The sequence below is a fragment of the Spirosoma profusum genome, assembly GCF_014699005.1.
GTDB lineage: Bacteria > Bacteroidota > Bacteroidia > Cytophagales > Spirosomataceae > Spirosoma > Spirosoma profusum.
On sequence record NZ_JACWZY010000025.1, the window covers coordinates 1 to 57,671 of the forward strand.

Sequence of the window (57,671 nt, forward strand, 5' to 3'; positions counted from 1 at the left end):
GCTCACTTCAAGATTGTTCTGGATGACAAACCCCGGAACGTAGCTAGTCTACGCGGTTATTCCTATGACACAGACGGGTACTTTGCCCAGAAAGTGATGGTGTTCGAACTCTATGACGAACCGCAGCAAAAGCCTGTACGTCACTTCGATTCTAGCCGCTTTGATGATATGGACGATTCAGGTCTCCTGTCCCGGATCGCCCGAATGGTGCAGGAGGCAGGTGAAGGTAATCGACACGCTACGCTGTTAAAAGCAGCCCGCTTAGCGGGTGGCTACGTAGCGGCTAACCGACTGGATGAGTCAACCGTCGTGTGTGCTCTGGAAACCCTTGCTGGTGAATGGCCCATGTTTTCCAAGTCTCAAAAGACAATAAAAGATGGTATACGCTATGGTACAACAGCACCGATCTATCCACAGGAGCGAACAACACCACTAAAAATAAAATCAAAAACGCTTAACCCACTTACCTACAAAACCTACAAAAGTAGCGTTGAACCCGTTGAGCGTATAGACACTACCGTTAGTTTAGTCGTAACAGTAGCCAATATGGAGGAGTTGCTGGCTGCTCAGGCCGGAACTACGATCCGACTGGATCCTGAACGCCTGAAAAGGCTGTCCATCTTACCACACTATACAGAAGACTACCCGGCTGATTGGGATCTCCCAAATCCACCGGACGCTATACCCTCCATCCGCCAGCACTTCACCGTAGAAAGCTATTTAGCCTGTTAGCGCAACCCCGAATTTCTCACTAAAACAAGAATCAATCATGAGACGCATTTACATTGACCTCAACTACGAGCACTTCGTAGACTACTATCAGGGTCGCGAGATTAAAATCAAGCAGGATCGAAAAACCGGAGAAATCCTGTTCGATGCCGAAAGCGTAGCGCCCATTCTGGGCTTTGCCTCAGCGGAGGAAATGTTCAGCAATGATGCCGTATTAGACCTGCTTAACGAGCAGATCACTAATGGGAAAGCCAAACCGATTCGTCGTATCTAATCTCACTTACAGCACCACGCAAAGCAGTAATGCCCAGCACGCTAGTGAGAAGCTAATAACCGCCAGAGTGATGCTGGCACTAATAAGATGTTGCTCGTTCGCCATACTCATCTAAAAGCAAACCCCGTGCCAGTATTCTCTGGCTCAAACAACCAACTAACCCATGCAAACCAATAGCAATAACCCAACCCAAACAATAACCGGCTATCTGGTCACTAACGCCCAACAGCCCCAGACGGCGGCTTTCTTCACCGACCCTAAACTCCTGCAAGCCCGACGAATGGCGCTGGACTACGTCGAACAACGCACAGCCGCCGATTCGCTTTCTGACATAGCCCTAGCCTATGAAATTCAACTGGTAGAAGCTAACCCACAAACACCTTTGACTCACTATCAACCCATAGCCCTGATTCACCAGCAGGAACTGGCCGCCCAGAAAGCTACGCCCAGTCCGGAGCGCCAAACCCGCTGCCAGCACGGTATGGAAGAGCTCCACCAGGAGTATCTGTATTACCTGGCTAACCAGCAGTCCATGGGCCTGGGCTTTTTTCGGCTGGCCTGTTACGATCCGGGTGAAGATGTTGCCAGTCTGCAACTCTCTATTCTGGCCGACGCTATGGCTTACAGCTGCATCCTGGATAGTGGTTTGAACCTATCGTCATTTACGCCCGATTTACCCGAGCGTAACACCATCACCACGTTCTACCCCGCGTACTTAACCTCCAACACCCAATAACATGGCTGCTCCCAAAGACAACGAGTTCTGGAAACTGCGCGCCAAACACGGCCGCGATAAACTATTTGAAACGCCCGCCCTGCTGGAAGAAGCCGCCTACGAATACTTCTCCTGGTGTCAGGATACGCCCTTGTATAGAACCGACTTCCGGGGTAAAGATGCCGATGAGGTACACATCCCACTACCCCGTCCCTTTACCCTGACAGGGCTGTGTCTGTACTGCGATGCCAGCGAACAGTTCTGGCGCACATTTAAGGCTTCTGGGCCTTCTGAAGATTTTTTAGCGGTCATTTCGCGCATTGAGCAGATCATCTACACCCAGAAGTTCGAAGGGGCGGTGGTGGGTCTCTTCAACGCCAACATCATTAGCCGGGATCTGGGACTGGTGGATAAAAAAGAAGTAGCGGCAGAATTGAAACTGGAGCCCATCACCGGCATGCGCATTCTGTCGAGCATCAACGCTGATCCAACCAAGTAAGAATGGAATTAACCTTTGATATCTACGGCAATCTCAAGCAACTGGAAGTGTGTCACCACTGGCAGGACAGCTCTGTGACTGATATTGTCTATGGCGGCTCCAAAGGATCAGGAAAGTCGTATCTGGGTTGCTCCCTAATCTTTGGCGATGCCTTTACGTATCCGGGTACGCATTACTTCATTGCCCGCGATTCCCTTACCAACCTGCGTAAGTTCACCATTCCATCCATTCACGAAGTATTCAATCACTGGCAAATTGGACCTGCTTATTACAACTACAACGGACAGGACAATTACTACCAGCTTTACAACAAAAGTCGGGTATATCTACTGGATGCCAAACCGCTGCCCTCTGACCCACTATACGCCCGTTTCGGTTCCATGCAAATGACACGCGGCTGGATTGAAGAAGCTGGAGAGTTCGTGGAAGCCGCCAAAAACAACCTCGCTGCCAGCATCGAGCGCTGGAAGAACGACACCTACAATCTTGCCCCGAAGCTCCTGCAAACCTGCAATCCGGCCAAGAACTACCTCTACAAACAATACTACCGGAAGCATAAAGAGAACAACCTGGAGGACTGGAAACGTTTTGTGCAAGCCTTACCACAGGATAATAAGAAGCTGCCACCGGGTTATCTGGAGAACTTACATAGAACTCTTTCCCCCAATGAGAAGCAACGTTTGTTGTACGGCAATTGGGAGTATGACGACGACCCGGCTGCGCTGATTGACTACGAGAAGATTCTGGATATCTGGAACAACCAGCACGTACCAAGAGGCAGCAAACGCTGGATCACCTTCGACGTAGCTAGGTATGGGCGCGACAGCACCAAGATTTGTGTCTGGGATGGGTGGCGGGTGATTGGCTACCAGACTCACCGGGGCTTATCCGTGCCCCAGGTAGCCGCTAAAGTACGGGAGGCCATGAACCGCTTTCAGATTCCGGCTTCTCAGGTGGTGGGCGATGATGACGGCGTAGGGGGTGGTGTAACGGATCTACTGGGCTGTAAAGGCTTTATCAACAACAGCCGCCCGCTGGAAGAACTGAATCCCGGCATTGGCTGGCAGCAGCCTAACTACTTTAACCTGAAATCCCAGTGTTATTTCCGGTTTGCGGACCGCGTAAACAAAGCCGGTCTGTACATAGAGCCTGGCGTCATGAGTGCCCCCGAGCAGGAGGAAACCATTGAAGAACTCGAACAGGTCAAACAGAAGGATATGGACACCGACAAACGGAAGTCCGTGGTACCCAAAGAAGAGGTGAAGGAAATCATTGGCCGCTCGCCTGACAACTCCGATGTGCTGATGATGCGGGAATATTTCGAACTGGCTTACCGGGAGCCCATGCGACGCACCAATCGAAAGTAGAGACCTGCAAATACCTGATTCATTTTCTGTAATAGTGTCAATAAATCAAACGTTCACTTGCGAATATATCAATTAATTTATCAAATAATTAGTAAATTTAAAACAGACGATTTCGGCATGAAAAAGAAAAACAAAGCGAGAAAACGGATTTCCAGGGCAGCACCCACCCGTCCTGCGCAGGCGGTTAGCGATCAATATCTGGACCGGGGGCAGGACTTACTGGCGCAGTTTCAGCATCTACCACCTGATTCCTCGCCTGAAGTACTGGCCCAGCGAAAGCAGCAGCTCGACGCGGCTCTTACTACCCTGTTGCAAGGTATTGCCCTGGGTGATATGGAACAGGCACAGGCAGATCACCAGCGGGGGAAGTTGTCCGATCAGCAAAAGCAGCGCCGTATCGATACGGCGCTGGATGAGTTTAACCAGGCCGTAATACCAACGCCACCTGAACCCGAGGAGTCCCGATCTTTTATCTGGGGAGCAAACGGCGAATTCATCTATCTCGGTTAATCTAACCCACTTACACCCATGGCAAAACAACGGATCGAATACCAGGACATGATTGACCTCGACGGCTATAGAAAGGCCGTTGGGGAATCAAGACAAGATTTTAAAGCCTTTTACGACGAGGTCATGAAGTTGCTGGCCGCTATGCAACAGCAATCAGCAGCGCTGAAAGGTGAACTCGCAACGCTTTTCAGTAAAAATCAGGGCAATAACTCCAATCAGCAGATGCAGGACTATGCGCAGCGGGTTACTTATCTGAGGGCGCAACTCAACGAGGCCAAGGCAGCCGAAGAGAGTCTGATGAAAACCCAACAATTGCACGGGCAGGTTACCGAGAGTTTGATTCAGCGACAGGAGCGGTTACTCAAGGAGTATGTTAGCCTGGAAGGCAATACGGCTAAGGTTATACAGACTAAGAAGCGTCTTGCCCGTGAAATGGTGGACGTGCAGAATCAACTTGACCGCGTTGCCAAATCTACCAAAGCAACTGTCAATGCCACCAAAGAAGCAGAAGGGCAATACAACCGGCTACAGAAAGAATTGTCGGAAGCTCGTCGGGAGTTAAAGGCGCTCGATAACGCTTTTGACAGCACTACGGGGCGCCTTAACAAAAACAATGCGGCTGCTGTATTGCTGGCCAACAAAATCAATACTGCCGACACCTCACTCAAGAAGATGAGTGCCACGATGGGTCAGCACCAGATGAAAGTCGGGCAGTACGAAAATGCACTGAGTGGACTGGCTAATGGTGGAGTGATGGGGTTGATTGGTAGTCTGGGATTACTTGGCATTGCTTTTACAAAGGCCATTGAACTTGCCGGTCAGGCGCTCGGCAAAATGAGCGAGTTCGAGCAATTGCGGGGCGGATTAAAAGCCGTTACCGATGGGTCGCGTGAACTTGGACAGGTGCAGCAGTTTCTGGAAGCCACCGCCGATAAACTAGGCGTAAGCTTTGTGGCACTGGCTACCGCTTACCGGGGTGTTAAAGTGGGGACGGAAGGCACAAAACTGGAAGGAAAAGAAGCCGAACGCATCTTCAAAGCCTTTGTTACCCGACTCGCTGAACTGAAAGTGCCTGCCGAAAAAGCAGAAAAAGCTCTCCTGGCATTGGAGCAAATGATTTCCAAAGGTAATGTCAGTGCTGAAGAATTGCGCCAACAGTTAGGTGACGCCATGCCGGGAGCGTTCAAATTGTTTGCTGATGCCGCTGGGGTAAGCACAATGGAGCTAAACGACATGCTCAAAAACGGCGAAGTGCTGGCCGTTGATATACTCCCTAAAGTAGCCGACCAACTGGAGAAAACGTTTTCCGGTCAGGCCACCGCCAATGTGGAGAGCCTGGCAGGCGCAACCGCCCGACTTGATAATCAGACGGGCCTATTGCTGGATACTTTCAACCAGCAGGCGGGTATTACCGGCTTTTTTGCTAAGATTAAAAACGGGATCGCTGACACACTGGCGGCTATGCGACTGGCCGTAAAAGATGGCGACTGGCTTACATTCTTTAATTCATTTGGTCGCCTGTTTAACCCTGGAGCGATTTTTACAGGGGTTGGTAGTTCGGATGCTTTAAGCCAGGAACAGCAACTACAGGCGTTTAGGGAGATGTCAGCCGGTATGCGTAAGGCAAAGCTGGATATACTCAAAGAGCAGGCGGAAAGTGCCAAAAACGAAGCTGATTTTCTGGCACAGACACCGGCTCAGAAAAAGGCAGCAATGGAGCGCTATAAAGCCAATTTGGAAGAATACAATAAGCTCTACCGGGAAAATATCAAACTACAGGCAAAAGACCGGGCCGATGCTATTGCCCAGGAGCAACGCGAAAACAAGGATGCTCACGATAAAAAATTAGCCGACCTAAAAACCCGCGCTGAAGAGCTGTCACTGGCCGAACGCAATGCGCTGATTGCCCGCTACCAGCAACAGATTAAACTGGATCAGGAACTGGTAAAAAAACGGCCCGATTTAGTCAACTCCCTGAATGCAGACATTGCCGCCAATAAAGAATATATAAAAGTACTGGAAGGCGTCAATAAGGCAAAGGCCAAATCCGATGCCGCTGACGCGAAACGTGATGAAAAAGACCGGGAACGCGATGCTGAGCGTAAAAAGCGGGAAGCTGAGCAAAAAGTACGACAGGATATTGCGGACAATAAAACCAACACCTCCGTTCAGGCGTCGGGTCTGGAAGCCTCGTTTGCATCGGGTGCCATGAGTGAAGCCGATTACATCAACCAACGGCTAGCCATCTTGCAGGATGGCGTACTTCGGGAACAGGCGATACTACGAGCGGCAGGTAAGGAGAATACCGCTGAATATGCCCAGACGCAACAGGAGTTGAACGATATTGCCGCCGACTACATCAAAAAACGGAATAAACTACAGGAGGAAGCATTTAAAAAGGCTGTAACAGGCGTTTCAAAGGCAATTGCCTCAACCAAAGGGAGTATTGAAGGGGAGTTATCTACGCGATTAGCTGACCTGCAAAAAGCCTATAATAATGAAGAAGCAGAAATTGCAGGACAGGTGTCTAAGCGTCAGATTTCAGAGGGCGAAGGAGAGCAACGCCTTTTTGACTTGAAAATCCAACTTCTTCAAGACATTGAAGCGGCCACTCTCAAATCAAACGAATCGATTCAGCAAATGTCCGAATCTCGTCTGAGAAAGGTGGAGGATTCATTGCGGGAATCGGGGGCTACTGAGGTACAGATTGCAGAAGCACTTGAAAAGGAGAGAGAGAATATTGAGAAGGAGCGATTAGATGGATTGCAGGAAATAGCTGATTTAGAGGTTAAAATTAATGATACTAAAAACGAGAAAAAGAAAAGTGGCGACAAACGAACAGCCGAAGAACGTTTAAAAATAGAAAACGCGGCACTTGAATTAATGAGAGCCTCCATTGCTGGTTTTTTTGACATACAAGCTCAGTTCAGAGACCAGGACTTGCAGCGACTGGAAAAAGATAAGGAACACGAGCTTTCTATGTCAGACCAATCGGAGTCATCTAAGGCGGCTATTGAAGAAAAGTACGATAGAAAAGCCCGTGAATTGAAACGTAAACAAGCCGCCGATGACAAGGCTGCTGCTTTGTTTCAGATTGCGATTGATACAACTGTAGCAGTTACGAAAGCGTTACCGAATATACCTTTGGCAATACTTATCGGGGCGCTGGGCGCGTTGAACGCGGGACTGGTGATCGCCCGCCCACTACCTGAATTTTTCAAAGGTACCTCTGATGCGCCCGAAGGCCCGGCGTGGGTGGGTGAACGTGGATACGAGCTAATTGAATCAAAAAAAGGAGGCAAACCAAGTTATCGATTGGCGGCTGAGAAACAGGTAGCCTACCTGAATGCTCACGACCGGGTTTATAATCATGCCGAAACCAAACGGATCCTACAGGTCAATCAGGATATTGCCCAGGACGTAAGAAGCGCACCGGGGGGGAGTTTGTACACTCCTCCGGTTATTCATGCTGGACTCACTGAAAGTGCCATGCGTCAGATTATGAAAGAAGCGTTTGAAGCACAGCTGTTATACCAGACAATTTTGGATGAGGATAAATTAAGGCACTTCATCCAGAAGGCAAATACTAGGACTGAGTACATGAATAGCTACTTCTCCCTGCCGAAGCCGAAACGGTAAGCGTAGCTTTTCAATAGAGTGGTTAAGGGTAGCAAAGGGTCTCGGTTTAACCGAGGCCCTTTCTTGTTGGTGCCTTCTCAATATGGCAGATCACAAATGAACAGCTACCGAACAGGCAATGATCAATTATACCAACAATTGAATACATAGGCTATTTGATGTTAGTATTTCTTAGGTAAGACCATACCGCTAAATAAAGCCAATTGGAGATGGGTTGATTCCAACTAACTTTGATAAACAGACACTTAACTCTTGATCGTATGAAATCACTTTGTCTTATACTCCTGTTTGGTCGGTTGTGCCTTCCTTTGCTAGCGCAGACCAACTATTTGGCCCGGACTGCCAACTCTGCTACACCTGGTATGCAAAATACCATGATTGGACATGGTGCGGGTATCACCAGCACTAGTGCAGCTAGCCGGAATACATTTGTGGGTTACTATGCGGGGCATGATAATACCTATGGTGAGGAAAATACTTTTATGGGCACAAACGCCGGAGAATCGAACACCAGTGGATCGCAGAATACGATTATTGGCTTTAACGCGGGCAAAACCAACACGTCTGGAATTTATAACACATTTATGGGGAGTCACGCAGGAACCAATAACACCACGGGTGGAGCTAATACCTTTATTGGCCTTAATGCAGGATACTCTAACACCAACGGAGGAAGTAATACCTTTATTGGCATCTACGCAGGAACTTCGAACACGACAGGAGATGGCAATACTTTTATTGGCCGGAGTTCAGGTGCGCAAAGTGGAACGTCTAATTTTAATACCGGACTGGGTTATTATACCGGTTATTTTCTGGAAACAGGAGAAAATAATGTGATGCTTGGCGCTAAAGCAGGCTATAGCACCAATACAGGGAGTAACAACGCATTCTTGGGCTTTGAAGCTGGCTACAAAAACACAACTGCCAGCAACAACGTGTTCATTGGTTACCAGACGGGTTACAGTAACACGACCGGCATCGCCAATCTGTACATGGGCCAACTCGCGGGTTATAGCAGCAACGGCTCCTACAACCTCTTCATCGGCAACTCCTCAGGCCAACAAACGACCTCGGGTGGGGGCAACACCTTCATTGGCAATGGCTCGGGCTATAGCAACACCACCGGCCAGAACAATACCTATATCGGCAATGGGGCTGGCTTCACCGGCAATGCCGCTGGTCAGAGCAACACCTTCATTGGCCAGAATGCAGGAGTGTCATCGGGAGCCGTCGTCAATAACTCGACCGCCATCGGGGTAGGTGCCCAGGTGTCGGCGAACTATGCGATTGTGTTGGGGGCTCCCAATCCTGCCTGGAAAGTGGGCATCGGCAACACCGCTCCCAACAATAAGCTTGAAATTACGCACGGCACGGCTGGTCAGTCGGGTCTGCGGTTTACTAACCTGAAGAGCACGGACGCGGCTTCGTTGACTAACCAAACAAAAGTTCTGTCTGTCAATAGTAGTGGGGATGTCATTCTGGTCAGTACCAATGGCTCGACTCGGGAGGGCGTGAGCGAGTCGCTGTGGCAGCGCAAAGGCTCGTTTCTGCAAAGTACCCAGAATGATGCCATTATCATTGGCGAGGGCGTGAGCAAGACCCCATCGGATTACAACCTGTTTGTCAGCAAGGGTATATTGACCGAGAAAGTGAAAGTGGCTGTGAAGAACACGAGCGATTGGAGTGACTATGTGTTCAAGTCAGGCTATTCGCTTAAGCCCCTTGCTGAGGTTGAGCAATACATTCGGAAGCACGAGCATTTGCCAGGTGTTCCCTCGGCAGAGGACGTAGTTGAAAAGGGCGTTGACGTAGCCAAGATGGATGCCAAGTTGTTGGAGAAGATTGAAGAACTGACCCTGTACAGCATAGAACAGCAGAAGGAGAATCAGGCGCTGAAAGATAGAGTTGTGGAGTTGGAAAAAGGTAATCAGGTCAATCAACTACAACAAAAAGAGATTGACGAGCTCAAAGCGCTGGTCAAACAGGTGCTGGAGAAGAAGTAAATCGACTGATTCAACCCTCTGTGGTGAGCCCTGACCTTAAGCAGTCAGGGCTTTTTTATGCTTGCCAACAAACCCTCCATTAAAGTATTACTTCAAGCCTGTTTTTCTCAATTACGCATGAAAACTCCACAAAATGGTTCAAATGCGCTAGAAATGGGTCAATCGTGTTAGTCTTTGGTGGGGTCAGGATCAGAATTTTGGAGGCCAATACCCTTCGATCTAGTGACGGGCAAAACCGGCTCAACCTAAGAAAATAAGCCCGTTCAGGCGAAAATGGAACACGCATTATAGTAGATGGAACATATGTGCTAGTTATTAAAACAATTAGCCCAGACCTTTGCGGGGTTAAAGATTGTCAACAGCTGGTTAGTTAGAAGAGACAGCACGTTTCGCTTAATGAATGATTCACCGCTTACTCTAAACTTCGTATGAAAAGACTTTTTACCCGCAGTTCCTGTTTACGGCATCCCGCTTCCCGCATGGCGGGGCTCCTGCTAAGCGGTCTGTTGCTGACTTTAGGTACAGGCCTCACCAACCGCCTTCATGCTCAACCATCCGCTGGTGAATCCAGTGTTGTAGCCAACCCGGCAAGACAGCAGGTTAATTTATTCGTCACTGTCACTGTCACTGTAAGGGATGATCAGGGAGCCCCCCTTGTGAATGTACCAGTTACAGTCACAGCCAACCCCAGGGGAGGAACAAAGTCAGGCAATACAAGCACTGGTGGTATAGTCGTTTTCTCGTTCACGTCTGATCAAGCGACCACAGTAACCTATACCGCCGTTGCACAAGGTGTGACTATTGACCAGACCGCCAGGGTCGTGTTTACACCGCGAGTATTCACACCCACCACGTTTACCGTAACAGGTGGGGGCAGCTATTGCAGCGGAGCTGCCGGGGTTAATGTGGGGCTGTCAGGGTCTGAGGATTTCGTTACTTATCAACTCTATCGTGATAATGTACAGTTACCGGAATATACTATACCTGGAACAGGAACCCCCATTAGTTTTGGCAACCAGACCATACCGGGCACCTACACCGTGCGAGCCCCTGGCTCTTCTGGAACAGTGACGATGAGTGGTTCAGCCGTCGTTAGTGTCATTCCCTCACCCACGGTGAGCATTACGGCCAATCCCTCGCTCACCATTACTCAAGGCCAGACTACTCAGCTGACCGCTTCGGGAGCCAACTCCTACAGTTGGTCGAGTGGGCAAAGTACGGCTAGTATATCAGTCAGTGTAGCGGGCCCCTATACAGTAACGGCCACTGCAGGAAGCTGTTCCTCGGTGAGTAGCGTGGTCGTTAACGTAACCCCGTTGCCCTGCGGCTCAGTGGTGTACGTCACTCCCAGCGGGGCGGGTCTACAGAACGGCAGTAGCTGGAGCAATGCGCTCTCGGGCACGGCCCTGCAAGAGGCCATCAACACGGCAGCGGGTTGCGGGGCTCAGGTCTGGGTGGCGGCTGGTACGTATAAGCCCACCACGGGCAACGATCGGAGCATCAGCTTTGCTATGCGCAACGGGGTGACCATTTTTGGAGGATTCCCGACCACTGGCGAGCCGGGACTGGCCCAGCGCAATCCAGCCAGCTTCTCTACCATCCTGAGCGGGGACATCGGTACCCTAGGCGACAATACAGATAACTCCTTCCACGTCATTAACAGCACGGGCTTAACTAATACAGCCATGCTGGATGGGTTTATCATCAGTGGAGGCAACGCCAATGGTAGCTCCCCCAATAATCAGGGCGGGGGGATATATAACTCTAGCGGTAGTCCCAGCCTGACTAACTGTAACTTCCAGGGCAATACCGCCTTTCAAGGCGGGGGGATGAAAAACTCAAACAGCAGTCCCAGCCTGACTAACTGTAGCTTCATAGGCAATACGGCTTCTCAAGGTGGGGGGATGGAAAACCAGAGTAACAGCAGTCCCAGTTTAGCTAACTGTAGCTTCATAGGTAATACGGCTTCTAACACTGGCGGGGGGATGTTTAACGTTGGCGGCAGTCCCAGTCTAATCAACTGTAGTTTTAGTGGCAATACCGCTTCTACTGGTAGGGGGTTGGGTAACAACGGCAGCCATGTCAGCCTGACCAACTGCGTGCTCTTCGGCAACGGGGGGCAGAATACGATTGCTAACGGTAATAACAGCGTAGTGGTGGCTACCTACTCGCTCTTCGAGCCGAGCGAGACCACCTACACGGGTGAAAACAACCTCACGACTACTATCAGTCCCTTTGCAGATGCAGGCAGCGTAGCGCTCAACGCCTGCTCGCCGGCTATCAACGCCGGTAACCCCGCCAGTGTCACTGTGGCCAGCCCTCCCTACTCAGCCACCGCTCTGCCCCCCACCGATCTGGTAGGCAACCCCCGCATCGTTGGTAGCCGGGTCGATATGGGTGCCGTTGAGTTCCAAGATACACCTAATACGCCCCTGCTCATCACCCAGCAGCCGCCCAGTGGCTCGGCGGTGTGCGCGGGGAGCAGCGTGATTGCCCCGGTAAGCGTAAGTGGTACGGTCCCCTACACCTATCAGTGGTACAAAGATAGTTTCAGCAGTCCGGTGGCTTCCCAGACCACGGCCGCCTTTAGCCTGAGCAGTGTCACCACCGCCCAGACAGGCAGCTACTCGGTGGTGATCACCAATGCCTGCAACTCCGTGACCTCAACGGCCTTTAGTCTGACAGTGACTCCCCTTAGCCCTGACTATCAGGCCCTGGTTGATCTCTACAACAGCACCAACGGGGCGGGCTGGATAAACAAAACGGGCTGGCTTACCGGCTGCTCGCCCTGCAACTGGTACGGGGTCACCTGCACTAGCGGCCGGGTAACCGGATTGAATCTGCAGAACAATAACCTGGTTGGCACCATCCCTGCCAGCCTGAGTACCCTGACGGGTCTGGTTAACTTGCAAGTCGGCAATAACAATGGGCTGACCGGCGGCATTCCCTCCGGCATTGGCAGCCTGACGACCCTGCAAGAGCTCAATCTGAGCCAAACCTCGCTGGGGGGCAGCATCCCCGCCAGTCTAGGCCAGCTGAGCCAGCTCCAGTATCTGTATCTCAATCAGAGTGGACTCACCGGACCCCTACCGGCTAGTTTGTCGAACCTGACCAGTGTGCAATCTCTTATTTTAGCTAACAACCAGTTAAGCGGCTGCTTTCCCAGCAGTTATACCGCCTTGTGTGGGAAAAGTGTAGTTTTATCGGGTAACCCTGGTTTGCCCGGCGAGGGTAACTTTGCGGCTTTCTGCGCCAGCGGGGCAGGCAGTGACGCCTTTCAGGCCCTGGCCACGGCCAGTCCCAATCCGGCCTGTGTGGGGAGCCTGGTCAGCCTGAGCGTGACGGCAGGGACATCCTATCAGTGGAGTGGTCCAGCGAGCTTCACGGCCACCACCCAAACGCCCACCATCCCATCTGCTTCAACTGCCAGCAGCGGGATCTACTCGGTGACGGTGGGTAACGGTAGCCCCACCTGCAGAGCTACCACCAGCGTCAGCCTGACGGTCAACGCCCCACCCAGCGCCACCATTGCTTACCCCGGATCGATTTTCCTCACCAGCAGTGCACCGGTAAATGTCACCCGAACGGGAACGGCGGGTGGTACGTATTCGGCTACCCCTTCGGGGCTGAGCATTAATGCCAGCACCGGCCAGATTACCCCCGCCAGTAGTGCGCCAGCCAACTACACGGTGACCTACACCGTGCCAGCTAGTGGTGGGTGTGCCCCGTTTAGCGCCAGCACGACCCTGACCATTCAGCCGCCGACACCTACCATCTCCCTGACCCCTTCCCCCAACCCGGTCTGTGCCGGCAATTCCTTTACCCTTACGCCTTCATTCACCAACATTCCGCCAGGTGAGTATTCCTTTCAGCTCTCCTTCTCCGATTATAGTATTATAGAAACTATTGTCATTGGTCCCAATTCGACGTCGACCTACAGCCGGACCCTAGTGGCTAGTCTTGATGGGCCCCAGTCTGTGACGGCCTCTATTACTTTATACGGGGAAGTGTTTTCAGCCGTCGCGAGCCTGACAGTCAATGTCTCCCCCACCCCGACGCTGGTCAGCAGTGGTACCATTACCTGCGCCAACCCCAGCGTTACCCTAACAGCCGGTGGGGGTTCATCTTATGTCTTTAGTGGGCCTGGGGTTGTTAGCCAGAATCCTACTTCGGGTAGCGCCTTGGTTAATTCCGGTGGCCTCTACTCAGTTACGGTTACTAGTGCTAGTGGTTGCAGTAGCGTCACAACCCTGACGGTGGATCAGAATACCACGCCTGCCTCGGTGAGTATTGCTCCTGCTTCGGCCACCCTCACCTGTAGTAATCCAGTGGTGAGTCTGTCAGCGGTAGGAACTGGCACGTATCGCTGGAATACCGGAGAAACAACCCCCACCATTAGCGTCTCCACCGCTGCTACGTATTCCCTAACGGTAACGGCAGCAAACGGCTGTTCCGCTTCGGCATCCACCCCAATTTCTCTTGATAACACTTCGCCACAGGTTAGTATCGCTCCCGCCAGCGCTACCTTAACGTGTAATGCCCCTACCATGAGTTTGTCTGCGGTGGGCAGTGGGAGCTACCGCTGGAGTACGGGGGCCACTACGCAGACCATTTCGGTGAGTGTAGCAGGGGCTTACTCCGTTACCTTGACGGGCGCTAATGGCTGTTCCAGTACGGCCAGTGCCGGGGTGATCTACCAGAACTGTGCCCCGACTGTAGTGAATGCAATTCCTCCTCAATCAGCTACCGTGGGTCAAGCGTTTAGTTACACGATACCAGCTAACACCTTCACCGATGCCGAGCCGCCTAATAGTCTTACCTTGGCCGTGAGTGGCTTGCCTGCTGGTCTAAGTTTTGTGGCTCCTAACACCATCACCGGTACGCCTTCCACCACCGTGGGCTCGCCCTTCTCTGTCACGGTGACGGCTACTGATCCGGGCGGACTCACGGCTACCACAAGCTTTTTACTGAATGTGCAGCCTCGCGGTTTTGCCATCACCGGAGTAACGATGCTCGACTGTAATCACATCAGCTACTACGAACGGCGCATCAACTTCACCGTCAGCTTCGAGGGCACGAATGGTCAGCCCATCAGCCTATCAGTAGTCAATGAAACCAGGACAATCACTATTGATGAGCCGTATCAATTGAACCTGTTCACTGACAACCCGGTGATCGTTTTCAAGGCTCGTCAGCAGGGTACACCGGGGGAGGCTAGCTTTGCCTACAACTGGCTGGCGTATTGTGCCAATGGCAACCCCCGGGTGGAGAATGCAATTCCTCCTCAATCAGCTACCGTGGGTCAAGCGTTTAGTTACACGATACCAGCTAACACCTTCACCGATGCCGAGACGCCTACTAGTCTGACGTTATCGGTAGTCGGATTACCCGCTGGTCTAAGTTTTGTGGCTCCTAACACGATTACGGGCATCGCTTCGGCTTCAGCCAGTGCGTTCTACAGTGTGACGGTAGTGGCTACTGATCCGGCGGGGGGGGCAGTATCGACGACTCTGCCCTTTAGTGTGGTGAATCCAGGCGGCTGCGGGAGTATGTTCACCCTGAAAGCAGGCGACTGGAATGACCCCGCCGTTTGGTCGTGTGGGCGTATCCCGGTGCTAACTGATGCCGTTACGCTCAATCATGCCGTGAGCTTGCCTGCCACTTATCAGGCACAGGCGTTGCGGGTGATCTACAGTGCAGCAGGACGGTTGATCTTTGGCTCGACTAGTCGGTTAAGGCTGGGGGGAAATTAGCGCCTGAAATGAGAGAGTAGTAGCTGTAAAAGCATTCTACAGCTACTACTTCAACTAACCCTAAGAAGCCCTAAAGTCATCTCTTCCCCCTGCTCCTGACGGGATCATGAAACCAACACCCTACTTAAAACCCCACCAACCCCATAGTCAGCCCCAGGTGAGCTGGACACTGGCCGATGGCAACTATACCCATATGTATTTTCACAACGGGGGCTACTACCTGTCGGCCATCACCCTGGGTACCATCTGCCAGCGGTTTCCCTATCTGATTCGACTGAGTAAACACATGGCGGTTGCTCCTAGTCTGATTGTAAGCTGGCATCGAAACCAGGCCCGACAACTGGTGGTAGTGTTGGCCGTGGAGGGCAGTCAGCAGGAAGTAGTTATTCCTCGTCGGCGCGTCCGGGAGATAAAGCAGCTCTTACGCCAGCGACAAGTGCAAAGGGGTGACTAGTTAGTGGAGTGACAAGGCATTTGATGAAGGGTATCGCCTAAAAGGATTATAGGAGGTGGAGCGCTATATCCAGGTTCATAAGCATTTGCCCGGCATACTCTCGGCGTCCGAAGTGGTGAAGCAGGGCGTTGACGTAGCCAAGGTGGACGCTAAACTGCTGGAGAAAATTGAGGAGTTGACGTTGTATAGTATCCAGCAGCAGAAAGAGAATCAGGACTTGAAAGAGCGAGTGGTGGAATTAGATAAACAGCAGGCTAAATTCTCCCAACTGGAAGAAATGTTAAAACGGTTCATGGAGAAGAAGTAAGAAACCCGGTCTTTATGACACGAAAGCCTGCTCGTACCGAGTGGGCTTTTTGTTTTGTGCATCAACCCACTGTCACGGCGAAAGGCAGCTAAAAAAACTGCGTTTTGGTGGCTTATTCTCTCAAAATGCGACATGAGTTACCACATTGGAGACATTTGAGTTCACTTCACAAGCGCCTTTCTCTCCATTTTTGCTCAGGGCTTTCCACTTCTGCCACCCGCCCTACTACGCTCTGTAATTCGCTTCAATTAATTTATTTCAAACCGTTAATCCGCATGAAAAAGCTTCACGTTATTACAATTTATTTACTACTGATAGGCGGCTCTGGTATGGCTCAAATGCGTATCAGTGACAAGCCCGCCAGCTCCACACTAGCCAGCACTACCTTGAACGCCAATTCGCTGTTGGAGTTGGAAAGTAGCACTCGCGCCCTTTTATTGCCTCGGCTCACTCAGACTCAGATTGACGCCATGCAGGGCGTACCCGCTGGGATGCTGGTTTATAATAGTACTACGAACCTACTCAACATCCGCTCTAATACTGGTTGGGTTACCCTGGCGCAGGCAGCCAACGCGGCTTCGGCTACCAACCCTTGGTCATCTTCAGGCACGGTAGCTTATACAAACCAGACGGTTGGTATTGGCATCAATAATCCTTTTTCGCGACTCGCCAATACCTCGGCCAATACCCTCGATTCGCAAGGCTTCGGCGCTAATCCTGAATCGCTTTCCTGGAGAGCTACTCAACCAGGCTACGCAGGCGTGTTTCAAAACAGTGGAACACTAACGAATAATAATGGATTACTGGTGAAAGTTACCGCATCTAATTCCACGGCATTAGAGGTTGGTCAAGGTACGCAGGGAGCCAATGCCACCCCTTTACTCGTGGTTAAATCTAATGGCCGGGTTGGCATTGGCACCAATAATCCTTTTTCGCAACTAGCCAACAATTCGGGCAATACAACAGGTACGGATGGGAATGGGGGAAATTCAGGTTCGTTTTCCTGGTCGGTAACTCAGCCAGGTTATGCTGGCCAGATTTATAATGGGGGTACAAGCGCAAGTAGTAATGGTTTGGTTGTCAAAGTCAATTCAAATAGTGCCACGGCTTTTGATGTAGCGCAGGGGGCGCAAAACGGAGCTGCAACTCCACTTTTGACGGTTAAGTCATCAGGTAGAGTTGGCATTGGTACCTCAACCCCCCAATCCCCGCTGGATGTGATTGGGACAATATCGGCTAGTACCCTGAATGTAAATGGGACAATATCAACTGGTACTCTGGATGTAAATGGAGTAATCTCAGCTGGTACATTGGGTGTAAATGGGGCAATATCGGCTAGTACATTAGGTGTAAATGGAGCAATCTCAACTGGTACATTGAGTGCGAGTGGGGCAATATCAGCTAGTAGCCTAGATGTAAATGGGATAATATCGGCTAGTACCCTGAATGTAAATGGGACAATATCGGCTGGTGCCTTTAATATGGGAATCCAATATATATATGAGGATTACACACAACAGGCTGGATACATTTTTAAATACGTAAAAACCTGTCCATCTGGCACAAAAGTAATAGGGGGTGGTGGTGGACATAGAGATTTAAATACAGCCGCTGATGATATAGTTGTTAACTATACGGGGCCAGACCCGGTAAATGCCAACGCTTGGGCTGTGATTGTTAAAAATATAGGGACTAGCGATCGGGGCGTACGAGCGTATGTAATCTGCGCCAAAGTACAGTAACCTTGTAGCTATCTGTTCATGACCAAGCCCTGTTTTTCAGTGGGGCTACACTAGCTCAAGAAATAGATTTAGAGTTGTATTTCGAAGTTAATGACCAATACCCTACATAAGTGGGGAATAAACGCCCCTTTTTTCTACAGACAGGAGGCCCAACCAGGTAACGACTCATAAATTAAGGCCCTGTATTTCTGTTAGTTACCTTAGTTTGGTCTTATTTGGCACAATTTCGGTAAGTGGATAAGTAACGCTATGAACTTGCTAGCTGCCAGAAGAAAGGCAGCATATATATACTCAACGCTAAGAAAAATGAAAGAAAGAAGCCTGATTTTGGTCGGGCTTCTTTTTGTTTTATGGGAATTGCAGGGTGTGCATCTTCCTGATAAATCCCTCTATTGCTGCTTCCGTACCTCCTTTAGTTTTTTATCAATTTTTGACGAAAGATAGACGCTACCCAGTATTCCCAAGCCAATCGTTGTCGACTCATCGCCTGACACAAAATTGGTAGTTGAAAATAAAAGGTAGTTCGTGCGGGTAATACTGCCCTCGATGAGCCTATCAACCATGTATCCTCCCATTAGCGCACCTAAACTAAGTCCTAACTTTTCCGCCACGCCGTTATCCCTCTTATTTTCTTCAAGTACGGTTTGCTGAATAATTTGGCTCATTTTAGCCTTGACAGCCGCTTTATGTTCTTTAGGGTTGGTCAGGATTAGTGCCAATACAGCAAAAAGGGAAATGATCAGGTAGAGAAGGTTACGGTTCATGGCATGAATAGGGATTACAATCAACTATAAGGTATACTGGTAACGAGTAGAATTGATGCGGATACACACAAGATTGCCGCTCTATAACAATCTAACTACTATTTTACCATAAATAATGGTATTTAAATATCTTTACATCTGTGTCAGACGAACTTAAAAACGCAGGTCAGATGATAAGAGAAGCCCGATTAAAGGCTGGCTTAACCCAAAAGGAATTGGGCGAAAAGCTAGGTATTTCTGAGTCAGCCGTCAATAAACTTGAAAACGCAAATCACGCCCCAACCCTTACAACCCTTAAGCGAGTTGCAGAAGCGACAGGGTTAAAATTGAAAATTGGGTATGAGTAAAAAAAATTGGACCACTACTTGAAAAGTTTCTCAAGTTTTCCTAATGTTGTATCTGTAATGCAAGGGAAAATCCCTTGTTAAAACATGAGAAACCCCAACGCCTAAGAGCCTGGAAAGCTGAGCATTGGGGTCGTGTAAACACTTAACTTCTTACATCAAATGTCAACGGGACAAAAGTACTCGGGGAAAGGGGATTCTACAACCCTTTTTCAGCCATCGGCGCAAATTACCCTACAAACCTCTTCTCTGGCGGATGAACGGCCAGAGCCTGTTATTAATCCGCAAATCTTCGAAGCACAAACCCAGTTGCTTCAATTGACCGATCGCTTTGCTGCCATTGGTGATGAGCCAGTCCAGCATATTGACACGCTGCTTACTCATTGGCTTAGTACACCTGCCGACGCGCTTTCTGTTTCAGTGGATGTTAGTCAGCTTCACCGCATTCACCTGCTGATTGATTTCCTTACTCAGTTAGACCATTCCCCTGCTCTTTCAAAAGCTTAGCTCTATTTCAATAATCCCTTTTACAAATGACTGCTATTCCCCAGTATAACAGCATGGCTGCATTGGGCCCTATGGCTCGTTTTTCAGCCCTTCACCCCATGACTCGGAAAAAGCGCTTACCGATATCGGTTCGATTCGCTCTACGTTCCCCTAAAAAGGGAACAACCTATTCAAATCCTCATCCGCTTCAGGTGTGGATTGCAGTCGACGGGAAGCGAATGCATTTTGGCGCATTCTGGATGGGGCAAAAATTGATGGTAGATCCTGCCGACTGGCGGGTAGTAAAACAGGTTTCAGGCCGTAGAGGAGACTCAGTCAATAACCAGATCGTACAGATGAAAGCCTACATCGAAAGCATTCATCAAAAACAGCTTGATTCAGGCGCTACGCCAACACTAAAATCCGTGTGCTTTGAGTGTCTATCTGGTTATTCGCCCGAGTGGAGTATTATTCATGGTTGGGTGTATCCTGACGACAAACAGAAGCGTAATAAGGCCAATCAATATGCAAACCGCATTTCGGCCGAAAGTCCAATAGATGAAGCTTATCAGGCCTATATCGCTCATCTCCGGAGCTTAGACAATACCGATCGGGCGCTCTCCAGAATTACCCTTGGCCGCTGGCAGCGCGGGTTAGTGTTGCTGCATGATTATGAATCTAAAACAGGGCAAAAACTGCCTACTGCTGGAGGACTCACAATTGGATGGGCAAAGCGGTATCACAGTTGGTTGCAGACCCAGAATGGCGGTCGGCATTTTCCGCAACCCGTCAGCGCTGGCCAGGCCAGTCGATTTGTACTTAAAGTAGCCAGTGTTCTAGACTGGATGATGGAAGAGGGTTGGCTCGAGCGAAATCCAATTCGCAGTCTGCGTTGGCCCAAACACGAAGACAAAGAAGTCCTGTTTCTAGAACCTGAGCATATAGCTCATTTACTAACACTGGATTGGAAAGGCACTAAAGGGATCGCTCTGTGGTGGTTCCTATTGATGTGCTGCACAGGTTTGGACTACCCAGATGCCGTGGCGTATGCACGAGACAGGAACACATATGAGGTTCAGGGTAGAGCTGGCTGGAAGATCGTCGGTAGGCGCAAAAAGCCCCCTCATGTTGAATATCACTTACCAAGACTTGATGAAGTAGAGCAACTGTTTGCTCTGTACCCCCAGGGTCCTGCTGACATTTCGGGAGGGGTCGTTAATCGCTATACGGATCAAATTGAAGCGGAGTTAGGCATCTCCTGGCGGATTACTAAGAAAACGGCCCGCAAGACGTTCGGGAGCTTAATGTTAGCGGCAGGACACCGGATTGCTGATGTAAGCCTGATGATGGGACATTCCTCCATTACGACCACAGAGCGCCATTATGTGAAGGTAAGAGGAACATCGATTGACCGTAGTATGGAACGGGTGAAAGTGAATATAAACCAATTATCTGGACATTTTGAGGCTATGGAGGGCCAAGGTCATGTTTAAAAGTATAGTCAATAAATTAACCTTCTGCTTTCGTATCCGCTCCAAACAGACCAGCGGGGAAGTGATGCTTTACTGCCGCCTTGGTCTCAATGGCGAACGAACGACGGAATATCGTACCGGTATCTGCGTAACCCTTGATGTGTGGAAGCGAAAGCAGGAACTATTGCAGGAAGCTTGCTCTGAAGCACTAAAACTACACCTGCAACTCGATCAGTTTCGTAGCCAGCATGAACAGATTCTACAATCACAAAAAATAATTGCCCCCTTACCTCGGGCAAATACCGTCCGCCAAGCCTGGTCAAGACAGCACTTGCCCAATCTAAGAGCGTCTGATGGCTTGAATGTACCCAATCCTCATCTTAGCCTGCGCGTGGTCTATCAGGACTACATCACTCACCTTGATACACGGCCTAAAGAAGAGCGAAAAGCCGACAAGACCCGCGCTAGTTATCGGATGGCGGGTCAGCATCTGAATACGTTCTTGAACAAAAAGCGTCAACCCGGTTTTTTGGCCGAGCAGATAACGCCGGGCTTTGGTATGCAGTTCTATGACTACCTGCGAGAGAAAAGTATCAACGCCGATACAGCAAACCGCTACCTGACCTTTGTAAAAGCTGCGCTGCATCACGCTTTGCTGTACGACCGGATTCAGGTAAATGGGCTATTTCAATTCAAGCCACCTAGGGGTAACCCAGCAAAACGTATTGTTTTTCTGAGCGAAACGGCGCTGGCTGAACTCAAGGTATTACCCCTAATCGGCATTCGGGATATAGTTCGTAAATGGGCCTTATTTATGTGTTACACTGGACTGGATTACAACGACGCCCTTAAAGTAGTCACTCATGAATCGGTTTTCCGTGTGAATACACCTTATGGGGATAAATGGGTGTACCAGCGCCTGAAACTACGTCACGCACCGGCTTGGGGGGAATGCCATATCCCGATATTACCACAAGCTCAGGAGTTATTCAGGGAACTAGCGAAAGGCAAGCGCCCCCGGCTGAAGGTAATCAATACCCATTTGAAGGAGATCGCACAAAAGCTACAGTTACCGTTTGAGTTCTGTAGTAAGGTGTGCCGTAAGACAGCAGGTGTTGTGTTTCTAAAGGAAGGATATTCCATGCCCAGCATTCAGAAGATATTAGGCCATCAATCACTGAGCATGACTGAACGTCATTACCTGACGATCCAATCGTTTGTTGTCGACAGTGATATGGCCAAAATCCGCCAATCTCCCGCGAATGGCAATAATGCTTTTACTCACATTTATAAAGCCTCTTAAGCTCATGAAACCAGTATCCGGAAACCCCAACGATTGCCACGATATAGATACGCTCAGAGAGTGGGTCACTGACTTGCAGGAAGTAGTCAGTATTCACCGAGAACTAGTTACCTGTAGCCGCCACCAGGTTGAGGTTGGTCATAAGCTCACTGAGCTGGCGGAACAAAAGACAGCGGCCTTGGAAGAGAAGATTGAGTTAATGCAAAAGCGTTTAAACCAGTACGAGATTGCCTTTTCAGCCAAGCATTACAATCATGTTAGGCGACTGAATTGATACCGTTAGCAACCTAGCCAATAGCCAGCGCTTATTAACTGAGCGCTGGCTATTTTTGTAAATGTACGCTTGATATAAAATTATAATGCCACCGAAAACGGTATTTACTGAGTGGCAAAGTGCTGGCTCCTGATTGATCGCCGAATAGAGGGAGGTAGACCTTTACCCTTCTTATAAGCGTCAACCAGAACCGCTTCTCGATGCCGGTTGAAGCGAATCCGCCGAATCACTCCCAAGGTAAGGATGGGCAGGCCAGGCAAACTAAACTTGAGACTAATTGAAGCAGATCCCTCCTCAAGGGGCATACCACTGGTCGCCTTTTTCGCCGAGTTTACCAAGGCATAACTACCCAGGCCGATTAAGCCCAAGCCCACCCCGACGCCAACTCCTGTCCAAATGGCTGTCTTGGCACTGCGACGTTTTCGAAGAAAAAGCTGGTGGATGGCTATCAGGCTATCAGAAGCCGGGCGAACCTGAAGCCGAATCGAGTCGGTGGGCGGTGAGGTTTGTGCATAGGTCGATGCGGGTATATTCGGACTGGTTAAAATGAGTAGTAGGAAGAACAGCCATAGGGGAGCTTTCATTTCGTGTATCGAATTAATGGTGGGTTTAGCAGCATCGAAAGGTAAACGAAAAAGCCAAGATGTGAGCGGCCAATTAGTTACCGGTCAATAAAGGTCACCATAGGAGCTGGTTTGCTAAAGCAGCCGAGCATTACAATCATGTGCGCCGGTTGAATTGAGGGTATAGAACGCAACCCATAGACGAAACGCTGGCTCTACTGGGCTGGCGTTTTTGTTGTCAATGGCTTCACGTACCGCTTACTCATTCACTTCCGATGAATATGAGGCAGTTATGTACATTTGTTAAAATGTACCCGACTCTTCTTATCAATCCTTTACGCTATGAAATCAATTCTTCTTCTGCTACTGGTAGTCGCCCTCGCTATACCTGCCTGGGCTCAGCAAACGCAAAGCATCTACTACACGGCCTCCACCAGTGCCGATGGTAAATCCAACATCACCCTGGGTGCCTACGCGGGTACGGTCGGAGGGGTCCGTACTGTAACGCTGGGGGCCTTTGCCGGGCAGAGTAACACGGGCACTGAGAATGTATTTGTGGGCTATGCAGCAGGTCTGCTAACCACCATTGGGAGTTATAATGCCTTTATTGGCAGTTATGCGGGTTATAAGAATTCACAGGGAGTGCATAATTCCTTTCTGGGCTATAACGCCGGATACAGTAATACCATGGGAAGGTATAATTCGTTTGTGGGGTCCTATGCGGGATACAGTAATACCACCGGCAGTTTTAATGCCTTTATAGGCTCTAGTGCGGGCAACTACAATACCACCGGGGACCAAAATTCCTTTCTGGGCTATTACGCGGGCACTTACAATTCGAGTGGTGATGATAACGCCTTTGTTGGCTATGCTGCGGGCTTCTCCAATAACACTGGCTTTTCGAACAGCTTTGTAGGAAGTTCAGCGGGCTACTCCAACACGACAGGGGCTTATAACAGCTTTCTGGGCTATCAGGCAGGCTACAACGGCACCGGTAGCACTGATAATAGCTTCGTGGGGGCTTATGCGGGCTTTTACACAACTGGAGACAGCAACAGCTTCTTAGGCTATTCGGCGGGCTATACCAATTCTACGGGAGTCAATAACAGTTTTGTGGGCCGTTCAGCGGGTTACAGCAATGGCATGGGTAGTAATAACGTGTTCATTGGCTACCGGTCGGGTTACAACAACACCAGCGGAGCTAACAATATTATACTTGGTCCCTCTTCCGGCACGGTCATCACGACAGGCAGCAATAATATCATGCTGGGTTCAAACACGCAACCCACCAGCAATAACCTGAATAATTCCGTAGCGATTGGCACGAATGCTACTGTAGCTTTAAGTAATGCCATCGTCTTAGGCGATCCCACCAACACCAGCATCGCTGTCGGCATTGGTACCAATGCTCCTCAATTCCCGTTGGATGTGCGGGGCACCATCAACCTACGAAACAATGGCCGCATCAAGTTTGCCCACCTCTCCAACTCAATACACCAGGGAGCAACCGATCAGTTCCTTACGGTTAACGAGCAAGGCGAAACCGTACTAGCCCGCTATCAGCTTCGTATCAATAGCCCCAGCGAGTGGAGTGACAAAGTTTTTGCCCCCACGTACCAACTCCGTTCACTACCTGCCGTTGCCAACTACGTAGCCCAGCACGGCCATTTACCCGGTGTTCCCTCGGCAGAACAGGTAACTAAAGAGGGGATCGATCTGGTCAGGATGAATGCGACGCTGTTAGAGAAGGTAGAGGAATTGACCTTGTACAGTATTCAGTTAGAGAAAGGTGATCAGCAGAAACAGCAGCAGTTGCAAGTACAGCAACTGAAGCTTCAGACGCTGGAACAAAAGCAGGCTGAGCTAGAACGGCTGCTTAATCAACTCTTGAAACAGAAGTAAGCTCGAGTGGTGAAAGTGATGAAAGTGGCGGTGAGAAAAAGTATTTATTTTCTTCTCGTACTTGATTGACCTTTTGTAGGTTTTGTAGGGTAGTCGACTGCTCGTTTTCAGAAATATGTGTAGCATTAAAGTGCCCGCCAGGTGAGGTCGGGTTACATGTTTGACTCTCGCTTGGGAATATATGGGGGATTAGGGAGGCCGCGTTTTGGTATCTCCTTTGGGGCGATGAGCCATCCCACTGCTAACTCGAAAAGAAATGCTAGTATTTCCATACAGTTACTTTAGGTTTCGTTACAAAGTATAGCAATTTACTCAACTAGTCAAACATATTAGTAAATGCCTGGCTCACTGAACAACTCGTATACTTTTGCAGCACCCACCTTTTGCAGATAAACCTAGCCACTTTTCGTTAGTGTAAGGTGCTGTCAAACTGAGTAAATAAGTTGTGCTCATATCTACCTACTATGTGAACCAAGACTGGAATCAACCACCTGCCTAATTTACAGAATGAACTACCTCGATTTTATACCAAATGCTCAATTACGGCCCTATATCGAGCGATATGCGGTTGTAGAGGCATCAGTACCAATCGGCGAACAAATTCTTTTTTTTGTGCCTCCATCCAGCACTGGCCAACTGGCCATTAATTGTGGACTGGCCAACCATAAACCCAACCCCGTCAGCGGGCGATTAGATCAGCATTTTGTTACCTGCCTAATCGGCCCATTCACCCGCCGACATCAGTACATTATACACGGTCATGTGCACACAGTGGTCGCTTATTTTACCCCAACTGGAATGCACACCCTTTTGGGGGTTGACCTAACTTCGCTGGCTGACCAAACCATTGACTTTCAGACTATACTCCCTGCCGATGCTCATACGTTGGCCGGTTCAGTACGATCAGCTGAAGGTGACAAGGCAAAAGTTAACCAACTTGAGCTGTATCTGATGAGTAAACTTATAGGAGTTAAACCACTCAAAAGAGGTCTTGATACAGCAGTATTACTATTACAGACCAAGCCCGACACGGTTTCTATTAGCGAGGTGGCAGCGGCAACTGGCTTGCCCCAACGTACGCTCGAACGCCGATTTAGGGAAGCAACCGGCTTACGTATGAAACAATTCAGCCGTATTAACCGCTTTCTGGTCATTCGTAGCGCCATAGTCAGTGGGCAGATTCGAAGTTGGGAAGACCTTCTTAATCAGGGCGGTTACTACGATCAATCGCATTACATCAAGGAGTTCAAACAATTTACAGGCCAACCCCCTTCTGCCTACTTCGCTCATAATATCGGCTTCGACAATTTTTTGCTCAAAAGCCCATAAGTCTATTCCTAATTTGAGCGATCGGCCGGTAAATGGCGATTTTTTCCTATATCGACGGGTAGGATCAAGTTACTTTTGTGCCTATAGTGGCCTTGTCAACAGCGTTTAAGATCAGGCAACAGCAGTATCCTCAGCTCCTTACCATGAAAGCACATCTCTACTGTTTGATCCTGCTTTGTTTGTTTACTAAAGCAACCCGGGCACAGATCGGTTTTGGAGGCACACCGCATCCTTCGGCAGCCATCGATGTACCCTCCACCACCAAAGCCGCTTATCTGCCCCGCATGAGCAGTGCCCAGCGCATAGCGATTGTTAACCCCCAGGTAGGTGCCATCGTCTTCGACTTAGACAAGACTACCCTTTATCTCTACGACGGCCAGAACTGGTTGCCCATGGCCACCACCTCTGCTAATGCACTCGCCCCCGTGTCGCGAACTGCTAGCGACGGAATGTCGGGGGATGGCATGGGCGTATTAGGCGATAGCTTTGGTCAAAGCGTATCTATATGGGGTGACTATGCCCTTATAGGAGCGCCCCAGGATGTTGTCAATGGCCAGTTAAGTCAAGGTTCAGCCTATGTATTTGTGCGAATCGGCAGAGCCTGGACTCAACAGGCCAAGCTTCTCGCCAGTGATGGTTCGGGTGGAAATGCCTTCGGTTCCAGTGTTTCTCTATCAGGTGATTACGCCTTTATAGGTACTGGCGTTAACTCCGCTTATGTCTTTTTTCGAAACGGAACCGCCTGGAATCAACAGCAAAAGCTAACCAGCAGCGCCAATAGCGGTTTCGGCCAATCGGTAAGTATTTCAGGCGATTATGCGCTGGTAGGAGCCTTTTATGAAACTGTGGGGGAAAATAGTCATCAGGGGTCAGCGTATATATTTATGCGCTCTGGGACGACCTGGACTCAACAGGCTAAACTTGTATCGAACGATGGGTATATTGACGATGCCTTTGGGAGTAGGGTAGCCCTGTCGGGTGATTACGCCCTGATTGGTGCGCCTCAGAACGATGCGAACAGTGCTACTAATACCAACCAGGGGGCAGCTTATGTGTTTTCCCGCAATGTGTTTGTGGGTTCAGGCAACACTTGGAGTCAGCAGGCTAAGTTAACCGCTTCTGAAGGGTCCCCCAACGATCAGTTCGGCTGGGGTGTTGCTTTATCAGGCTCATACGCGGTTGTTGGCTCTGTGTTCAATGACCTGGGAGCCAACACCGACCAGGGGGCTGCCTATGTATTCTCCCGTTCCGGCACTAGTTGGACTCAACTGGTTAAATTAACCGCTTTCGATGGGTCAACCGATGATCACTTTGGGGGGAGTGTCAGTATAGGGGGCGATTATATCATTGTAGGGGCGACGGGGGCCGATGGCGACGGGTATATCAATCAGGGAGCCTGCTACGTGTATCAACGAAGTGGCATAAATTGGGTTCAGGTGCGTAGGGTTGATGACAATTCCCCACCCAATACCAGAAATGGTAGTTCGGTCGGTATGTCCAATGGCACGTTTGTTATTGGAGGGCCAGGTTTTCAGCTGGGTAAGGGTAAAGTTAGCTTCGGCGTAGTCGAGTAAGTGGTTCTTAGTTTGTCCAACACCTATTTCTCCTCAATTGAATTATTGGCCCTACCTATCGCAGGAAGTGATCCTCCCCTCGATACACATCCTGGCTACTGGTGTACACATCAAACAGAATCGTGGTGGTACAAATCGGGTATTTTTACGGGTATTTTAGGACGGTTTTGTGCCTTCCATTGTTATGTAAAACGACCTGCGTTTTCTGATGTGGCTGATTGACTTTCAGGAGGGTGATACGGTTATGGCTTATCCGAGTCACTTGAACTAGATATAAAGAGCCCCTATCAAATCGGTAGGGGCTAAGTCTTATTTCTTTTCCAGTAGCTGTTTGACGAGTTGCTCTAGTTGGTCGATACGTTTTTGCTGTTGCTGAAGTTTGTCTTCCTGCTGCTCAGCTCTCTTGTCCTGTTGGATACTGTAAAGCGTCAGTTCTTCAATCTTCTCCAGCAACTTAGCGTCCATCTTAGCCGGATCGATTCCTTCTTTGACTACCTCCTCTGCGGAGGGTACATTAGGTAAATGTCCGTGTTGATTAATATGCGTTTCAACCTCAGCCAATGGCTTAAGCGCATAGCTTTTATCAAACACCTTGTCACTCCACTGGTTTACGTTGTCGATACTGATCCGGTACCGAGCCAGCTCTGTTTCTCCCTGTTCATTCACCGTCAGAAATTTGTCAGTTGTACCGTTACGTATCGGATTGCCCAGATGAGCGAATTTGATTTTGCCATTTTCACGGAGGTTGATTGTTCCCCGTACATCGAGGGGGAATTGGGGGGAGTCGGTACCGATACCGACCGCAATGCTGGTATTATCGGGATTCCCTAATATGATAGCGTTACTTAAGGCGACTCTGGCATTGGAACCAATAGCTACAGCGTTTTGAAGGTTACTGGATGCAGGCTGAGCATTAGTTCCCAGCATGATATTGTTACTACCAGTGGTAATTAATGCCCCCGATGAGGAGCCAATCAGCACATTGTTATTGCCTTGAGTATTGGAAACCCCCGCCTGAAAACCCAGAAATACATTGTTGGTACCAGTGGTATTGTCATAGCCCGCCTTTACACCTACATAGGAATTCTGCTCACCAGTTGAATTGGTGTAGCCTGCCTGATAGCCCACAAACGAATTGTAGCTACCCGTTTTGTTATAAAAGCCTGAATAAGACCCTATAAACGAATTCTGATCCCCAGTAGAATTAGCACTACCCGCACTAGCGCCTACGAATGAATTATATCTACCTGTAGTGTTGGAAACACCTGAACCAGAACCTACAAATGAATTCTGGTCACCTGTCGTGTTATAATACCCAGCATAAGCGCCTATAAACGCATTATGCCTTCCCTCGGAGTTATTTGTGCCCGCCTGATAACCTAAAAATGAATTATTGACACCCGTGGTGTTACGATAGCCAGCACCTGAGCCTACAAATGAATTATTCTCACCAGTAGTGTTGAAGGCACCTGCCCCTGATCCTACAAATGAATTACTCGTACCTGTCGTGTTATCACGCCCTGCATTTATGCCCGCAAATACATTATAACTGCCGGTTGTGTTTGAATAGCCTGCCCTTGAACCAAAAAACGAATTATTTATACCCGTTGTGTTAGCTTGTCCGGACTGATAGCCTACAAACGCATTATCAGTGCCAGTTGTGTTACCTAAACCTGCATTGACACCAATAAAGGAATTATTAGAACCTGTCGTGTTACCTAGACCCGCGTTAACTCCGACAAACGAATTATATGACCCTATGGTGTTGTTTAGACCCGCGTTAACTCCGACAAACGAATTTGAATTGCCCTTGGTATTGTTTTGGCCTACCTGATAGCCTACAAACGTATTCTGAATACCAGTTGTATTGTTTTGGCCAACATCGCCCCCCAGAAACGAATTAAATGAGCCCGACATTGTTGCATTACCTGCATTGGGCCCCACAATCACATTATTAACCCCTGGGGTCGTGGAGTTTGGTGTTGTCACTATGTAGTTATTTTGCCCAAGACAAAAAACCGGCACTAAAAACAGAAGCGTAAACAGGTGTTTCATGAAGTAATTGATTAGGATAAGTGTCAAAAATATAAAATAAGGTGAATTGGTAAGATGATTTTGAGGTGACAGGCTATAAAAAAATCTCAACCTAGCTTAAGCCCACCTGTGTAGGATGTGTAGGAAATGTAGGCTCTAAAACATCTTTTTATTTTTTTGCCTACTAATTCAGGGGCTGAAATACAGCGCTTAAGCTTCAATGCGGAGTTAAACGAGTTACATTTGATCGCGCTTAATTCGAGCCCTGGCGGCTCTGCAAAAGCCAGAGATTCGCCTTTTTTGTAAATTTTATCCACAGACCATTCTAGACGCAGAGCAGTCAAACTAAAAAGGGGTGTATAGGGGGCCTTTTCTGGTAGGTGCTACAGAAATGGTAAGAAGAGCCTTTTAAGCGCTTGCGGAGTGGTATTAGTGGTATTGGAACAGTCTTTTAAGTTAAGCACAAGCGGAGTCATATTAGTACATTAGTAATATCCATAATCAGCGGAGAAATGCCTTACTGAATTGTCGTCTGATCTACTCTAGCCTCCACTGCCTGCTGTACACTTTGGGATAGAGTAGACAGCAGGTCATACCCTGTCTGCTTTTCGATCTCATCTACACTTACCCGGTAATTCCCCCATGCCTGCATTCCGGCCGCATTGGTATTCGGGAGCAGGATCGCAATAACTCGCGTCTGAGCGTTTATCCGGTTCACATCATCCAAACCAACAGGCAGCACTACAATCACTTTCCACAGCGAAGCAGGAACGCTTAGTTTGCCACTGGCTAACGTGCTTGCCTTCCCGTTGTCTCCCTCGCCACCTTTGCCTGCTGTTCCGGCAATGATGTAGAGTTCATTTCCCTTAACAACCAGGCCCCGGCAGTAGTCCTCCAGACGTAGCCAGCTCTGACGGTTTAACTGAGGAGCCTGGGGTACAATATTGGTCAGGATAAACGTAGTTCGGTTTTCCTCCGCTGTGCTATCGCGATCATCTGAAGGGCAAAGGTGATTTCTGTCAAAGCCGGTATTGGTATAGTCAGCATGTTTAACCTGATACCAAGAAGCGGGTAATGACTGATCAGGAATGAAGTTGCCACTGTAGCGGGTAGCCGACCCTTTCCAGGCAGTAGACAGATGCCAGCTACACCAGTTAGCGATGCCGGTGGAAGTGTTATAGGAGAGTGAATAGGTGGGGCGGGTGATCAGGTAAGTATGGAGACTACTCTCACTAGTTTTTGCTCCATCAGGTATGCCCAAGGCTACATTGGAGTCACGGGTGGGTGTGGTATTAGTCGGGGCGTCAACTGAGGGCTGCTTGCACTGACTTAGCGCTATAACGAACCCTAGCATTAGGCCAAGTCTAGCAAGTAGTTTCGAAAGTGATTGAAATTCGGGCACTTGTAGAAAGTAATGAGATGTGTAAACCAGCGCGTAAACCAACAAAAAAAGCACCTACATTTTTACATGTAAGTGCTTAATTATGAGGGTGGGCCAGGCAGGGCTCGAACCTGCGACTTACTGATTATGAGTCAGGCACTCTAACCGACTGAGTTACAAGCCCATTGCTGATTGATTGCTCAGATTTAGCGGGACAAAATTACGAAATTTTTGGCAGTACAAACAGCATTTGCCTGATTTTCGAACAATACGTCTGCAATCCTGCGTTCGGCTCTGGTATCTTTGTAAGGATGACAGCATCAAACAAGAAGAAAATTCTGAACGACCCGGTATACGGGTTCATTACTATTCCGACCGAGCTCCTCTTTGATTTGGTCGAGCATCCATACTTTCAACGACTTCGACGTATCAAGCAACTAGGTTTGTCGGAATATGTATATCCTGGCGCGTTGCACACTCGTTTTCACCACGCGCTTGGCGCTATGCACCTGATGGGGCAGGCCATGAGTACGCTGCAAAGCAAAGGCCATATTATCACCTCCGACGAGTGCGAAGCAGCTCAGATTGCCATTCTGCTGCACGATATTGGACATGGGCCATTTTCGCACGTACTGGAATGCTGCTTGCTGGACAATGTGCTGCATGAACAGATTTCGCTCATGCTTATGCACGACCTCAACCGGCAGTTTAGTGGAGCGTTGTCGCTGGCAATCAGCATGTTTGACGGAACGTATCACCGACCATTTTTTCATCAACTCGTTTCGAGTCAGTTGGATATGGACCGAATGGATTATCTCAACCGCGACGGCTATTATACGGGGGTGGCCGAAGGGGCAATCGGGGCCGAACGTATCATCAAAATGCTTGATCTGGTTGATGACCAACTTGTTGTCGAAGCCAAGGGAATTCTGAGTGTTGAGAATTTTTTGAATGCCCGGCGACTGATGTACTGGCAGGTTTACCTGCATAAAACGTCAATCTGCTGCGAGTCGATGTTGATTCAGATACTACGTCGGGCGCGGTTTCTGATTCGTCAATCCGAGCCAGTCCAGGCCGGGTCAGTTCAGACAGAGTCGGTTTATGCACCTAATACGTTCCGGCTTTTTCTGCTCGAAAGCGTTTCGCTCGAGCAGTTTCAGACGAATCGAACGTATCTGGATGCGTTTACCAAACTCGATGATTTCGATGTCTGGTCGTGTATCAAGCAGTGGGCGCTGCACCCCGATCTGATTCTATCGACGCTGTGTCAGATGCTGCTCGATCGGAAATTATTTAAAATCATGCTCTCGACAGAGCCATTTGCCGACGAGTTGCTAAAGGAGTTGGAAGAACAACTACGTAGTAATGGGCTGAACGATGAAATGCTGTCTTATTTTCTGATTGAAGGGCAGGCCACCAATGCTGCCTATCTGCCATCGGGGGATCGGATTGCTATTAAACTCAAAAGTGGCAAGGTTATCGACGTAGCAGATGCGTCGGATCTGTCGAACATTCACGTACTGACCAACATCGTTCGTCGCTACTACGTTTGTTGGGCAAAAGACCTGACGCTGGGCAGCAACGTAGCGTAGTTACCTACTTTTTCTTCAACGAATTCAGGGGGATAGTATACGAAAAGTGCAATTTGTTAGTTACCTTAGCGGCCTGATCGCTCATGGAAAGTGAGCGTTTTGCGACGGTCGTCATACGTATATGAAGTTTACAGTCAAGCAGATTGCAACACTGCTGGGGGGCGAAGTAGCCGGAAATGATACACTGGCAATCACCGGATTAGCCAAGATTGAAGAAGGCCGCCCTGGGGATATTTCGTTTCTATCAAATTTAAAGTATGAACCCCATCTGTATACGACGCAGGCATCGGCGGTGATTGTCGACCGTTCGTTTGAGCCTAAAAAGCCTGTTGATTCTGCGTTGATTTTTGTCGATAATTCCTATTCGGCCTTCACCCGACTTCTGGAAGAATACCATAAACAATTGCTTTTTGCCCGCGTGGGCGTTGAGCAGCCGTCGTATCTGGGCGAGGGTACCGAAATTGGCGAACAGAACTACCGGGGCGCGTTTTCGTACATTGGTCGTAACTGCCGGATTGGGCATAACGTCAAGATTTATCCACATTCCTATGTGGGTAACAATGTGCAAATCGGGGATAACACGATCATTCACCCCGGCGTGCGTATCCTTGATAACTCCATCATCGGGAAAAACTGTGTTATTCACCCAAACGCCGTGATTGGCAGTGAAGGATTTGGCTTTGCACCACAGTCCGATGGTACGTATAAAACCATACCGCAATTGGGTAATGTGATTCTGGAAGATTTTGTGAACGTCGGATCAAATACGACCATCGACTGCGCCACAATGGGATCGACCATTATTCGGCAAGGGGTGAAACTGGATAACCTGATCCAGGTCGGGCATAACGTAGAAATCGGTAAAAATACGGTTGTGGCCGCACAGACGGGAATTTCGGGCTCAACCAAAATTGGCGAGAACTGTGTTATTGCGGGGCAGGTCGGTTTTGCAGGCCATTTAACGATTGCCAATGGTACTAAAGTAGGAGCTCAATCGGGCGTCGGCAAAAGCGTTGACAAAGAGGGTACATCGATTAATAGTTCGCCTGCTTTTGGTTTGAAAGAAAGTATGCGTTCGCTGGCTGTTTTCCGACGTTTACCGACTCTGGAGCAGCGCCTTACCGATTTAGAAAAGAAAAATGAAAAATAGTTATCAGTTTGCTATCTATCACCTATCGTAAACTGACAACTGATAAAGAATGAATACCAAACAACAGACAATTCAGAAAGCCGTTTCGGTATCGGGAGTAGGATTACACACGGGCGTTCAGGCAACAATGACTTTTTTGCCTGCCCCTACCAATCATGGCTATAAATTTCAGCGTGTCGACTTACCAGGCCAACCCATCGTTGATGCTGACGTTGATAACGTAGTGGATCTTTCGCGGGGAACCACTATCGAGCAAAGCGGAGCACGGATCCACACGGTTGAACACACGTTGGCTGCCCTCGTGGGTTTACAACTCGACAATATACTCATTCAGTTAGACGGCCCGGAACCGCCCATTATGGATGGCTCGTCGATTCAGTTTATCGATGCGCTACGGGATGCCGGTATCGAAGAACAGAACGCCACCCGAAACTACTTCGAAGTTAACGAATACGTTCATTATCGGAATGCCGAAAAAGACATTGAAATGGCAGCTTTGCCATTAAATGATTACCGGCTTACGGTGATGGTCGATTATAACTCACGGGTTATCAGCAGTCAACACGCATCGCTGAACGACATCACCCAGTTTCCTGACCAGATTGCCAGCAGCCGGACATTCGTTTTTCTGCACGACCTCGAAACGCTTTACAAACAAAACCTGATTAAAGGGGGCGATCTGACAAACGCCATTGTGATTGTGGACCGCGACGTACAGGATGGTGAACTTGACTATCTGGCCGATTTACTCAAAAAGCCAAAGGTTAGTGTTAACAAGCAGGATGGTATCCTGAACAATATTAAGCTGCACCATCCCAACGAAATGGCGCGCCATAAACTGCTCGACGTAGTGGGTGATCTGGCGCTGATTGGCCGGCCTATCAAAGCGCAGATTCTGGCCGCCCGCCCGGGTCATGCTGCCAACGTAGCGTTTGCCAAAAAAATCAAGAAGCTCATTCAGAAAAATGCGGCTAATCAGGTGCCTCAGTACGACCCAACTCAGCCACCCGTACTGGATATCAATGGGATTTCGCAAATGCTGCCCCACCGCTATCCGTTCCAGATGATTGACAAAATCATTGCTTTGGACGAAAACAGCGTAGTAGGCATCAAAAATGTAACCATGAATGAGCCATTTTTCCCAGGGCACTTTCCGGGAAATCCTGTCATGCCGGGTGTGATGCAGCTCGAAGCGATGGCCCAAACGGGCGGTATTCTGGTCCTGAGCACCGTATCGGACCCCGAAAATTACTGGCCTTACCTGATTGGTATCGAAAACTGTCGGTTCCGGCGCAACGTTTTACCCGGCGACATGGTAATATTTCGGTGTGAGTTCACCTCACCCATGAAACGGGGTATTGTAAAAATGCAGGGTCGCGGGTACGTGGCCAACCAACTGGTTTGTGAAGCCGATATGATTGCCAGTCTGGTTAAAAAGAAGTGATGAGTGATGAGTGATGACCGATAAGTGATAAGCGATGAGTGTAGCAATTAATCAAGCAATACTCATCACGTACCACTTATCGGTCATCACTCATCACTCATCATTCATCACTTAAAAACATGATTCAACCATTAGCTTATATACATCCTGAAGCGAAGATTGCTCAAAATGTGGTTATTGAGCCGTTTGCCATTATCCACAAAGATGTTGAGGTCGCCGAAGGAACATGGATTGGTTCACATGCGGTCATTAATGAAGGAGCCCGCATCGGCCGAAACTGCAAGATTTATCCCGGAGCCGTTATTTCATCGACTCCGCAGGATTTGAAGTTCAACAACGAATACACCCGAACGTTTATCGGCGATAACACGACGATACGTGAATATGCCACCATCAGCCGGGGAACCGAAGAACACTGGAAAACCGAAATTGGCAGCAATTGCCTGATCATGGCCTACGCACACGTAGCACACGACTGTCGGATTGGTAACCATTGCATTATCACCAACAACGTACAGATGGCCGGCCACGTACACATGGGCGACTGGGCCATCATTGGCGGTTCGAGTTCAGTGCTTCAGTTTACTCGTATCGGCGCTCATGCCATGATTTCAGGCGGTTCGCTGGTACGTAAGGACGTACCGCCTTATACCAAAGCCGCCCGTGAGCCACTCTCTTACACAGGTATCAATTCAATCGGTTTACGTCGGCGGGGATTCGAAAACGACAAAATAAACCAGATTCAGGATGTTTACCGCTACATCTACATGCGGGGGCTGAATAATGCTGATGCGCTCACGCAGATTGAACTGGAGTTGCCACCCTCCAACGAGCGCGACGACATTGTAAACTTCATCCGCAGCTCGGAGCGGGGTATCATGCGCGGGCCTTCATCGAATGGAGAGAAAGAATAATTGAATGAGTAATGGATAATGAACAATGAATAATGGGTTCACCGCCAACATTATCCATTATGGAAATCGTTGCCAGTCAGCTAGGGAAGAAATACCGCAAAGAGTGGATTTTTCGGCGTGTCGATTTAACGCTTACCGCCGGAACAAGTTACACCTTCGTTGGGCCGAACGGAAGCGGTAAATCAACGCTGCTGCAACTTCTTGCCGGAAGCTTACCTGTTACGGAAGGCAAGCTCACGTATTCGCGAAAAGGGGCCGTAATAGAGCCAGATTATTGGTTTCAACAAGTGAGTCTGGCCGCGCCTTATCTGGAATTGGTGGAAGAACTGACTCTGACGGAGTTGCTGATTTTCCACCAGACATTCAAGCCGTTCAAACAAAATATGACGCCCGACGACGTAGCAGAACGGCTGCTGCTGACAAACGCCCGCCACAAAGAAATTAAGTATTTTTCGTCGGGTATGAAGCAGCGTGTAAAGCTAGGATTGGCATTTTTTACGGATTCCCCCGTAGTCATTCTCGATGAACCCACCTCGAACCTCGACCGTCAGGGAGCAGCCTGGTATCATGAACAGGTACGTCAGCTCAGTCCTGACCAACTGCTGTTAATTGGCTCCAACCAGCCCGAAGAATACGACTTCTGCCCGAACGTATTGGACGTAACGCAGTGGAAATAAACGGATTTGCACGTAGCAACTAACGTAGCAATTTCTGACGTAATGTGCCGATAACCCGTCGGGTTTCGTCGATCCGTGTCTTCAGACCATCCCGATAGCGTCCGGCCTGTTGTTCTACGTTCGTAGGCGGTGTATCAAGGAGTTTTTCGATTTCCTGAAGATATTGTTCGCTAAGGTCGAGGTAGTGTCCGGCGGTTTCTGGATTATGGAACCCACCACCGTCGACCGTTACGTATATGGGCGTTGTATGGGCCGCCTGACTCGGCCCGGCCGAACAGCGGGCTGCGATCCATTGTCCTCTTTCTAGGGGTAGCGTCAATCGAAGCGACAACTGCTCTGCTGACTGACCACTGTCGCGAGCTGTAACCCGGCCAATTACGCGCCCGTGGCTGACGATTTCCAGCGTATCAAGCGGAACCTGTCCCGGATGACCATAAGCTCGTGCAGTGATGGTAATGGAATTACCTCGTTTGATAGTCAGGTGATCGCCCGGTATGGCGGTATCTCCTGCCGATGTGTCTGTTACGTTAAAATCAAGTATCGGCCCACTGGATACGAATGTATGCCCGGCAGCCACTGCCGAACGCCAGTTTGATACGTTGAGGTTTTCGCCGGCTTTGCCCAGATACGTGTAAAACCGTGCATTACCGATACGTGACAATCGCTCTGGCGGACCGTGACCGTGATCCTGCCCGCACCAGGGGAAATCAGAACCAGCCGTGGCCGTAAGCGGAATGCCCAAATCGAGCATGTGGTAATAATGATCGGTGTGCAGCGGATGATCGTCTACGCAGAACTGGAGCAGTTCAAACGCATCGACTTTACCGCGCAGACCATCAAGAATAAGGCCACGGTAGCCATGAAACGTTTCGGCCTGGTGTGCGTATCCTGTAACACCACCAAGCTGATGTACCTTATCGAAAATGTCATCGTAATAGTAATATCGCTCGCGCCGACGAACCCGGTCAGCCGCACCCAGCGCAAAAGCATGGCCTAAATCGGGCGTTCGAGGATCTTCCTGGCCAGTGATAAGCAAGTGATTATCATGCTTATACATTCCTTTCTCACCGTAAGCGTACTGCGGGTAATACGTTTCCCAGAAATCGCCCATACGTAGCAGAGCTCCTATGCGAACATCTTCAGCCTGCAGCCAGGTCATAATGAGCGGATTTTCGCGGGGCGAACGGCGGATGTGAATGTGACCGTCAGTCGAGTACCAACCCTTTGCAACTGTATTGATCCAGCGACTGAGTCGATACGTCTTCGAAAGATTTTTCCCCGCTGACAACACTAGTTTGTGCGTTTGCCGGAGAAATTCGTTGCCTTTAGAAATCGCTAATTCATACGTACCAGCAGGCAAATTCAGGTGAAACTTTCCCGCTACGTAGAACGAACTATCGGGCTGAAAACCATACCCATCTTCATGATCCCAAAGGCCGTACATCACAGCAACGGCTTCAGTAGGCAGTTGTGTTATCGCGCGACCGTTACGTGTCAGCCGAACGCGTACCGGCGTAGGTTTATTTGTAGAAGCGTCAAGAATTGTAATGGAAAGCTGGGTAATTGGCTGGGCACGTAGCACCATTACGTTAATACAAAGGGGGCAGATTGAAAATAATGTAGCTAAGAATAACTTGAAATAGAAGTATATAAGTTGATTTGCCATTATCAGTCCTTTACTGCGTTAAAGCTAACTATAGTAACGGAATTACCTGAATCATCGACGCGTATCTTGGTGCGAAATCAGCTACGTTATGAGTCAACAATGTGTTAATATCATAGTGAAGCATTAAGGCTACTACAGTCATATACTGATTTAGCTTTAACCTGGAATTTGTCGATGAGGGTATCAAATTCGGCAATTGTTCCTGATGTTTCGGAGAGAAACGTAGTGCTTTCGCGTATAAAAGCAGCTTTTTGGCTTATTGATTCTGGCGATAGAATTCCTTCGGATGTTAATACACGTGTGTACTCTTTGATAATTTGTGGACATGAACAAATCTCATAATCCCGCTCCTGGAATTCAGCGAATTTTTGGTGGGCAATTGTGTAAAATGGACTTTGCGGATTGGATGCGTATACCCAGCAGTTTGTGTCAATGAAAACTACAGCCATACTTAATCATAAAGTTCATCGCGGCTGTATATATGATTTTTATCATCCCAACCTGCAGAAGCTAAGTGCCGAAAATCAATGCGGGTCTTCCCTTTCTTTGTACGAGCGATACGTTGTTTAACTACCGCCTGTACTTCCTCTGGCAGTGTTTGAACAATAACCAGTACGCTTCGGCGGTTTGTTGCCGGGAAAGATTCATGACTCGAATTTTTGCTAAATCTACTTATTCTACACAGAAGAAACAAACTAGGCTTATAGCTTCAGTGAAGATCATTACCCCTCCGCCCGCAACACGTCTAACGGTGGACGGACCAATACGTCGCGGCTATTGAACAAGCCGATCACAACAGTCAGCACCGTTACCACCGTCGCTACCACAACCAGCGGTACTACGTCAGGGCGATAAGGGACTTCGAAGACGAATTGCGCCAATGCCCAGGTTCCGGCGATGGAAAGGAGAATCCCTGAGAGGGCCGCTAAAAGTCCCAGTAAACCATATTCCAGTGCTGTGATACGTAGAATCTGGCTTTGGCTGGCCCCCAGTGTACGTAGCAGTACGCTCTCGCGTAATCGCTGAAACTTGCTGATCACAACCGAACTGGCCAGTACCAGCAATCCCGTTAGGATGCTGAACAAGGCCATGAACTGGATCACAAACGAGATTTGAGCCAGAATATCATCTATCGTTTTGAGAATTAACCCCAAATCAATGGCCGATACGTTCGGAAAACGACTGACCAGGCCACGCTGAAGCAGTGCCGACGTCTGATTGTCAGGAACGCGGGTCATCAGAACGTGAAACTGTGGAGCCTGTTCCAGTACGCCTTTCGGAAAAACAACCAGAAAATTCGTCTGTACCCGATTCCATTCAACCTCACGCGTACCGCCGACAATGGTCTGAATAGCGGCTCCCTGTACGTTGAAATTTAACGTATCACCGAGTTTGAGGTGCATTCGTTCCAGAAATCCATCTTCAATTGATACGTAAGTAGTACCGTCAGCCTGATAGGGCGCTTTCCCTGCTATCAGCTTTTCCGAAGAAATAAGCGAGTCGCGATACGTAACGCGGTACTCACGTGTGAAGGCCCATTTTGGTATTTTCAACGACGTATCACGACGCGCTGTTTCTGCCGTTTTCCCGTTAATGTCGGTCAGGCGCATTGTAACGACGGGCACTTCCTGCAAAACAGGTAATTTCTGTCCATTCACCAGTGATTTTACACCCGAAAGTTGCTCATTCTGAATGTCGAACAGCACCATATTGGGCTGATTGCCACTAGCCGACAGCTCAACTCGTCCAATCAACAGCCCCTGCGTTAAATACAACGTAGCAATTAAAAAAGCGCCCAGACCGATTGACGTTACCAAAATTAGTGTCTGATTGTTAGGACGATACAGATTAGCCAGACTTTGCCGCCAGACGTAACTCCAGGTTGTTGGAAAAAACCGACGTACCAACCAGATTAGCCCCAATCCTAGTGCTGTTAGAATGCCGAAAGCGATGGTTAGTCCAGCTGTGAAGCCGAGGGCCAGCATAAAATTCCCGGTTTGCCAGTACGCAAAACCGATAATGAAACCAACCACCACCAGATACACCAGCCAACGTAGCGGATCGCGCCCACTTAGGTCATCTTCGTATGATGTACGTAATGCACGTAACGGTGCTACGTTCCGAATGGCCAGCAGGGGTATCAGGGCGAAAAGAACGGAAATGAACAAGCCTGTACCAATACCCCCCAGAATAGCCGTTGCCGACAACGTAGTATCGACCGTTATTGGCAGGAAATTTCCAAATACACGTGGCAAAATTAACTGTACACTCGATCCCGCTATTGCCCCCACAACGGCTCCAATAAAGCCCATAATGGCCGTCTGCAGCAGGAAAATCAGGAACGATTGTCGTCCACTGGCACCGAGTGTTCGTAAGATGGCAACGGACGCTATTTTCTCTTTCACATACAACTGCACCGCGCTGGCGACGCCCACACATCCCAGCAACAACGCCACAAACGCTACCAGGCTCAAATATTTAGTCAGGTCGGCAAACGAGCGACCCGTCTGGCGTTTCCGTTCGGCAATCGTGTCGAAGCCAATTCCTTCTTTATCAAGACGGGAGGAAATCGTTTTGACATATTTTTCAACATCTGTACCGGGCGCAAACTGGTAATAGTATTTGTAAGCCACCCGACTTCCGCGCTGCAACAGGCCGGTTTTCTCCAAATACTGATTTGGGATAAACACCGTGGGCGTAACGGTGGTCGTAATCGCAGCCTGCCCTGGCGTTTTCATTACGCGTCCGCCAATCAGAAACGACAGATTTCCCACTTTCACCGAATCGCCGGGTTGCGCGCCCAATTGAACCAGCAATGCATCATCGACCAAAGCTACTTGCGTTTTCGCCTGTCGAAATGTTTGAATTGCCGATGCTGGCGTTACGTCCCAGACACCATAATACGGGAAATTCCCCTGCAACCCTTTCACCTGTGCCAGCCGTACGCCACCCGTTTTGGCAACCGACACCAGCGACGGAAACGAAACTTCATACGCTCTGTCGCGGCCGATGCCTTTCATAAATTCCTGCGTTTTGGCCGCCGGTTGACGTGTCCATGACAGCGTAAGATCGGCACCCAGCAACTCCCGCGCCTGCTCATCGATGCTACGTGCCAGATTATCGCCAAACGAATTAATAGCCACCAGAGCCGCAATTCCCAGCACGATGGCCGACATGAATAGTAAGAGCCGTTGTCGGCTTCGGCGACTGTCACGCCAGGCCATACGTAGCAGCCAGCTTAAACCCGGTTTGGTATGCAACGTAGCGTTGAATCGAGGAGAATCCATATTTAATTTTCAATGTGTGAATGATAGAATGTGTGAATAGGGGATGTAATAGACTTAATCACTCCTTCAATAATTCAGTCATTCTATCATTGACTACCGTGCCGTTTTTGATGCGGATGATACGTTGAGTGCGGGAGGCTAATTCCATGTCGTGCGTAACCAGGACGAGGGTTGTGCCGGCTTCGCGGTTGAGTTCGAACAGCAGATCGACCACGGTGGCGCTGGTATCGCCGTCGAGATTGCCGGTTGGTTCGTCGGCAAACAGGAGTTTAGGTCGATTGGCAAACGCACGGGCCAATGACACCCGCTGCTGCTCACCACCCGACAGTTGGGTTGGGTAATGGTGGCCACGCTGCCCCAGTCCAACCCGATCCAGCAATGCCTGCGCTGTTTTAGCAACGCCTTTTTCGCCCCGTAACTCAAGCGGAACCATTACGTTCTCAAGGGCGGTGAGTGTTGGCAGCAGTTGAAAATTCTGGAAAATGAAACCAACGTACTGATTTCGGATGGAGGCCCGCTCATCTTCAGAAAGCTCGTCCAGACGAATATCGTTGAGGTAAACACTGCCCGACGAAGCCCGATCCAGGCCAGCACACAGGCCCAGCAAAGTAGTTTTGCCGCTACCCGACGGACCGACGATGGCGAACGTATCACCGGGTTCGAGCGTAAAATTGACGCCGTGCAACACGGTCAGCTCGCGACCACCACTGGAGTAGGTTTTGGTCAGATTTTCAACACGCAGAATACTCATTGGAACAAAAAAGGGTTGACACTCATTGTCTTAAACGTAGCAGTGAGCGGAAAATCGCAGCTTAGACGAAGATTCTTCCACTCAACTGCGTTATTCGCTGCTATTGCCGCGTTTTTATTGTAACAAACCGACGCACGCTGTATGAAGTTCTGTCCGAACGCCCAAACACTCTTTTCTTTGATAAGCGGGTTATTCATCTGCTTAACGGTCTGGAACTGTGGTTCATCCGATAAAAAAACGGATTCTGTTACCACCAATGCCCCCGTTAGCACGACCGCCACTCAATCCAACACAAGCAAAAAGAAGGTCGTACTCTTCTATGGCAACAGCTTGGCTGCGGGTTATGGCGTTGAACCAACAGAGGCTTTTCCCGCACTAGTGGGCGAAAAAATTGATTCGGCAGGACTGGATTATACCGTTGTAAATGCGGGCTTAAGTGGTGAAACAACCGCAGGCGGTAAAAGCCGGATTAGTTGGGTGCTACGTCAGCCCGTGTCGGTTTTTGTATTGGAATTGGGTGGTAACGATGGCCTTCGGGGAATTCCGCTAACATCAACCCGGCAAAATCTGCAAGCTATTATGGATACGGTACGTAAGAAAAGCCCTGAAGCGAAAATCGTGCTAGCCGGGATGCAGATTCCACCCAACATGGGCACTACGTACACAAAAGAGTTCCGGGAATTGTTTAAAGAACTGGCTGACAAGAACAAAGCTATTCTGATTCCATTTTTGCTCGAAGGAGTAGGGGGGATACCCAAACTGAATCAGCGCGATGGGATTCACCCAACACCCGCCGGACACAAGATTGTCGCCAATACCGTATGGCAAGTGCTACGTCCTGTATTGTAATAGGAATCTATTTGAGATTTTTAAGAGCGTTTTTGTCATGCTGAGGCACGAAGCATCTCAAAAAACTGAAACAACCCTTTATGCGCCTAGCCCTATTTCTGCTTTGCCTGCTGGCCTTCGCCTTTCGGCCTGATAAACCGGCGTATCGGTTGTATACTCCTCAGTTAAAGGCCACTACGTATGCCAAGTTGTTACGTCAGGCGACGCAGGCCGACGTAGTGCTTTTTGGTGAATTGCATAATAATCCCATCTGTCATTGGCTGGAATTGCAGCTAACGAAGGATTTACAGGCGGCCAAAAAAGAAAACCTGGTACTGGGAGCGGAGATGTTTGAGACTGATAATCAGACCGCGATCAGCAATTACGTACAGGGACAAACCGATGGTAAGGAGTTGGCGAACCAGGCGCGTCTCTGGCCTAATTTCGATACCGATTATAAACCAATCGCCGATTTTGCCCGCCAGCAACATATTCCATTCATCGCCACGAACGTACCGCGCAAGTACGCCCGGCTGGTTTCTCGTCAGGGGCTGGCTGCGCTTGATACCATTTCGGCTGATGGTAAACAGCAGATGGTACCGCTCCCGCTGACGGTTGATCTTACACTTCCGGGTTATAAAGCGATGATGGAGATGATGGGTGGTTCGACGCATGGAAGTACCCCCAATTCAGCCAATCCCCATGGTGCTACGAATGATATGAGTGCCAATTTTGCCCGGGCACAGGCTATCAAAGACGCTACGATGGCGCATTTTATTCTGCAAAATCTGAAAACTGGACAAACCATGCTGCATTTCAATGGCGATTACCACTCCAAAAACTTCGAAGGCATTGTCTGGTATCTCCGGCGGCAACGTCCGACACTTACTATTTTAACCCTTTCCTCCGTCGAACTTCCTGATCCAGAGCACCCTGCTTCTGAAAACCGTAACCTCGCCGATTTCGTCCTGGCCATCCCGGCCGATATGACCAAAACGTATTGACGTAACGAGACCGGAATGGCGTTCCAGCATTATACACAAAACCGTTGTCATGAATTTCGGGTTGTTTAGTTGAGAAAATCACTACGTATCCGAGATTACTATGATTAAGGAGCTGCTGAACTTAACCGGAAAAAATGCGCTTGTTACGGGTTCGAGTCAGGGAATTGGGCAGGCTATTGCGCTGGCACTGGCCGAATTTGGAGCTAACGTACTGATTCATAATCGCAAAGGCGATGCCGAAGCGAAGGACGTAGCGAAGCAGGTACGAAAAAAAGGTGTGAGAAGCCAGGTTGTTGGTGTAGACCTGTTGCAGAAAGGAGCCGCTGATAAACTCTACAAAAAAGCCATCGACGCGTTTGAATCCGTAGATATTCTGGTGACGAATGCGTCCGTTCAATTACCTGTCGATTGGGACGATACTACGTCCGAAGAATTCGACCGGCAGGTCAACGCCAACTGGAAATCAACACTTTTACTAATGCAGCGTTTTGCGCCCGACATGGCCGAGCGAGGTTGGGGACGTATCCTGACGATTGGGAGCGTACAGGAAGAAAAACCGCATCCAGCCATGATTGTGTATGCGGGTACGAAGGCCGCCGTGGCCAACACCGTTCGGAACCTCGCCCTACAACTTGCTGATAAGAACGTAACAGTCAATAATCTGTCGCCCGGTGTGATCAATACGCCCCGTATCGACGAGCCAACCCCTCCCGTACCTAAACGTATCAGTGACCGAATGAATATACCGGTAGGCTCAGCAGGTCAACCGGAAGACGTAGCCAGCATGGCGTTGTTGCTTTGCTCCGACGCAGGTCGCTACGTTACTGGTCAGACTATTTTTGTGGATGGCGGGATGAGTTTGTGATAGAATAATACGAATACCATTACTTGGAGTAATGGTATTCGTATTATCACTACGTTACTAGCCATTGTAAGCCTGTTCAATAGCAGCAATGTCGATTTTGCTCATCTTCATCATTGCCTGCATCACTCGTTTCGCTTTCTCCGGGTCTTTATCCTGTATCCGCTTGGTCAGTATGGAAGGAACAATCTGCCAGGAAACACCGAATTTATCTTTCAGCCAGCCGCACGGGCCTTTTTCACCGCCCTCGGAGAGTTTTTCCCAGTACGTATCGACTTCTTCCTGCGTCTCACAGTCAACGTAGAGTGAGATACCTTCCGAAAATGTAAAATGTGGGCCGCCGTTGAGGGCCATGTAGTCTTGCCCATCGAGCTGAAATCCTACCATCATCACCGAACCAGCAGTCGCTGGAGCACCTTCGCCATAACGGGAAACATGTTTAATGGATGAATTCTTGAAGATCGAGGTGTATAACGTAGCAGCCTCTTCGGCCTGATCGGTAAACGTCAGGAACGTGGTGATTTTTTGCATGATGTTCGCTATTATCTGTTGATTACAGAACAAAGATAGCGATTGGCATTTGCGCAAATGGCTGGTAAAAACGACAAAAACAGGGGTGATTGCGACAAAGTTTTACCCACTGTTACGAAGTGAAAAAGTCAGCCACTACGTAGCATTTGTGTGAATTATGGGTAGTTACTTTTTGTCATCCTGACGCAGGAAGGATCTTAAGGCTTCCTTACTAGAGTGCTAGGAAAACTTAAGATCCTTCCTGCGTCAGGATGACAAAGAAGTACCATAAAAAACTGAAAATGAGTGGCTGACTTTAATACATTACCTTAAACTGGTATAGCTTTTACTGGATGCTTTTTCTCCGGAAATAATTGGCTGAATAATAATCCAAACACGATGCAACCAATAATGCCGACACCGGGATATAGAAAGAAATGAACCCATCCGTTGGCCTGGACGAAATACAGCAGAATGGCACTCAGCAGAAAACCAATCAAAATGCCCTGACTGTTGATTTGTTTGAAGAAAATGCCAGCGACAAACATACCGGCCAAACATCCGCCAAACATACCCGTCAGTTTAAGATATTGATCCCAGATGGATGCGTTTTGCAGGTAAACGAGTCCAATAGCGATACCAATTCCCGCTATGCCTAAACCTAACGTAGCAAGCCGGGCAAATCGGAAGCGTTGTTTGTCAGATGACTTTGGCTTAAAATGTCGGTAAAAATCGGTCGTCATAACTGTAGCGATTGAGTTCATGCTCGAGGAGATGGTCGACATCGTTGCGGCAAATAAGCCAGCGATTACAAGGCCACGCAAACCAACCGGAAGTTGGGTAGAGATGTACCAGGGAAACACATCGTCGGTGCGTCCCATTGGGTTTAGCCCGCCCGGATTATGTCGGAAAAAGACCCAGAGCGCAGTACCAACGCTGAAAAAAATAAGCGTTGCCGGAATCACCAGCAGTGCGTTTGTCCAGATGGATTGACGCGCTTCAGCTTCGGTTGGTGTAGTCAGGTAACGCTGCACGACTACCTGATCGGATGAATACGTAGTAAGTTGCGACAGGAAATTGCCTACCAAAACCACCCAAAGTACCGGCTCCGTAATGCCCCAGCCCTGATTGACAAGGTGCAATTTTCCGGCATCGGCCGCTTCGCGAAACATCGAACCGAAACTACCCGTAGCATTGGCGATAAAAAATAAACTAGCGAAAGCTCCACCCAACAAAATTCCGACCTGCGCCACCTCAGTCCAGACAACCGCTTCGATACCGCCTGAAATTGTATATAATACTGTAATCGCGCTCATCACAACGATGCAAGCCATCAGATTTAGCCCCGTGACTGTACTCAATACCAGCGCGGGCAGATACGTAACAATGCCCAGCCGTCCTACCTGAAACAACACGAACGTAAGGCTCCCCAGCAACTTAACTCGCTGGTTGAAACGTAGCGCCAGAAACTCATAGACGCTGGTAATCTTGATTTTACGGAAATAGGGCAGAAACCAATACGCTACAATAGGTGCTACGACCACAATCATTACGTTGGCAAACAGGTACGTCCAGTCGGTAGCAAAGGTTTTGGCTGGAATGGCAATAAATGTCAGCGCACTTAGTTTAGAACCGAAAATACTAAGACCAGCCGCCCACCAGGGAATGTTTTGACCGCCCAGAAAAAAATCGTCGGTGGAAGCTCCCATTTTGCGCGCTACGTAGGTACTGATTCCGATAACCAGGAGAAAATAAACCCCAACTACACCCCAGTCCCAGCCGCCAAACGTACCGGCCTGCTGCACTGGAGAAGCCGTCAAAACACGATTGGTACGTACGCCCGGTCTAACCTCGCCACCCGGCAATACAAGCTGTCCGTTCCAGACAACGAGTGGCGTGGTAACGGGCGCCCACGTACTACCCATTGGGTTACTGACTGCGTCGGCTTTCTTGTCTGTGCTGACAGAGCCCGTAACTGTCCATGTATTGGTTAGGGTATGATACGCCAGAATATCCGTTCGGAAGCCGGGGTGGGTTTCTTTTAAAACAGCGTTTTTGTCAGCATTGGCACCGTCGTCTCCGCCCGACAGGAGTAAGTGAGTTTGACCAGCAGCGTACGCAGGTGAAGGAGCGGCTACCGTAGGGTGGGGGAGGTCGGCGATACGTTGCCAACTTTTCTGTGTTGGATTATAGGCGTAAGCATCTGACAGATAGCGCCGTTTTATGGTTTTCGTTTGCGTATCCTGATAAACTTCTGTTCCACTAAAAAGAAAGAATTTGCCATCCTGCGCGCCCGCTACCGCCAACATTCGCCCCGCTCCCGGCCAACCCGATAGCTTTTGCCACTGCGCATCTGGTTTCGTCAAATCAAGGCTCAAAAATAGATTTTCGGCAGTCGTGTCGGTTGGCGATTCGATTCCGCCAGCTACGTATACTGTATTGTTGAGAACGGCCCCGCTCGCATTGGCCAAGGGCACAGGAAGCGGACGTAGTGGTTTTGTTGAAACCGTGCCGTTTTGATAACGTAGTACAAACACATCGGCGTAATGGCGCTCCCCATCTGCTCCTCCAATGCATAACACGCCTTCGGGAATGGTCATCGAGATAGCGTACCCCATTTTTCGGGGTAATTTGCCTACTTTTTTCCAGGCTCCGGTTGATGTTTCCAGCGCAAAAACAGCATCGTACCAGGTTTTGGGCGTTTTGCCCCAGGGCCCAGCGTTATCCGGGAAATTCGCTCCTCCACCTATCAGCAAAGCGCCATTAGAGACGCCAGCAACGGAGCCGGCAAAACCTACCGGGTCGGGTACGGGTGGTAACTGACCCCAGGAAAATGGCTGGGCTATGGATAACTGACTCATCAAGATTAGCCAAAAAAACGGTACGACAAAAGGCTTCATGCGCGCAATACGTTAGTGCTTACTTCTACTGACCGTTCAGGCTGGGAGATTTACTGCCTGATTCCCGGATACCGCCTGAAGCCGTTCCCAGAACCCAATGGTATCCAGTTCTGTATAAAGCTGGTCGTACTGAGTGGATGTAAGTTTGGTTAACGGCAGACGACATGGCCCCACGTCATAGCCCAGCATATGCATAATTGCTTTCTGGGCCGGAATTGGCGGATATTTTACAAAAGCACGTACCATATCGACCAGATGCGCCATGCAGGTTCGGGCTTCTTCCTGATTGCCTGCTACGTAGTGCCGCTGAACTTCCAGATAAAGCGGAGCTGCGAAATTATACGTACTACCAATAGCGGCCTGTGCTCCCAAACTCAGCGCGGGCAGCAGCATTTCGTCGTAGCCGAATAGTACGTCGTAACGGCCATTTTGGTAACGTAGACAGGTCTGGTATTCCCAAAGTGTATTGGCCGTGTATTTAATACCGCGCAGATTTGGGATCTGCGTTTCACTCAATCGGAGAAACTCAACCATATCCAGACCAATACCGGTCAGCACAGGAATATGGTAATAATAAAACGGCATTCTCGGTTCAGCGGACGCAATTTCGGCCATGCTATCGACCAGATTCTGCACCGACGATGGCTTAAAATAAAACGCAGCTACCGACGAAGCAGCATCAGCACCAATGGCATAGGCATGGCGCATCAATTCCTGCGATTCGCGGATGCTGGAATGCCCGACATGAACCCAAATCGGCAAACGACCCGCCGACGCTTTTACAAAGGTCTCGGCCACAGTCTTGCGTTCCTGCGTGGTCATATTGGGGCCCTCGCCATTGCTACCGCAAATAAATGCCCCGCTCAGTCCATCGGCTACCAGCTTATCGACCAGCGTAGGGATTAATGACAGGTTGAGCGAACCGTCTTCGTGAAATGGTGTGAATGGGGCCGCCAGCAGCCCTTCGGTTTTTTGAAATGTTACCATGAACTCGGAGTGTTTATTTCGTTAAGGTCGCTACGTTACCTGTGTCTTTCTGGTCAGTAAGCCAGGCCAGATTAAACCGTTTCAGCACAACTCTGTACCGCCAGGATTGCTTTTCGGCTTCGTTCGTTTCGTATAGGCAGTAAATCATACCATCGGGACCAACAGCTAAATCGGAGTAGCCCGCTTTGCCGGGGTCAATCACTTTTTTCACCGGCCAGCTCTGACCATCGTCGTAACTCAGTTTGACGGTAAGATTTTGCCGTTTGCGGTTGCCGCGATTATTCATTGGTTCCGGGTCGTTTTCACTGTCGGGATTGACGAACGCAATCCGACTCTTTCCCCCTTTATCTGTACTGCTCACCCGAATCAGACTCGCCATGCAGACAGGATCAAATAATTCGTCGTCGAATGCGGGTTTGGTCCAGCCAGTCGCGCCATCGGCGCTATAAGCAACCATTCGGCGGTGCGGCTCTGATTCGGTACGTATGTTGAGCATTACGCGGCCATCTGTGGTTTCAATCGCTACGTGTTCACTGGGGTTTTTGATTTCGGCGGTTGTATTGGTGATGATGTCGCCCCGTTTCCAGGTTTTGCCAAGATCATCGCTGTAAACCGTAGCGATACAGGATGGGCGGTGATCGCCACCTGGAATCTTCGGATTTGGTTCGCAAAGCCAAACGGGAACGACCAATCGGCCCGCGTGCGCACCTTTTTGCAATTGAATGGCATGACCGGGGCCAGGAGCCAGCACTTTCCAATTGTACTCAGGACGGAACTGCTCAAAAGCATTGGTAATGTCACTTGGTGCCGACCAGGTTTTGCCATCGTCGGTCGATCGGACGTAGAAACAGTTGCTGTAATTACGCTGATAAAGCACATGGATGGTCTTCCCGTCGCGGTCAACAATGGGCGTGCAGTTGGACGTAGGGCGTTTGTTTTCGCGGGCGGCAATCACTACGTTATCTTCCCAGGTTTTGCCGCCGTCAGTGCTACGTCGCATCACAATGTCGATGTCGGCCCAGTCGCCCGTGTTATTGACGCGCGCTTCGCAGAAAGCCAGTAATGTTCCTTTCGCAGTCATGACCAACGCCGGAATCCGCGTAGTTGCATACGTAGTACCGGGGTCAAAAACGGTGGCGGTTATTTCGAAAACAGGCTCTTGACTGGGTCCAGCCGTATTTTTAGCGGTACGACAACCGCTTAAGAGAAGTGTGCCGATGGTAAGAAAAGAAAGGAAATACTTCATACGGTTTTGCGGTTTAGGTAATTTGTCATGCTGAGTGTTTTGTCATGCTGAGGTACGAATCGGACCGCCGAAGCGGCATCTTAACGTATCATTACTCTCAAGTTAGGAAGCTTTAAGATGCCGCTTCGGCGGTCCGATTCGTACCTCAGCATGACAAAAGCACTCATTATTTACTTGGTCTGACAAGAATAAATAGTCTCTACTTAATCAATTCATCCAATTTGATTTTCTGAAAAACCAGATCGGCCTGACTGCTTTCGTAGACAATTCCAACCGTTTTTTCATTTACTGATGTGATGCACGAGTAGCCGCGTCCTTTCAATTCATCGAGTAAGATCCAGTGCTGTTGCGGCCAGGTTTTACCATTATCGAAGCTTACTTTCAGGGTGATATGGTCGCGGTCGGTTTTGCTGTTTGGATTGACAAATAACAACAAACTACGGTTTTTGCCGCCTACTGTATAATCGTGTCGGTGAATGCTTCCCATACAAGTCGGTTCAGGCAATGCGCTGGACGAGCTTGGGTGTTCCCGCCAGATTTTGCCCAAATCATTCGTTACGGCAATTACACGACCGTTGCTGGCTGACAGATTTCCCCGGTTTTTGTTAGCACGCATGTTCAGCATGACGGAACCATCAGAAAGCTGAACGGCCATATTTTCGGTTGTGCTTTCTGAGCTGGCTTTGGGGCTGGTAGCCCAGGTTTTGCCGCCGTCTTTGCTGTACGTAATGTTCGAGAACGGTCGTCCGTCGGGTTCGCGGCCCTGTGTTGGGAAGACCAACGTACCGTCAGCTAACGTAATGCCTGCACCGGGCGCGGGTGCCCAGAGCCACCAGTCTTCTTTTTTGCACATTTGGGTCAGGTTGACGGGTTCGCTCCAGGTCTTGCCATCGTCGGTGCTTTTCGTGAGTAAAAATTGAGACGTTTGTTTGACATCGAAACCCGGCTGTGAACCTTTGTTCCGCCACTGATGATTCCAGCTAGTGCTGGCTTCATTCAAGCCCTCAATCCATTTCCCCTGATCATCAAGCACACCATGCATCCACAGGCCCGCTACGTAGATAGTCTTCGAGTTTCTATCGACCAGAATACAGGGGTCTGAAACGCCGTTGAATTTCTGCGGCAGATTCCCCCACGTACCTTTATCGAGCGCAATACGCATTGGCTCCCACGTAGTACCACCGTCCGTGCTCCGACTGACGCCGATATCAATATCGCCCTGCAAATCGCGTGCACTCCCTCGACGCGCATCGTAAATGGCCAGCAACGTACCATTGTTGGTTGTGGCTAACCCCGGAATGCGATACGTATGCACATTCTCGTCGTTGTGCTGACGTAGCGCCACACCGATACGTTGCTTCACTACGTTCGGTGATTGTTGCGGCTTGATACGTTCCGATGCTACGTTCACGGCTTCACAGGTTGCGTCAACGTAGCCCATCAGATCAGCCGTCTTTTTCAGTTCGTAGGAAAGCCAGAAATAGTTGACACCCGGCTTCAGCGTTTGTTTTCCGTTGATAGAAAATTGCCTGTTTATGGTAGCAGTTTCCCCGAAAAGGACGGCGGTTTTTTTAGTGAGTGCCGTATTTAAAACTGAGTCGGTTCCGCAATAATAAAGTCTGGCTTTGGCAATGTCGGCAATGCGTGTCGTTCCCTGGCTATCGAAAGTGAACGTAGTGGTTTCGTTTTCACTACGTTGCTCGGGTACTGTAACCGTAAGCCGGACAATTGGATTTTCCGTTTTGCCGGTTAATACAGGCGTTACAAACTGTTTCTCGCTGACTGTTAGACCTGTTTCAGCCGGAAAACGTCCCGCTGAGAGCAGAATGCCTAAAAACAGAGTGGTTAACAAAACAGGGCTGTTTTTATTCATATTTTTTGTAGAGACAGGGCATGCCCTGTCTCATGGGTGTCAGCAATTGTTGTATTTACCAAAACCATCCGGTCATGAGACAGGGCATGCCCCCGTAGCGACGGACCGGTCTCTACAAATCAATACCCTTCCGTCTGTTTGATCTTGCTATTCAGTGCCATTACCCGTGTCGCGATGGGCCAATACAAGGGGGTGGTTTTGCCTTTCAGGTTGGGCACTACGTCGTACACATTGATGGTGCCGCCTTTGTGAAAACGTACCAGATCCCACCAGCGCTTGTTTTCGTGAAATAACTCTCGACCGCGCTCGTCTAAGATTTCCTTTTCCAGCACGAGTTTATCTGTAGCCGTAAAATCAGCAACACCGGCCCGTTTGCGGACTTTGTTTAATTCCACCAGCGCATCCGCCGACCGGCCAAGGGCTGTCAGCGCTTCGGCTTTTAGTAGAAGTATGTCGGCTAGCCGATAGACAATTACGTCATCGTCGGCAATGCGGTCTTCGGCGTAAACTGTACCGCGAAACTTATTCGGCCAGGCAACGAGCTGTTTGGTTCCCTGCAATTCCCAGATGTAGCTGACATCCTTGCGTGTATCGTTGGGGAATTTGTTGATCAGCGCAAGAAGCGCCGGACTAACGGCATAAGCTGCCTGCGCATTACCGGGTTCTTTCACCAGCGGCAAATCGGCTGCGTTGGTAGCTGTACCAGAATAATTGATAAGCGGCAACGCGTTTCGGGAGTACATATCCCCACCCGTTTCGTTTCGGTTGAAATACAGCGAGAAGATAATTTCCGCGTTTTTCTTGTTGGTCGAAACGAAAATATTCCGGAACGACGGCAGCAGACTTACGCCTGATTTTTCGACTTCGGCAATGGCTGTTAACGCGTCGTTGAAATCCGCAGCTCCGCCGTTGAGTACTTTGGCGGTCCACATTTTGGCATCGGCTTTAGTGGCATACGCGGCTGGTTTGGAGAACCGGTTTTTATCAACGTAACCCGCTTCCGGGAAGGCCGCAATCGCAGCATCGAGATCGGTAAATACCTGTTTGAATACGTCGGCAACAGGTTTACGTTCCAGCAGTGGTACGTTCTCATCAACAATGGCATCGAGCGTGAGTGGTACGTCACCCCAGATTTTGGCCATGTAGAAATACATACTGGCGCGGAGGCAAAGGGCTTCGGCGCGTGTCCGGTTTTTGACCGTCTGGTTTGCGAAATTGAAACCGTCCATTTGCTTCAGCAGTAGGTTGACATGCCCAATTACTGAATAATAAGGCGTCCAGTCTTTGGAATTACCCGCGTTGATGACCTGCGACCAATAGGCCGAGAACCGGGGTAAACTTCCCTGAACGTAGCTGTCGCTGCGGTCGTCGCCGAAGGACAGATCGTTCATCTGGGTTCGGTAGAGTTGGTAAATACCGTTGAGATAAGCTGAGAAATCGTCTTCGTTTTGCCAGTAAACCTGGTTCGTGATCTGCGACGCGGGTTTGACCTCCAGAATGCTGTTGCAGGAAAAGCAATGCAGGGCGGCAATGCAGCTAAACGTAATGAGTATCTTTTTCATGGATGATGTCGGAAAAGGGTTAGAAACGGATGGTTGCGCCAATGGTGAACTGGCGTGGCCGTGGGTAGCCGCCTTCGTCGAAACCTTTGTAAACCTCTGGGTTCAAGCCCGTATAGCCCGTCAGATAGCCCAGATTATACACGCCAGCGTTCAACTGAACTGATCCTGTTTTGATGCGGTTGGTAATGGCTTTCGGCACCTGATACGAAATCGAAACCTCGCGGAAAGCCAGCCAGTCGCCCTTGGAAATGTAGATGGAATTGTCGGAACTGTAGCCTTCAAGACCCACTTGCGTGTAACCCACTGCCGACGCACCGCGCAGGTGATTCCGGTAGCCAAAATCGGCGTCCCCGAAGCTGAAACGAGGGTATTTTTTGCCAACGTCGCCGGGATTTTGCCAAACGTCATCGTTGAGTGCCTGACTAGGAGCGCCTTCGTTCGATGCACGCGCCTGTCCCATCGAGCGAGCCAGCGCCCCGTTGCTGACGATATGGCCCAGCGCATAGTCTACGGTAAATCGCAACGTAACGCCTTTCCAGTTGAGGGTATTTTGCATACCGCCAATTTTGTCGGGAACACGCCAGCCCTGAAACACCAGGTCTTTTCCGTCGATTTGGCCATCCTTGTTAAGGTCGGCCCAGTTTACGTCGCCCCCGTGTTTAACTTTACCCAGCGCTACGCTCGTAACAACCAGGTCTTTGGGAGCGCCTTTCGCTTCTTCATCAGTCGCATAAATCCCGTTCGACTGCCAGGCCCAAACGCCACCCGGACGCTCTCCTTCGGCATAGCCACCTACCTCAATATCACGGCCCAATGCCGGGTCATAAACAGCACCGCCATTGATACGGTTTTTATCCCGTCCGTTTGGTGGCAGCTTCACAACGGTTTGACGGTTGAAGGCAAACGAAAAATTGGTGTTCCAGGTGAAGGCGCCCGCTTTCAGCACCGTAGCACCTAACTCTACTTCGATACCCCGGTTGCGAAGCTGACCAACATTGTACGGAATACTCGTAAAGCCAGATTCGGTCGGCAACTGCAAATTATCCAAACGGTTCTTTGTCAGTTTATTATAGACATCAATCGTCAACGTAATTCGGTTGAACAAACTCAGGTCGATACCAGCGTCGACGGTTTCGGTGGTTTCCCAGAGCAGATTCGGATTTGCCAACGTAGTACGAAGAATACCGCCGTTCCCGCCGTATGGACGTGCTCCGTAACCGCCATACGTATCAGTATAACTTAGGTTCGATAAACCAGTCTGACCATAACTACTTCGAATTTTGAACTGATTTATAAACGGAACCTGCCAGAACGATTCCCGATGGATATTCCAGCCAGCCGAAACCGACGGAAACAGCGCGTATTGGTTATTCGGAGCGAAACTGGAGAATCCGTCGTAACGTAACGATGCGCCGAATAAATACTTACCATCATAATCGTAGTTCACCTGCCCGAAGAAACTGGCCGTTTTGCTGACATTCAGGATAGAATTAACGGTGAAATTCGGTTGCTGAACGCCATTCACGGAAGTCGTCTGCGGATCGCCCGAGATGGTTGTGTTGTAATCGTTGGTAGAACGTTGGCCGCCGACCACTAAACTAAATGAAGAAATTCGGGTATAGTTAAAACCAGCTAATGCTGTCAGATTATGTTTCGTGCCAAACGTGTGATCGTATTGCAGAATCTGGTCGGTCATAATCTGCCGGGTCTGATTCGACTGCTCTGCTTTTTGCCGCTGGACCTGCTGGCCGGGGAAAAATCGCTCGAAGAAAATGTACTGAAAATTATTGATGTAGATCGACGCAGAAGGCCGGAAATGCAGTCCTTTCGCAATTTCCAGATCGCCCGCCAGCCGGAACGTCGTTTGTTCGTTATTGGCATTCAAATCCTGATAATACAGTTCGTGCAAACGGTTCCGAACCGTTACGCTCTCGCCCAGATACGGTTTGCCGTCTTCGGCGTAAATCCGGTTAAGGGGCGTAATACGTACCCCACGTACCAACTGATTCAGCGTGTTATCGACGTATTTGTTGTCATTCCAGAGATACGATAAATTGGCGTCGAGTTTGAATCGATCACTTACTTTGAAACCCGCATTCGCCAGCGCACTAAAGCGTTTGTAGCCCGTTCCCAGAAACACCCCACCCTGATCGACGTAACCGAGTGATACGTTGTAATTGCTACGTTCGTTTCCACCATCGACCGCTACGTTGTAATTGTTGGTATGCGCCGTTTGCCAGACAACATCCTGATAATGATTGTCTTTGAAAATAATTGTCTTGCCTAGATTGAGCGGATCATCAATGGTTTCCCAGCCGTTCGCCAGCAGATTGTCGACGTAAGGCTGGCCTTCTACCGAAACCAGGTTGGCGAGGTAAGCTGTCGTATAATAAGCCGCGCCGTATTGACCTTTCTGCGTATACGTTGGCGTAGTCGCTGAGTTGCCGGCCGAGTAAAGTTTGGTGTTGATATCAAATACGTCCAGTCCACGCGCCCAGGTTTTTCGAGCCAGCGTCAGGTAATCGCGACCACCCAAATATTGATAATTACGAGCCTGTGTTTCAACACCATGCTGATACCGGAATGTTACGTTGCCACGCCCAGCGTTGTTCTTGCCAGATTTGGTTTTGATGATAATAACGCCATTCGCGCCCCGCGCTCCGTAAGCCGCCGTAGAAGCCGCATCTTTCAGGACTTGTAAGGATTCGATATCGTCGGAATTAACGTCGTTGAAATTCCGGAAAACGCCATCGATAATAACCAACGGATTACTGGATTGAATAGCGCCAATCAGATCACCGCCACCCGTACCGGTACTGGTTCCGTATGGATTCAACGTAGTACCACCACGTATCACAATGTTGGCCGCTGCCCCCGGCTGACCAGACAACACCGGTACCGAAACACCGGCCATTTTACCCTGCAATGCCTGTACCGGGCTAACTGACGGAATGTTCTGCAACTCCTTATTATCGAGTTTCGAAACCGATGCACTCGTTT

42 protein-coding genes, 1 tRNA gene and 1 pseudogene (1 of these 44 running past the window's edge) are annotated in these 57,671 nt (G+C 49.4%); 28 read left to right on the top strand and 16 right to left on the bottom strand.

What is annotated here, in order from left to right:
- The 12 genes and pseudogenes from IC229_RS24325 to IC229_RS24380 all read left to right on the top strand — a co-directional run.
- Positions 1-732, top strand: a pseudogene (locus tag IC229_RS24325) (hypothetical protein); the annotation flags it as partial.
- 37 nt (positions 733-769) lie between these two features.
- On the top strand, positions 770-1,003 hold the full coding sequence (locus IC229_RS24330; protein WP_190889776.1) for a hypothetical protein: 234 nt from the start codon (positions 770-772) through the stop codon (positions 1,001-1,003).
- A 163-nt stretch (positions 1,004-1,166) separates the two neighbouring features.
- On the top strand, positions 1,167-1,739 hold the full coding sequence (locus tag IC229_RS24335) for a hypothetical protein (protein WP_190889778.1): 573 nt from the start codon (positions 1,167-1,169) through the stop codon (positions 1,737-1,739).
- Between the two features lies 1 nt (position 1,740).
- A complete protein-coding gene (locus tag IC229_RS24340; protein WP_190889780.1) occupies positions 1,741-2,217 on the top strand; it encodes a DNA-packaging protein in 477 nt (158 codons plus the stop codon).
- 2 nt (positions 2,218-2,219) lie between these two features.
- Positions 2,220-3,584 carry a terminase large subunit domain-containing protein gene (locus tag IC229_RS24345; RefSeq protein WP_190889782.1) on the top strand — a complete coding sequence of 455 codons (1,365 nt, stop codon included), beginning with the start codon at positions 2,220-2,222 and terminating at the stop codon, positions 3,582-3,584.
- Positions 3,585-3,701: 117 nt separating this feature from the next.
- Entirely contained in the window at positions 3,702-4,094 is a 393-nt protein-coding gene (locus IC229_RS24350; RefSeq protein ID WP_190889784.1) for a hypothetical protein, read from the top strand.
- A gap of 18 nt (positions 4,095-4,112) precedes the next feature.
- Positions 4,113-7,733: a tape measure protein gene (locus IC229_RS24355; protein WP_190889786.1), complete on the top strand. Its 3,621-nt coding sequence runs from the start codon at positions 4,113-4,115 to the stop codon at positions 7,731-7,733.
- A gap of 260 nt (positions 7,734-7,993) precedes the next feature.
- A complete protein-coding gene (locus IC229_RS24360; protein WP_223834175.1) occupies positions 7,994-9,736 on the top strand; it encodes a hypothetical protein in 1,743 nt (580 codons plus the stop codon).
- A 428-nt stretch (positions 9,737-10,164) separates the two neighbouring features.
- Positions 10,165-15,489, top strand: coding sequence for a putative Ig domain-containing protein (locus IC229_RS24365; RefSeq protein WP_190889788.1), 5,325 nt, complete (start codon positions 10,165-10,167; stop codon positions 15,487-15,489).
- 106 nt (positions 15,490-15,595) lie between these two features.
- A complete protein-coding gene (locus IC229_RS24370) occupies positions 15,596-15,943 on the top strand; it encodes a LytTR family transcriptional regulator DNA-binding domain-containing protein (protein ID WP_190889790.1) in 348 nt (115 codons plus the stop codon).
- A 55-nt stretch (positions 15,944-15,998) separates the two neighbouring features.
- Complete coding sequence (locus IC229_RS24375) at positions 15,999-16,250, top strand: hypothetical protein (protein ID WP_190889792.1); 252 nt, start codon at positions 15,999-16,001, stop codon at positions 16,248-16,250.
- 275 nt (positions 16,251-16,525) lie between these two features.
- Positions 16,526-17,992 (top strand): hypothetical protein, encoded by a 1,467-nt coding sequence (locus IC229_RS24380; protein WP_190889794.1) that lies wholly within the window; start codon positions 16,526-16,528, stop codon positions 17,990-17,992.
- 389 nt (positions 17,993-18,381) lie between these two features.
- Here the strand turns inward: IC229_RS24380 and IC229_RS24385 are convergent, their stop codons facing one another.
- Positions 18,382-18,756 carry a hypothetical protein gene (locus IC229_RS24385; RefSeq protein WP_190889795.1) on the bottom strand — a complete coding sequence of 125 codons (375 nt, stop codon included), beginning with the start codon at positions 18,754-18,756 and terminating at the stop codon, positions 18,382-18,384.
- Between the two features lie 170 nt (positions 18,757-18,926).
- Here IC229_RS24385 and IC229_RS24390 point away from each other — a divergent pair, with 170 nt between their 5' ends.
- The 5 genes from IC229_RS24390 to IC229_RS24410 all read left to right on the top strand — a co-directional run bounded on the left by IC229_RS24390 (position 18,927) and on the right by IC229_RS24410 (position 22,635).
- On the top strand, positions 18,927-19,103 hold the full coding sequence (locus IC229_RS24390; protein ID WP_190889990.1) for a helix-turn-helix transcriptional regulator: 177 nt from the start codon (positions 18,927-18,929) through the stop codon (positions 19,101-19,103).
- 159 nt (positions 19,104-19,262) lie between these two features.
- Positions 19,263-19,607, top strand: coding sequence for a hypothetical protein (locus IC229_RS24395; RefSeq protein WP_190889798.1), 345 nt, complete (start codon positions 19,263-19,265; stop codon positions 19,605-19,607).
- A 26-nt stretch (positions 19,608-19,633) separates the two neighbouring features.
- A complete protein-coding gene (locus tag IC229_RS24400) occupies positions 19,634-21,079 on the top strand; it encodes a site-specific integrase (RefSeq protein ID WP_190889808.1) in 1,446 nt (481 codons plus the stop codon).
- Positions 21,072-22,361: a phage integrase SAM-like domain-containing protein gene (locus IC229_RS24405; RefSeq protein WP_190889810.1), complete on the top strand. Its 1,290-nt coding sequence runs from the start codon at positions 21,072-21,074 to the stop codon at positions 22,359-22,361. Before IC229_RS24400 ends, IC229_RS24405 begins: the two co-directional genes overlap by 8 nt.
- Positions 22,362-22,365: 4 nt before the next feature.
- Entirely contained in the window at positions 22,366-22,635 is a 270-nt protein-coding gene (locus IC229_RS24410; RefSeq protein ID WP_190889812.1) for a hypothetical protein, read from the top strand.
- A gap of 104 nt (positions 22,636-22,739) precedes the next feature.
- On the opposite strand, the gene IC229_RS24415 is transcribed toward IC229_RS24410, so the two are convergent.
- Positions 22,740-23,219, bottom strand: a complete 480-nt coding sequence (locus tag IC229_RS24415) for a hypothetical protein (RefSeq protein ID WP_190889814.1) — start codon at positions 23,217-23,219, stop codon at positions 22,740-22,742.
- A 321-nt stretch (positions 23,220-23,540) separates the two neighbouring features.
- On the opposite strand from IC229_RS24415, the gene IC229_RS24420 reads away from it, so the two are divergent.
- From IC229_RS24420 to IC229_RS24430, 3 genes are all read left to right on the top strand, one after another.
- Positions 23,541-25,100 carry a serine-rich family protein gene (locus IC229_RS24420; protein WP_190889816.1) on the top strand — a complete coding sequence of 520 codons (1,560 nt, stop codon included), beginning with the start codon at positions 23,541-23,543 and terminating at the stop codon, positions 25,098-25,100.
- A 507-nt stretch (positions 25,101-25,607) separates the two neighbouring features.
- Positions 25,608-26,429, top strand: coding sequence for a helix-turn-helix domain-containing protein (locus tag IC229_RS24425; RefSeq protein ID WP_190889818.1), 822 nt, complete (start codon positions 25,608-25,610; stop codon positions 26,427-26,429).
- Between the two features lie 143 nt (positions 26,430-26,572).
- Positions 26,573-28,003, top strand: coding sequence for an FG-GAP repeat protein (locus IC229_RS24430; protein ID WP_190889820.1), 1,431 nt, complete (start codon positions 26,573-26,575; stop codon positions 28,001-28,003).
- Positions 28,004-28,312: 309 nt separating this feature from the next.
- Here the strand turns inward: IC229_RS24430 and IC229_RS24435 are convergent, their stop codons facing one another.
- From IC229_RS24435 to IC229_RS24445, 3 genes are all read right to left on the bottom strand, one after another.
- Positions 28,313-30,058, bottom strand: coding sequence for a beta strand repeat-containing protein (locus IC229_RS24435; protein WP_190889822.1), 1,746 nt, complete (start codon positions 30,056-30,058; stop codon positions 28,313-28,315).
- Between the two features lie 496 nt (positions 30,059-30,554).
- Positions 30,555-31,391, bottom strand: coding sequence for a DNA/RNA non-specific endonuclease (locus IC229_RS24440; RefSeq protein WP_190889824.1), 837 nt, complete (start codon positions 31,389-31,391; stop codon positions 30,555-30,557).
- 137 nt (positions 31,392-31,528) lie between these two features.
- Positions 31,529-31,602, bottom strand: a tRNA-Ile gene (locus tag IC229_RS24445).
- A gap of 127 nt (positions 31,603-31,729) precedes the next feature.
- On the opposite strand from IC229_RS24445, the gene IC229_RS24450 reads away from it, so the two are divergent.
- The 5 genes from IC229_RS24450 to IC229_RS24470 all read left to right on the top strand — a co-directional run bounded on the left by IC229_RS24450 (position 31,730) and on the right by IC229_RS24470 (position 37,195).
- Positions 31,730-33,010 carry an HD domain-containing protein gene (locus IC229_RS24450; protein WP_190889825.1) on the top strand — a complete coding sequence of 427 codons (1,281 nt, stop codon included), beginning with the start codon at positions 31,730-31,732 and terminating at the stop codon, positions 33,008-33,010.
- Between the two features lie 121 nt (positions 33,011-33,131).
- Positions 33,132-34,160: a UDP-3-O-(3-hydroxymyristoyl)glucosamine N-acyltransferase gene (gene lpxD / locus IC229_RS24455; protein ID WP_190889827.1), complete on the top strand. Its 1,029-nt coding sequence runs from the start codon at positions 33,132-33,134 to the stop codon at positions 34,158-34,160.
- Positions 34,161-34,209: 49 nt separating this feature from the next.
- Complete coding sequence (locus IC229_RS24460) at positions 34,210-35,604, top strand: bifunctional UDP-3-O-[3-hydroxymyristoyl] N-acetylglucosamine deacetylase/3-hydroxyacyl-ACP dehydratase (protein WP_190889829.1); 1,395 nt, start codon at positions 34,210-34,212, stop codon at positions 35,602-35,604.
- Positions 35,605-35,723: 119 nt separating this feature from the next.
- The gene (lpxA, locus tag IC229_RS24465; protein WP_190889831.1) at positions 35,724-36,518 is read left to right on the top strand and encodes an acyl-ACP--UDP-N-acetylglucosamine O-acyltransferase; all 795 of its coding nucleotides are present in this window, start codon (positions 35,724-35,726) and stop codon (positions 36,516-36,518) included.
- A 59-nt stretch (positions 36,519-36,577) separates the two neighbouring features.
- Positions 36,578-37,195: an ABC transporter ATP-binding protein gene (locus tag IC229_RS24470; RefSeq protein WP_190889833.1), complete on the top strand. Its 618-nt coding sequence runs from the start codon at positions 36,578-36,580 to the stop codon at positions 37,193-37,195.
- A 19-nt stretch (positions 37,196-37,214) separates the two neighbouring features.
- Here the strand turns inward: IC229_RS24470 and IC229_RS24475 are convergent, their stop codons facing one another.
- The 4 genes from IC229_RS24475 to IC229_RS24490 all read right to left on the bottom strand — a co-directional run bounded on the left by IC229_RS24475 (position 37,215) and on the right by IC229_RS24490 (position 42,899).
- Positions 37,215-38,780, bottom strand: a complete 1,566-nt coding sequence (locus IC229_RS24475; protein WP_190889842.1) for a CehA/McbA family metallohydrolase — start codon at positions 38,778-38,780, stop codon at positions 37,215-37,217.
- A 191-nt stretch (positions 38,781-38,971) separates the two neighbouring features.
- A complete protein-coding gene (locus IC229_RS24480; protein WP_190889851.1) occupies positions 38,972-39,310 on the bottom strand; it encodes a type II toxin-antitoxin system VapC family toxin in 339 nt (112 codons plus the stop codon).
- Between the two features lie 273 nt (positions 39,311-39,583).
- The gene (locus IC229_RS24485) at positions 39,584-42,085 is read right to left on the bottom strand and encodes an ABC transporter permease (RefSeq protein ID WP_190889992.1); all 2,502 of its coding nucleotides are present in this window, start codon (positions 42,083-42,085) and stop codon (positions 39,584-39,586) included.
- Between the two features lie 121 nt (positions 42,086-42,206).
- Positions 42,207-42,899 carry an ABC transporter ATP-binding protein gene (locus IC229_RS24490; protein WP_190889852.1) on the bottom strand — a complete coding sequence of 231 codons (693 nt, stop codon included), beginning with the start codon at positions 42,897-42,899 and terminating at the stop codon, positions 42,207-42,209.
- 141 nt (positions 42,900-43,040) lie between these two features.
- On the opposite strand from IC229_RS24490, the gene IC229_RS24495 reads away from it, so the two are divergent.
- The 3 genes from IC229_RS24495 to IC229_RS24505 all read left to right on the top strand — a co-directional run bounded on the left by IC229_RS24495 (position 43,041) and on the right by IC229_RS24505 (position 45,596).
- A complete protein-coding gene (locus IC229_RS24495) occupies positions 43,041-43,748 on the top strand; it encodes an arylesterase (RefSeq protein ID WP_190889854.1) in 708 nt (235 codons plus the stop codon).
- Positions 43,749-43,828: 80 nt separating this feature from the next.
- Positions 43,829-44,731, top strand: coding sequence for a ChaN family lipoprotein (locus IC229_RS24500; protein ID WP_190889856.1), 903 nt, complete (start codon positions 43,829-43,831; stop codon positions 44,729-44,731).
- Between the two features lie 100 nt (positions 44,732-44,831).
- Entirely contained in the window at positions 44,832-45,596 is a 765-nt protein-coding gene (locus IC229_RS24505) for an SDR family NAD(P)-dependent oxidoreductase (RefSeq protein WP_190889858.1), read from the top strand.
- 57 nt (positions 45,597-45,653) lie between these two features.
- On the opposite strand, the gene IC229_RS24510 is transcribed toward IC229_RS24505, so the two are convergent.
- The 7 genes from IC229_RS24510 to IC229_RS24540 form a co-directional block, all read right to left on the bottom strand.
- Complete coding sequence (locus IC229_RS24510; RefSeq protein WP_190889865.1) at positions 45,654-46,124, bottom strand: VOC family protein; 471 nt, start codon at positions 46,122-46,124, stop codon at positions 45,654-45,656.
- Positions 46,125-46,432: 308 nt separating this feature from the next.
- Entirely contained in the window at positions 46,433-49,003 is a 2,571-nt protein-coding gene (locus IC229_RS24515) for a sodium:solute symporter family transporter (protein ID WP_190889867.1), read from the bottom strand.
- Positions 49,004-49,039: 36 nt separating this feature from the next.
- Positions 49,040-49,990 carry a dihydrodipicolinate synthase family protein gene (locus tag IC229_RS24520; RefSeq protein WP_190889868.1) on the bottom strand — a complete coding sequence of 317 codons (951 nt, stop codon included), beginning with the start codon at positions 49,988-49,990 and terminating at the stop codon, positions 49,040-49,042.
- Between the two features lie 13 nt (positions 49,991-50,003).
- Complete coding sequence (locus tag IC229_RS24525; RefSeq protein WP_190889870.1) at positions 50,004-51,236, bottom strand: sialidase family protein; 1,233 nt, start codon at positions 51,234-51,236, stop codon at positions 50,004-50,006.
- Between the two features lie 199 nt (positions 51,237-51,435).
- Positions 51,436-53,109 carry a sialidase family protein gene (locus tag IC229_RS24530; RefSeq protein ID WP_190889872.1) on the bottom strand — a complete coding sequence of 558 codons (1,674 nt, stop codon included), beginning with the start codon at positions 53,107-53,109 and terminating at the stop codon, positions 51,436-51,438.
- A 119-nt stretch (positions 53,110-53,228) separates the two neighbouring features.
- A complete protein-coding gene (locus IC229_RS24535; protein ID WP_190889879.1) occupies positions 53,229-54,671 on the bottom strand; it encodes a RagB/SusD family nutrient uptake outer membrane protein in 1,443 nt (480 codons plus the stop codon).
- A 19-nt stretch (positions 54,672-54,690) separates the two neighbouring features.
- Positions 54,691-57,671 carry the 3' portion of a SusC/RagA family TonB-linked outer membrane protein gene (locus IC229_RS24540; RefSeq protein ID WP_223834176.1) on the bottom strand. Its footprint extends 295 nt past the window's final position, so 2,981 of the gene's 3,276 nt are visible here — the last part of the coding sequence; its start codon lies off the right edge, out of view; it ends in the stop codon at positions 54,691-54,693.

Excerpts from the sequence above, each read along its gene's own strand:
- IC229_RS24330 (WP_190889776.1), top strand. The coding sequence starts at position 770 with ATGAGACGCATTTACATTGACCTCAACTACGAGCACTTCGTAGACTAC.
- IC229_RS24335 (WP_190889778.1), top strand. The coding sequence starts at position 1,167 with ATGCAAACCAATAGCAATAACCCAACCCAAACAATAACCGGCTATCTG.
- IC229_RS24340 (WP_190889780.1), top strand. The coding sequence starts at position 1,741 with ATGGCTGCTCCCAAAGACAACGAGTTCTGGAAACTGCGCGCCAAACAC.
- IC229_RS24345 (WP_190889782.1), top strand. The coding sequence starts at position 2,220 with ATGGAATTAACCTTTGATATCTACGGCAATCTCAAGCAACTGGAAGTG.
- IC229_RS24350 (WP_190889784.1), top strand. The coding sequence starts at position 3,702 with ATGAAAAAGAAAAACAAAGCGAGAAAACGGATTTCCAGGGCAGCACCC.
- IC229_RS24355 (WP_190889786.1), top strand. The coding sequence starts at position 4,113 with ATGGCAAAACAACGGATCGAATACCAGGACATGATTGACCTCGACGGC.
- IC229_RS24360 (WP_223834175.1), top strand. The coding sequence starts at position 7,994 with ATGAAATCACTTTGTCTTATACTCCTGTTTGGTCGGTTGTGCCTTCCT.
- IC229_RS24365 (WP_190889788.1), top strand. The coding sequence starts at position 10,165 with ATGAAAAGACTTTTTACCCGCAGTTCCTGTTTACGGCATCCCGCTTCC.
- IC229_RS24370 (WP_190889790.1), top strand. The coding sequence starts at position 15,596 with ATGAAACCAACACCCTACTTAAAACCCCACCAACCCCATAGTCAGCCC.
- IC229_RS24380 (WP_190889794.1), top strand. The coding sequence starts at position 16,526 with ATGAAAAAGCTTCACGTTATTACAATTTATTTACTACTGATAGGCGGC.
- IC229_RS24385 (WP_190889795.1), bottom strand. The coding sequence starts at position 18,756 with ATGAACCGTAACCTTCTCTACCTGATCATTTCCCTTTTTGCTGTATTG.
- IC229_RS24390 (WP_190889990.1), top strand. The coding sequence starts at position 18,927 with ATGATAAGAGAAGCCCGATTAAAGGCTGGCTTAACCCAAAAGGAATTG.
- IC229_RS24395 (WP_190889798.1), top strand. The coding sequence starts at position 19,263 with ATGTCAACGGGACAAAAGTACTCGGGGAAAGGGGATTCTACAACCCTT.
- IC229_RS24400 (WP_190889808.1), top strand. The coding sequence starts at position 19,634 with ATGACTGCTATTCCCCAGTATAACAGCATGGCTGCATTGGGCCCTATG.
- IC229_RS24405 (WP_190889810.1), top strand. The coding sequence starts at position 21,072 with ATGTTTAAAAGTATAGTCAATAAATTAACCTTCTGCTTTCGTATCCGC.
- IC229_RS24410 (WP_190889812.1), top strand. The coding sequence starts at position 22,366 with ATGAAACCAGTATCCGGAAACCCCAACGATTGCCACGATATAGATACG.
- IC229_RS24415 (WP_190889814.1), bottom strand. The coding sequence starts at position 23,219 with ATGAAAGCTCCCCTATGGCTGTTCTTCCTACTACTCATTTTAACCAGT.
- IC229_RS24420 (WP_190889816.1), top strand. The coding sequence starts at position 23,541 with ATGAAATCAATTCTTCTTCTGCTACTGGTAGTCGCCCTCGCTATACCT.
- IC229_RS24425 (WP_190889818.1), top strand. The coding sequence starts at position 25,608 with ATGAACTACCTCGATTTTATACCAAATGCTCAATTACGGCCCTATATC.
- IC229_RS24430 (WP_190889820.1), top strand. The coding sequence starts at position 26,573 with ATGAAAGCACATCTCTACTGTTTGATCCTGCTTTGTTTGTTTACTAAA.
- IC229_RS24435 (WP_190889822.1), bottom strand. The coding sequence starts at position 30,058 with ATGAAACACCTGTTTACGCTTCTGTTTTTAGTGCCGGTTTTTTGTCTT.
- IC229_RS24440 (WP_190889824.1), bottom strand. The coding sequence starts at position 31,391 with ATGCTAGGGTTCGTTATAGCGCTAAGTCAGTGCAAGCAGCCCTCAGTT.
- IC229_RS24450 (WP_190889825.1), top strand. The coding sequence starts at position 31,730 with ATGACAGCATCAAACAAGAAGAAAATTCTGAACGACCCGGTATACGGG.
- lpxD (WP_190889827.1), top strand. The coding sequence starts at position 33,132 with ATGAAGTTTACAGTCAAGCAGATTGCAACACTGCTGGGGGGCGAAGTA.
- IC229_RS24460 (WP_190889829.1), top strand. The coding sequence starts at position 34,210 with ATGAATACCAAACAACAGACAATTCAGAAAGCCGTTTCGGTATCGGGA.
- lpxA (WP_190889831.1), top strand. The coding sequence starts at position 35,724 with ATGATTCAACCATTAGCTTATATACATCCTGAAGCGAAGATTGCTCAA.
- IC229_RS24470 (WP_190889833.1), top strand. The coding sequence starts at position 36,578 with ATGGAAATCGTTGCCAGTCAGCTAGGGAAGAAATACCGCAAAGAGTGG.
- IC229_RS24475 (WP_190889842.1), bottom strand. The coding sequence starts at position 38,780 with ATGGTGCTACGTGCCCAGCCAATTACCCAGCTTTCCATTACAATTCTT.
- IC229_RS24480 (WP_190889851.1), bottom strand. The coding sequence starts at position 39,310 with ATGGCTGTAGTTTTCATTGACACAAACTGCTGGGTATACGCATCCAAT.
- IC229_RS24485 (WP_190889992.1), bottom strand. The coding sequence starts at position 42,085 with ATGGCCTGGCGTGACAGTCGCCGAAGCCGACAACGGCTCTTACTATTC.
- IC229_RS24490 (WP_190889852.1), bottom strand. The coding sequence starts at position 42,899 with ATGAGTATTCTGCGTGTTGAAAATCTGACCAAAACCTACTCCAGTGGT.
- IC229_RS24495 (WP_190889854.1), top strand. The coding sequence starts at position 43,041 with ATGAAGTTCTGTCCGAACGCCCAAACACTCTTTTCTTTGATAAGCGGG.
- IC229_RS24500 (WP_190889856.1), top strand. The coding sequence starts at position 43,829 with ATGCGCCTAGCCCTATTTCTGCTTTGCCTGCTGGCCTTCGCCTTTCGG.
- IC229_RS24505 (WP_190889858.1), top strand. The coding sequence starts at position 44,832 with ATGATTAAGGAGCTGCTGAACTTAACCGGAAAAAATGCGCTTGTTACG.
- IC229_RS24510 (WP_190889865.1), bottom strand. The coding sequence starts at position 46,124 with ATGCAAAAAATCACCACGTTCCTGACGTTTACCGATCAGGCCGAAGAG.
- IC229_RS24515 (WP_190889867.1), bottom strand. The coding sequence starts at position 49,003 with ATGAAGCCTTTTGTCGTACCGTTTTTTTGGCTAATCTTGATGAGTCAG.
- IC229_RS24520 (WP_190889868.1), bottom strand. The coding sequence starts at position 49,990 with ATGGTAACATTTCAAAAAACCGAAGGGCTGCTGGCGGCCCCATTCACA.
- IC229_RS24525 (WP_190889870.1), bottom strand. The coding sequence starts at position 51,236 with ATGAAGTATTTCCTTTCTTTTCTTACCATCGGCACACTTCTCTTAAGC.
- IC229_RS24530 (WP_190889872.1), bottom strand. The coding sequence starts at position 53,109 with ATGAATAAAAACAGCCCTGTTTTGTTAACCACTCTGTTTTTAGGCATT.
- IC229_RS24535 (WP_190889879.1), bottom strand. The coding sequence starts at position 54,671 with ATGAAAAAGATACTCATTACGTTTAGCTGCATTGCCGCCCTGCATTGC.